Raw genomic sequence first — 57,671 nt, forward strand, 5'->3', positions numbered from 1 at the left:
GCAGGAACAGCAGCAGCAGGAACAGCAGCAGCAGGAACAGCAGTAGCAGGAACAGCAGCCTCGGCTGGCTTAGCTGCGGCGTCGTCAGCTTTTGCACCGCCGCACTTGGCTTCTTTGCCGCCACATTTGCCTTCGCCCATTTTGCTGTGCATCGCTTTGCGTTCAGCAGCATCTAGCGTGCCATTTTTGTCAGCATCAGCTTCAGTGAACATAGTCTCATGGTGAGCAATAAACTCTTCTTTGGTGAGAGTACCATCTTTGTTGGCATCAGCCGGGCAAGGCATCTCTTCGCTTGCCGCTGCACCGTCAGCTTTCTTCATGTTGGCACCACACATGCCCGCGCCGCATTTCATTTCACCGCCAGCTTTGTTTTCTGCCAGTTGCATGTAGCCGTTGCTTAGGGTGTTGGCGGCAAACGGGGTTTCAGCCGTCGCGACCGTTGCACCTAATGTCAGAGCGGTTACCAAAGTTGTGCCTAACGCGAGTTTCATGGATGTACTTGTTTTCATAATTTCAATCTCCGTGGAATAAAAATGTTGTTTTACGCTCAGTAAAACTGGCATGAAAGATTGTACGCAAAAACGACGCGAGTGGATGTAGGCAAGTCACTGTTTTGTAAAATCATCGCAAAAAGCAAGCAGAAATGGAGAGTATTTCGACCATATCTTGTGCTTGACCATCCTATAAGGCACATCCTATAGTGTTTGCTCAAAATAAACCGATATTAGTTAAGGATTGTTAATGCAAGCTGCCGTCACCTTCAAAATCACGTCAAAATGTAAAGTTATTCGCCGCAATGGTCAGGTAACAGACTTCGATGGCAGCAAAATACAGGTTGCCATGACTAAGGCATTTTTAGATGTAGAGGGCAGCAATGCTTCAGGATCTGCTCGCATCCACGATAGCGTTGGTAAGTTGGCTGAGCAGGTAGTGGATGCCTTGCTGCGTCGCACCCCGGAAGGTGGCATGGTGCATATCGAAGACATTCAGGATCAAGTGGAGCTTGCGCTGATGCGCGCGGGCGAACACAAAGTAGCGCGGAGTTATGTGTTATACCGTGCGGAACGCGCCCGTTTGCGTGCTGAAAAAGATGCCAAGAATAAGAAAAAGGGCAAGAAAGCCGAGAATATTATCCATGTCAAAATGGCTTCCGGCGATTTGAAACCGTTGGATGAAGAGCGTTTGCGCAAAATCGTTGCAGAAGCGGTGGATGGTTTGGAAGGTGTCAGCGCGGAACAGGTAATGACCGCGACCATGCGCAATCTGTACGACGGCATTTCCGAAAAAGAAGTCGCGACGGCACTGGTGATCAGTACCCGCGTGATGATTGACCGCGAACCAAACTATTCTCAAGCCGCCGCGCGGATGTTGATGGATAGCTTGCGCCGTGAAGCGTTGAGCTTCCTTGAAGGTCAGCATACTGAAGCGACTCAACATGAAATGATTGCGCTTTACCCGGAAGTTTTGAAAAAAACCATCAAGATCGGGGTGGAAGTCGAGCGTTTGGCGGATGATTTGGGGCGTTACGATCTGGTGAAGCTGGGGGCGGCGATTAAACCGGAACGCGATTTGCAGTTCACTTACCTTGGCTTGCAAACCTTGTATGACCGCTATTTCCTGCATCATGATGGTGTGCGTTTTGAGTTGCCGCAGGTGTTCTTCATGCGCGTGGCGATGGGTTTGGCGATTAACGAAGTCGAGCGCGAAGACCGGGCGATTGAGTTTTACAACCTGTTGTCCAGCTTCGACTTCATGAGCAGTACGCCGACGCTGTTCAACTCTGGCACGTTGCGCCCGCAGTTGTCCTCGTGCTACCTGACTACGATTGGCGATAATCTGGAAGGGATTTACGACGCGATTAAAGATAATGCTTTGCTGTCGAAATACGCAGGTGGTTTGGGTAATGACTGGTCACGGGTACGCGGCATGGGTGCGCATATCAAGGGCACGAATGGCAAGTCGCAAGGGGTCGTGCCGTTTTTGAAAGTGGCGAATGATACGGCGGTCGCGGTCAATCAGTGTTTCGCACCGGATACACAGCTTCATACCGCAGATGGTATTAAGGCAATTCGCGACGTGAAGGCGGGTGACTTGGTGCTGGGGATTAGCGGCACTTACCGCGAAGTCAAACAGGCTATGGTTTACAACCAACATGACGCGATGGTGGCCGTCAATGTCAAGCATTCCATTGAGTCGATGAAAGTGACGGCTGGGCATCCGTTTTACGCTCTCCGTGGTGTGCCGTTGGAGCAGGCCAATAGCCGCACGCTCAACTGGTTGGAAAAAGGCAAGGTCAAGCCGGAATGGGTGGAAGCCGGGCAGTTACAGCAAGGTGACTACCTCGCCCAAGTGATTCCTAGTGAAACTGTGATGGTGGATGGTTTCAGCGCTGAAGACGCACGTTTGTACGGCATCTTGTTGGGTGACGGTCATTTGTCCAAAGACGGTATGCAATGGGGTGTTTCCGGTAATCCGCAAAACGATTCCCACCTCGACTTTGTGCGTAACTATCTGGCTGAACGCGGTATCCATTGCTGGGAAACGGCGCGTGGTGAAACTTACGCGCAAATTCATTGGGCAAGCGGGCGCGGTGTAGTGCGTAATGCTACTAACGGGCGCATTGTTGGTGCGGGTGCAGCCACGCTGCCCTTTACCTATGATGATATTTACAACGCGCAAGGCAAAAAACGTATTTCCCGTCAATTCAGCCATTTGCCACGTCCACAAGCTTTAGCATTGCTGCAAGGTTTGCTGGAAACTGATGGGGGTGTAAGTCGTGGCAAGGAAATTTATTTTACCAATACGTCGCGTCAACTGGCTGAAGGTTTGCGTTACCAGTGTTTGCGTTTGGGCGTACCGACTGCGGGGCAATACCGTGAACGTGACAATGACCATACCGGAATTCGTTCCGATGGCACAGAAATTACGTTCAGCGGTGTCACCAAAGTATTCGATGTGCGTATCCCTGCCGTTCCAGAAATCGCTGCATTGGTTGATTGCCAGCCTATCGAAAAGCACAACTGGCTGACTTACAACGGTTGTGTGTTCAGTCGTGTGCGTGGTGTGGATACCATTCCGACTTTACCATTCGTGTTCGACCTGATTGTGGAAGGCGATGAGTCTTACATGACCACCTCAGCACTGGCGCATAATGGTGGCAAACGTAAGGGTGCGGTGTGTGCCTACCTCGAAACCTGGCACATCGACATCGAAGATTTCCTCGAACTGCGCAAGAACACCGGCGACGAACGTCGCCGTACCCACGACATGAATACCGCGAACTGGATTCCCGACCTGTTCATGAAGCGCGTAGCGGAGGAGGGTGACTGGACGCTATTTTCACCAGAGGATGCGCCTGACCTGCATGACCTGACCGGCAAGGCGTTTGAAGCACGTTACAATGAGTACGAAGCTAAAGCTGAACGCGGCGAAATCAAGCTACATCGCAAGGTCAAGGCGCTGACCCTGTGGCGCAAGATGCTGGGGATGATCTTTGAAACCGGACATCCGTGGATTACCTTCAAAGACCCGTGCAACATTCGCTACACCAACCAGCATGTTGGCGTGGTGCACAGTTCCAACTTGTGTACTGAAATTACCCTGCACACCAATGACACTGAAATTGCCGTATGCAACCTTGGCTCGGTCAATCTGACCGCGCACGTTACTGACGGCAAGCTCGATGTGGCGAAACTGGAGCGCACCGTCACTACCGCGATGCGGATGCTGGATAACGTTATCGACTACAACTACTACAGCGTGCCACAAGCGCGGAAATCCAACCTGCGCCACCGTCCGGTCGGCATGGGCATCATGGGCTTCCAAGACGCACTGTATAAAATGAACCTAGCCTACGCGACGACTGAAGCGGTGGAGTTCGCCGACCAAAGCATGGAGGCCGTGTCGTATTTCGCCATCCGCGCATCCAGTAATCTCGCGGCAGAACGCGGTAAATACCCGAGCTACAACGGCTCGTTGTGGAGCAAAGGCATCCTGCCGATCGACTCGCTGGAACTGCTGGGCGAAGAGCGCGGCGAATACTTCGTCGTCGACCACACCCAAACGCTGGACTGGGACACACTGCGCAATCAAGTTAAAACACAAGGGATGCGCAATTCCAACGTGATGGCGATTGCCCCGACCGCGACTATTTCCAATATCTGTGGCGTGTCGCAATCCATCGAACCAACTTACCAAAACCTGTTTGTTAAATCCAATCTGTCGGGCGAATTTACCGTCATCAACCCGTATCTGGTGCAAGATTTGAAAGCGCTGGATATGTGGGATGAAGTCATGATCAACGACCTCAAATACTTCGACGGTTCCTTGCAACCGCTCGACCGTGTGCCCGATGCCCTCAAGGCTAAGTATGCCACCGCGTTTGAAATCGACGCCCGCTGGTTGGTTGAGGCCGCCAGCCGCCGCCAGAAATGGATCGACCAAGGCCAATCGCTCAACCTGTACATGAAAGAGCCAAATGGTACGAAGCTGGATAACCTCTACAAGCTGGCGTGGGTACGTGGGCTGAAAACCACTTATTACCTGCGTACTCTGGGCGCTACGGGCGCGGAAAAAACCAGCTCGGATGATTCTTCGGCGGCGGATAGCGTGGCGGGAATCAAGCGGGCAGCAAATCTGGTATCGGTAGGCTCGGAAGCGCCTAAGGCGTGTTCGTTGCTTGATCCAGACTGTGAAGCTTGCCAGTAATAAAACGGGTAGCGGTTAGTTTTGTTGGCATTCAGCATTCAGGAGAGATAAAATATGACATTGAACTGGGATAACCCCCTCGCGGCTTCCGTGCCACGTACAAATGGGCACAAGCCACCATTGAAATTGGTTGATGAGTCTTTTGTTGATGAAGCTACTGTGGAGGTAGATGCAAGTGAGCGCAGCGCAAAAACCCAAGGTGCAACTGAACCGACAGCGGAGTCGGCGACGTTTGCAACGGCGGTAATAGGTGCGGCTTCTGACAAGATTGTCGAAGCCGCTACAATGCGCAGCACACACGGCACTACCCGCCACACGCTCACAACAGAGCCTTTCAAACCCCAACAGCCGATCCGCAGCGATGACAAGCGCGTGATCAATGGCAGTGGGGATATTAACCAACTCGCGCCTTTCAAATACCCGTGGGCATGGGAATTTTTCCTCAATGCCAACAAAAACCACTGGACGCCACTCGACATCAATATGGCGCAGGATGTGCATGACTACCATCACAACCTCAGCCCCGCCGAACGTCATGTGTACGAAAACGTCCTCGCCTACCTGACCACTTCTGACATTCTGGCGATGCGCAATATCGGCCTTGCTGTCATGGAAAAAATGACTGCACCGGAATTGCAAATCTACCAAGCCCGCCAAGTCTATGAAGAAGCGCTGCATACCTGGACATACCAGCATTGCATCGAAACCATCGGGCTGGATCAAGTGGAAATCTATAATCGCTACCGTGTCGTGCCGGAAATCAATGCGAAAATTCAACTAGCCAATCGCCGCTTGAATGACGCTTTGCGCCACGACATTGACCTAAAAAACCGTGATGACTTGCACAATTTCGTCATGTCCTACACGTTCTTTTCGGGGATTTTTGAAGGTTGCTGGTTCTACAACGGTTTCTCACCGATTTTTGCGCTGCAACGTCGCGGCATGATGAAGGGCACGGGTGAGCAATTCCAGTACATTATGCGCGATGAAGTAATGCACGCTTCGTTCGGTATCCGCGTGGTGCGCCAGATTATGCAGGAAGAAAACGTCAAGCTCGACCCGCAAGCAGTGCGTGATATGTGGGATGAGGCGGAAGCGGCGGAAATCAATTATTCCAAATACATTCTACCCACGCCGATTCTGGGTTACAGCCAGACGGATCATCACGAACAGTTCCGTTTCATTGCTAATCGTCGGGCGCGTCAGTTAGGGATGGAAGAACCGTTCCCCGGTGCGCAAAATGCACTGCCGTGGCTGGATGAGCAATCCAATATGCGTAAGGAAAAGAATTTCTTTGAAACCCGCGTAACGGAATATCAGACCGGTGGGGCATTGAAGTGGGATTGAGATAGAGAGAGTGACTGTCGGCGGGAAGGGTATACCCTTCCCGCCTTTGTCTGTCAGCGATTACTTCGCAGCAGTAGGAGCCGCTGCTGGCGCAGTAGGTGCAGCCATTGGCATTGCTGGAGCCATCATGGGTGCAGAGCCTGCTTTAGCCGTTTGTCCGTTACCAGCAACATTGCTGTTGCCATCGCCGTAGCCGTAACCATTGCCAGCGCCGTACCAATCACCGTTACCTTTGCCTTTAGCAGCCATGTCGGTATTCATATTGGTTTTGCCTTTACCTTTGAAGGTAACAGCAAATTCAACTTCGCCGTCTGCATCGCCTTTGCCACGACCGAAACCGTTAACATCAGAAGCGCCGTTGCCGTAGCCAGTGCCGTTAGCAGCAGTAGAACCAGTGCCATTGCTAGTGCCGTTAGCTGTTGCAGCGCCGTTGTCGAAGCCATTGAAGAATTCAGCAGAAGCAGCGCCAGACATAGCGATCAGAGCAGAGAAGATAATAGCTTGTAATTTCATTGTTAAGTTTCCTAGCAGATTTATGTGTAAGTTCGATGTGAGATTATTCTAATATTAGCATTCTCTAATGTAAAGAGCTTTGTTGTATTTTGGGGAACTTTTCGTAAATCATCTGACAAATGGGGGGAATGCTGCGAAAATATGCCGTTTCATGCCATGAGTGATGTTATGTCTGACACCTTATCGCGCTTGCGTGGCGAGTTGATCGCAGCGGGGCAGTTTTTCCATGTCAGAGGCTGGGTTCCAGCCACCAGTAGTAATTTCTCGGCGCGGTTGGGGGCTGAAGATATGCTGATTACCAGTTCTGGCCAGCATAAGGGCAGGTTGGATGACAACGGGTTTTTGCGAGCCGATTTGCAGGGCGTGTCGTTGGAAACGGGTAAGCGCCCTTCCGCAGAAACGGGTTTACATACAGTGATGTACCGGCGTGATCCGGCTATTGGTTGTGTGCTGCATACGCATTCTGTTAATGCTACCGTGCTGTCGATGCGTCTGGAAGAGGTGGTGCTTGCAGGGTATGAGGTGCAGAAAGCCTTCCCCGGTGTGGAAACGCATGAGAGTCGTTTGATGATTCCGATTTTTCCCAATAGTCAGGATATTCCAGCGTTGGCGGCAGAGGTTAATGCTTATCTGGATGCGCATCCGCAAACGGTGGCTTATTTGATTCGTGGGCATGGTCTATATACTTGGGGGACGACGGTGGCGGATACCCTACGGCATATTGAAGCCCTGGAATTCCTGTTTGAATGTGTTTACCGGCAATTGTTGCTGGATAGGTGAGATGCAATGAGTGAATTGAACATTTATGCGGACAACAACCCGCAACAGGCTGAAACGTATGCTGATTATAAAACGATTAGTGCGTTATTGCAGGCGCAGGGCGTGCGTTTCGAGCGTTGGGCGGCGGCGGCTCCACTGGCGGATGCGGCGACGCAGGATGAGGTAATCGCAGCTTATCGTGCCGACATTGAGCGTTTAATGGTGGAAAACGGTTTCCAGAGTGTGGATGTCATCAGTTTGCACCCGGATCACCCCGATAAAGCGGCATTACGCCAGAAATTCCTGAACGAACATACCCATACCGAATACGAAGTGCGTTTTTTTGTGGACGGACAAGGGCTGTTTTACCTGCATATCGGTGACAAGGTGTATACCGTGTTGTGTGAAAAGGGTGATTTGATCAGTGTGCCTGCAGGCACGACCCATTGGTTTGACATGGGGGAAAACCCGCGTTTCAAGGCTATTCGTTTGTTCACCAACCCGGAAGGCTGGGTGGCGAATTTTACGGGCAATGACATTGCCGGGCGTTTCCCGCGTCTGGAGAACTGATGATGATTAAGGCAATCCTCACCGATATTGAAGGTACGACCACCAGCTTGTCCTTCGTCAAGGATGTGTTATTTCCTTACGCCGACCAGCACATGCAGGACTTCGTGGTAGCGCACCGTCAAGACCCTGCGGTTGTCAGCCTGATCGACGATGTGCGGCTGGAAACCGGCAATGCAGTATTGTCGCTGGCTGATGCCATCGCCCAGTTGCGCCAGTGGATTGTGGAAGACAAAAAGGTTACACCGCTGAAGGCGATTCAGGGCTTGATGTGGGAGGAGGGTTATCGCAACGGTGACTTTACCGGGCATGTGTATGAGGATGCGGTGCGCCATTTATTGCATTGGCATGAGCTTGGTTTGAAATTATATGTCTATTCGTCCGGTTCGGTGTATGCGCAAAAGCTCTTGTTCGGTTATTCTGACGCCGGTGATTTAACAGCGCTATTCAGTGGTTATTTCGATACGGCGGTGGGTCATAAGCGTGATGTGGTTGCTTACCGCCATATTATTGAGGCCATTGGTTTACCCGCAGATGAGATTTTATTCCTGTCCGATATAGCGGAAGAGCTGGATGCAGCGGCACAAACAGGGATGAAAACCTGTTGCTTGGTGCGAGAAAATCAGCCCACGGATCATGTGCATCACCCGTGGGTAAAAAACTTTGATGAACTTGATGTGATAAGTATCACTTAGAAAATTATCAGATTTGACTATTATTTACGACAATAATTTAATGACGGGCAAATCCCCCATGAATATCTTTCCGATCATCCTCGCAGCGGGTCAAGGCACTCGGATGCGTTCTTCCTTACCAAAAGTGCTTCACCCCATCGCGGGCAGACCCATGCTGCAACATGTTGTCGATGCGTGTGCGGTGTTGCAAAGCTGCGATGCGGCTTGTCATATGGCGATTGTATACGGGCATGGCGGCGAATTGGTGCGCGAGCGTATTGCAGGTGAAAACCTGAATTGGGCGCTGCAAGCCCAGCAAAAAGGCACCGGTCATGCGGTGAGTCAGGCGATTCACTTAGTCGATGCGGATGACGTGGTGCTGGTGGCGTATGGTGATGTGCCGCTGATCCGCTCTGTTACCCTGCAAGGCTTGGCGGATGGTTTGCAAGATCATGCCTTATGCATCCTGACCACGGAACTGGCAGACCCCAAAGGCTACGGACGGATTGTGCGTAATGCTGAAGGGCAGGTGCAAGCGATTGTCGAGGAAAAGGATGCCAGTGATGCACAGCGCCTTATTCGCGAAGTCAATACGGGCTTTATCGCCGCACGCGGGCGTGACATGAAGCGCTGGTTGCAACAACTGACCCCGCAGAATGCGCAAGGCGAATATTACCTGACCGATTGCGTCGGTTTGGCGGTGGCAGAAGGCGGTAGCGTCAACACCGTGTTGTGCCCTGACCCAGTGGAGGTGGAAGGTGCCAATAACCGCGTGCAGTTGGCACGGCTGGAGCGGGCTTGCCAGCAACGTCAGGTGGAAAAACTGATGTTGGAGGGCGTGACGGTTGCCGACCCGGCACGCTTGGATATTCGTGGCACGGTCGAAACCGGGCAGGATGTCTTTCTGGATGTGAACGTGGTGCTGATCGGCAAGGTCAAGTTCGGCAATGGCGTGACGGTGGAAGCCGGTTGCGTGATTCAGGATGCAGAAATTGGCGACAATACCCACATCAAATCACATTCAGTGATTGAGTCAGCCGTTATTGCTGCCAACTGCGATATTGGCCCGTTTGCCCGCCTGCGCCCCGGTACGGTGCTGGAAGATAATGCCAAAATCGGCAATTTCGTCGAAACCAAAAAAGCCCATATCGGTAAGGGTAGCAAGGTTAACCACCTCAGTTACATTGGCGACACCACTATGGGCGCGAATGTGAATATTGGGGCAGGCACGATTACTTGTAATTACGATGGTGCGAACAAGCACAAAACCGTCATCGGCGATGGCGTGTTCGTGGGTTCTTGCACGCAACTGGTTGCCCCCGTCAGCATTGGTGAAGGCGCTACCATTGGTGCAGGTTCAACCATTACTAAAGCAGCACCGGCTGGGGAACTTACCCTGTCCCGCGCAAAACAAATGACCTTGAAAGGCTGGCAGCGTCCAGTGAAGGAGAAAAAATAATGTGTGGTATTGTCGGAGCTATTGCTCAACGTCCGGTTGTGGAAATTTTATTAGAAGGTCTGCGTCGTCTGGAATACCGGGGGTATGATTCCGCAGGGGTTGCTGTCATACAAGATACCGGCGCATTGGTGCGGAGCCGTGCTGTCGGTAAGGTAGCTGCATTGATGGAACGTCTCGATGTCGAACCCATTGATGGTAAAGTGGGTATTGCCCACACCCGTTGGGCGACCCACGGGGTTCCAGCGGAACGCAATGCCCACCCGCATTTCAGTGGTGAGTGGGTCGGTTTGGTGCATAACGGCATCATTGAAAATCATGTCGAACTGCGTAAGCGTTTGCAGGATGACGGCTACCATTTTACTTCCGATACCGATACCGAAGTGGTAGCGCATCTGATCGATATTTTCCGCCGTCAGGGTGTGAGTATGTTGGATGCGGTCATGGCAGCGCGGTGTGAATTGCACGGCGCGTATGCCTTGGCGGTCATTTCCCCGGATGAGCCGGATACGCTGATTGTGGCGCGTCAAGGCAGTCCGCTGGTATTGGGCTTAGGGATTGGTGAAAACTTCATTGGTTCTGATATTCAAGCCTTACTGCCAGTGACTAGCCGTTTCATCTATCTGGAAAACGGTGACGTTGCCAAGCTGAGCCGCAACAAAATCGACATTTTCGACCTGAATGGCGAGCGCGTGGTGCGCCCAGTACGCGAATCGAATGCATCGATGTGTTCGGCTGATTTGGGCGAATACCGCCATTTCATGCTCAAGGAAATTTTCGAGCAGCCACAATCAGTGGTGGGCACGCTGGAAAACCGTTTGGGCAGCGACCATGTATTACCCGCTTTGGTCGGTGCGGCGGATGCGCTGGAACGTTTGGCACAAGTCGATGAAATCCAAATCATTGCTTGCGGTACCAGTTACCACGCTGGCTTGGTGGGGCGCTACTGGATTGAAGCCAACACCGATATTCCGTGCAATGTGGAAGTCGCCAGCGAATACCGCTACCGCCGCCAGCCACCGCGCAAGAACATGCTGCTGGTGACTATTTCCCAGTCGGGCGAAACCGCTGATACCTTGGCGGCGCTGGAAAAAATCAAGGAAAGCCAAGGCTGTTTGGCAACACTGACGATTTGCAATGTGGCGGAAAGCTCACTGACTCGCGAATCCGATATGTCGCTGATGACGATGGCAGGGCCGGAAATCGGCGTGGCTTCTACCAAGGCATTTACTACCCAGTTGGTTGCTTTGCAGTTGCTGATGGTATTGTTGATGCAGGCCAAGGGTGGGGATAAAGCCAAGATCGCACAAATCGTTGCAGATTTACGCAAACTCCCCGCGCTGATTGAGCAAGCATTGGATTTGCACCCGAAAATTGAAGCACTGGCTGAACATTTCATCGAGAAAAATCACGCGCTGTTTTTAGGGCGTGGGGAAATGTACCCGATCGCGATGGAAGGGGCGCTCAAGCTCAAGGAAATTTCCTACATTCACGCAGAAGCTTATCCGGCGGGTGAGCTTAAGCATGGCCCACTCGCGTTGGTCGACAGCGAGATGCCGATTGTCACAGTAGCTCCTAATACAGCCTTGTTGGAAAAACTAAAATCCAATCTGGAAGAAGTGCGTTCGCGGGGTGGTGAGTTGTATGTATTTGCTGACCGTGACGCGCACATTATTGCGGCTGATAACTTACATGTGCTGGAAATGCCGCATGTGCCTGAATTGCTGGCACCGATTGTTTACACCATCCCGCTGCAATTGCTGTCTTACCATGTTGCCGTTCTGAAAGGGACGGATGTGGACAAGCCGCGTAATCTGGCGAAATCTGTGACGGTCGAATAGTATTGAGAAACACTAGCCTAATAATCCGGTAGTATTGAACTTCTTCACTATCAGTCTTTCACAAGATTCAGTATGATCTTATATACTAATATAGCCAGCGGTTTTGCCGCTGGTTTATTTTTTAGATAATACATATGGTCTTTAGGTAGAGGTAAATACCAACATGGGTAGCTGGCTAGTGTCACTTTTGAGTGATTGGAAAGATCGTTTCACGCCATATAAAGAATGGATTGGTGAGTTAAAAACTCCCGATGTCTTAAAAGCAGACGCTATTGCTGGTTTGACGGTAGCACTGGTTTTGATTCCTCAGTCGATGGCTTATGCACAGTTGGCGGGTTTGCCAGCATATGTTGGGTTGTACGCGTCTTTCTTGCCAGTGATGGTTGCCGCTATTTTTGGTTCTTCGCGCCAGCTAGGAACGGGGCCAGTGGCGATTGTGTCCTTGATGTCTGCTGCTGCGATGCAGCCATTTGCTGCCCTTGGCCCTGAAACGGTGGTTGCTTATTCGGCGATGCTTGCCCTGATGATTGGGGTATTTCAGCTTTCGCTGGGCTTGTTACGCATGGGTGTCTTGGTCGATTTCTTGTCGCATCCGGTTGTGGTGGGTTTTACCAATGCTGGGGCATTAATTATTGGCACGTCACAGTTACCCAAGATTTTTGGCCTGAATGTGAAAGCCGACCAGTTTGAACACCATTACGAGTTTTTGTGGGCAACCCTGACTGCATTGGGGAGTACCAAAATCACTACGTTCGCGATTGGGGCATTTGCTTTAATTACCCTGATTGTCCTGAAAAAGTACGCGCCGCGCTTGCCGGGGGTGCTGATTACAGTGTTCATTACCACCTTGATGTCGTGGGCGGTCGGTTTTCAGGCGATGGGAGGGAGTGTTATTGGGGAGATTCCAGAAGGGTTGCCTTCGTTTGCCATTCCCAATGTTAGCCTTGATTTTAAAACCTTGAGTTCATTGGCAACTACTGCTGCCATTATTGGCTTGATCGGGTTTGTGGAGGCTATTTCCATTGCCAAGGCGATGGCATCCCAGACCCGGCAGCGCTTGTCTGCCAATCAGGAGTTGGTGGGGCAAGGCTTGGGTAATATTACCTCTGGTGTGTTCGGTGGTTATGCGGTGTCTGGCTCCTTCTCGCGTTCGGCAGTGAACTTTGCATCGGGCGCTATCACAGGCTTTTCTTCTGTGGTGACAGGTTTGTTGGTGGCGGTGACGTTGTTGTTCCTGACACCCTTGCTCTACCACTTGCCACAGGCGACATTGGCGGCAGTGATTATTATGGCCGTCATTAATTTGATTAAAATTGCACCTGTTAAACATGCATGGAAAGTGGAGCCGCATGATGGTGTGGTTGCTGTCGTGACATTTTTGGCCACGATGGTTTTTGCGCCACATTTGGATAAAGGAATTTTACTGGGCGTGGTACTGTCACTTGGCTTGTTTCTGTATCGCACGATGAGCCCTAATTTGGTGGAAGTTGCCCGTCATGAAGATGGTTCGATGCGTGACGCGGAAGCGCATGGCTTAAAAACCAGTGATAGCGTCTCCGTTTACCGTTTTGATGGTGATTTGTATTTCGCCAACACGGGCTATTTCGAGGGAAAGTTACTGAACAATGTGGCGAAAAAACCAGGTTTGAAAGTGTTGGTGTTGGATATGGAATCCGTGGGGCAAGTGGATTCTACGGGAGAAGAGATGCTGGAGAAATTGGCTGATCGTCTTAAGTTTGCAGGGATTGATTTTTACATTGCCCGTACAAAGTTGCGGGTGTATGAGGCATTCCAGCGTTCTGGTTTGGCTAAACATATCGGTGAGGAACGTTTTTTCCGCGAGCGTAAGTATGCGATCAATCATGCGAAGGAGCAGTTTGGTGATGCGATTGATGTGGAACCTTTCTTGCACTATATCCCCGCTGAAATAAAGTAATGTATCCTTGAAAGGCCACAATAGTGGCCTTTCTTTTGGGTGCGATCTTGAATGGGATATTAAGCATTATGTTAGTTAAAGTACTGTTTTTTGCGAGTTTGCGTGAACGTTTGGGTGTGGGACAGGTGATGCTGGATACGCATGAGGCGATCAGTGTTCAGGAGGTTTGGCAGCGTAGTAGTGGCGAGAATGTTTTGCCAGTCAATGTATTGATAGCCGTTAATCATACTTATTCAGATGCGGCTGCGTTGGTGCAGCCGGGGGATGAGGTGGCCTTTTTCCCACCAGTGACAGGAGGTTGAGCAGGTGATTGAGTTACGAGAAATGCCTTTTGATCCATGGCAATACTTGGCTGAACGGCAAGTGTCGCAGGGCGTAGAGGCTCGCTCTGGTGCCGCTGCGATATTTGTCGGTACTATGCGGGATTTCAATGAGGGTGATAGTGTCCAAGAAATGTATTTGGAGCACTATCCGGGAATGACGGAACACCAATTGGAGACGCTAGCAGCATCTGCTCTTAAGGAGTGGTCGTTGGATGATGTGCTCATTGTACATCGTATAGGTCGCATTATTCCCACTCAGCCTATCGTGTTAGTGGCAGTGTGGTCAGCGCACCGAGCGGAGGCTTTCGATGCTTGTCGTCATCTGATGGAGAGCCTTAAGCATTCTGCTCCTTTCTGGAAGCGTGAAACGTTGGTCGATAATTCGGTGCGTTGGGTAGCTTCCAATACCCCCGGTTGATAAGGGGAGGGTTTAATCTAGGGCGACCGTGACAGTTCTGTCAGTATTGGACTCTACTCGGAATTCGGTTTGTTTGGTGATATGTTTTTGTTTGACTGTTGCCCTGTATTGTCCAGCGGGCAGGTGTACGGTTCCTGTGAGTCTGGGAAGGGTTGCTATCGGTTCTTGTAGCTCTTTATCGCTTAGCTTGAAAATTGACCAGCTTGCGTGTGAGAGAATAATTTGATTATTAACGGTAGCTACCAGTGTTACCCGATTGGCTGAGGCTGTAGAGGCCATCAATAGGACAATCATACCTATGACGATTGCAGTTATTTTTCTTATGCAATGATAAGATTGGTAGGAACATAATGCCATGTTACCCTTCCTATGAAATTAATTATTGCTTTGAAATGGTGGTTTCGTTTTGAAAACTACTATGCTTTGGCAGGATAACTTAATTTTTAAGCACGTGCACTGGTATTTGTGACTAATAATGTAAGCGATCGTCAGGAACTCAGACCTGTTTGGCTTGAGGGTTTTCCCAGTAGCCAGATTTTCCGCCAGATTTTTGTAGTAAGCGGATATTACCCATTATCATGGCTTTATCAATAGCTTTGCACATATCGTAGATGGTTAATAGGGTGATTTGGACGGCGGTTAACGCTTCCATTTCGACACCTGTTTGCCCGTAAGTTTCGACACTTACGCGGCAATGAACAGAGGCTGTTTCGATATGTGTGGTGAGTTCAACTTCGACTTTAGTGAGCGCTAAAGGATGGCAAAGGGGTATCAGGTCGGCAGTTTTCTTGGCTGCCATGATACCTGCAATGCGGGCGATGCCTAGAACATCGCCTTTTTTGTTATTACCCTCAAGAATTTTCTCGAGCGTACTTGCTTGCATTTCAATTGACCCTTCGGCAATGGCGCGACGCTGGGTGGGTTGCTTTGCGCCAACATCCACCATGTGCGCCTGCCCTTGGGCGTTAAAATGCGTTAGTTGCTGGTCAGACAATTACATAACCTTCCCGCTAGTGGCTTCTGCTGGCGGTGTTTCTGGCTTGAGGCGAGTTTGTACCAAATCCATGCCTTTGAGGATATTCAGTGCTTCAAAGAGCTGATAATCTTCTTCTGCCAGGGGAGATTTAGCTTTATCGGCTGTAATTTCCTCAGACGTTTTATTGTCCGTGATGGGCTTAGTAGGCGTTTCTTCGGTCTTGTCCGTGGGTTTTGCCTCTTCCCCGGTTTTATCACCATTGGGATTGCTGAGGTGTTTAGTCAGGTCTGCTTCGGATAAAGGGTCAAAGGTATCTACTGCGTCAGTATCGCCTTTTACTTTGAGTGCTTTGAGTTCAATGTCAGGTGCAATACCTTCTGCTTGGATGGAGCGACCTGATGGTGTGAAGTAACGTGCAGTCGTGAGTTTAACAGCAGTTTTTTCGTCCAGTTGTAAAACAGTTTGGACGGAGCCTTTGCCGAAGGTTTTTTGCCCAACAATCAGGGCGCGTTTATGATCTTTCAGAGCGCCCGCGACAATTTCAGAAGCCGATGCTGAGCCTTGATTAACCAATACCACTATAGGGGCATTTTCGATAACATCGCCTTTTTGAGCGCTGTATTCCATTTTTGCATCTGGAACTCGCCCTTCGGTGTAGACAATTTTACCAGAATCAAGAAACGCATCCGAAACACCAACGGCGGCATTCAATACGCCACCTGGGTTATTACGCAGGTCAAGCACTAAGCCGCGCAATTTGCCTTTGTTTTCTTTTTTGAGGGTCTCAATACCTTCCAGCAATGCGTCAGTTGTTTTGGCTTGGAAACTGGTGATCCGTAGGTAGCCGTAGCCAGATTCAAGTATGCGCTGCTTAACGCTTTTGACTTGGATAATGTCGCGTTTAATAGCAACTTTGAATGGCTTGTCTTTACCATCACGAACAATCATTAGGTTGATGGTACTACCGGGTTTGCCGCGCATTAGCTTGACGGCATCATTCAATGTCATGCCTTTTACTGGGGCTTCATCAAGACGAATAATTAAGTCTCCCGCTTGCAGGCCCGCCTTTTGCGCCGGGGTATCATCGATGGGTGATATGACTTTAACAAAGCCATCTTCCATGCCCACTTCGATACCCAAACCACCGAATTCGCCACTAGTACCGACTTGCAGTTCCTTGAACTCTTCCTCATCTAGATAAGCAGAGTGGGGGTCAAGGTTGCTGAGCATTCCACGGATAGCATTGGTCATCAAGTCTTTGTCTTTGACGTCTTCAACATAGTTTTCTTTGATGCGTGAATACACTTCAGAAAACTGTTGCAGCTCATCCAATGGTGGAGCGTGTTCAACCGTTTGCCGGAAAGCGAACGCATTGAGGCTAATGCTGGTGGTTGCACCAATCAATATGCCAGCAATAGTGCCAGCCAAAACGCGGTAACGTGTATGCATGCTTGAATCTCTATTAATACGTTGACTGCTGACATCCGTGTTAGCAGGGTTATTTTTTTAGTAGCGTAGCCTAAGAAGCGACAGTTTACCATTGTGTGGCAAAAATGCACTTTGTTGTTGTAGAAAGGGCGCTAGTGCTTAAGCTATTTGATTAACGGCACCAACGTGCTGGATTTTGGGGACTGGTTCCTTGTCTAATTTCAAAGTAAAGAGCATCTTGGCTTTGACCGCTAGAGTTTCCCACGGCTGCAATTGTTTCATTGGCATTGACAATAGTGCCCTCTTTTTTATAAATGGCACGGTTGTAGCCGTATAAGCTCATATAGTTGTTGTCATGTTCAATGATTATTAGATGTCCATAACCGTCCATCCAGCCTGCGAACACGACTTGTCCCTTCGCAACCGCGCGTACTTTTGTACCACCAGTAGCGGCTAGCACTACACCTCGCCAGCGTTGTTTCTCATTACGGGAGGAGCCATAGCTATGGATAATCTTGCCTTGTACGGGCCAAGACAGTTTGCCACGTAGGGTGGAGAATGCTTGGTTAGGTGTGAAGCGCGTTTTGGTCGGTGTACCACTGTTATTATCATCCGCTTTGGCTTGTTTTACCGTTTTTTTATTGACGGTAACTGTTTTTGGGGGTGAGTTAGTTTCTGTTTCTGTGGATTTTTTGGCGACTTCGGCAGCTTGTGCTTCAGCTTTACGTGCTAGTCGGTCGATAACCGCTTGAAGATTGGCTTCTTCGGTTTTGAGTTTACCTAATTGTTTTTCTTTGAAGCGGATATCGCCCCGTAGCGTTTCTAGTACTGTCGAGCGCGCATTGAGGGTTTTTTGGATATCCGTTTTTTGTTGTTCTAGCGTTTTATTGAGTGTTTGGAGCTCGTTATTATCCTTCTCGACAGAAAGACGTACTGATTCGATTTCTTTGAGCGTTTTCTGAATGGTTTGAATGTTTTTTACACGGCTGGTGTTCATGTATTCAAAGTAGCGAATAGTACGGCTAATGTCGGAGGGGGCATCCTGACGCAACAGTAAACGCAGGTGTGATTGTTCACCTGCTGTGTATAAGGCTTGAAGCTGTTGAGCTAACCCAGATTTTTGGGTGGCTAATTCAGCATCTAATTTGAACTGCTTACGACCAGATGCTTCTAGTTTGGCAAGTGTTGCTTCTGCCTTTTTTTCTGTTTGATAATTCTTGTCTGTGATCTCACCTAGCCTTTTCTCTAGTTGAGTCACTTCGCTCTGTAAATTCTTTGATTCGCCCTTCTGTGACGTTAGGACATTCGATAGTTCGCGGATATCACGCTGTAATTGCTGTTGCTTTGATGGTTCAGCCGCATGGAGTGGACTCCATGATGAAAGTATCAGCAAGCAGAATAGATGGGGGTAAAATTTCACCGTTTGTCAGGGTTCTGGGTGTTTATAATAAGAAGGAGTCTATCATAAGAAAGGGATGACACGGAATGGAATAGGGTATATTATTGTATTTGTCTATACTAATATACTACAGTTGTCTACTGTTCCACTAAAAAACAGTGGGAAATTCAGTAAAATCATTTTCGATGAGGAGATCTATGGGAAGCATTGCGCTCGGCAGTTCGTGTGACTTCAGAATTGAAGATATGCTAGTCAAGGAAGAAGACATTGACCGTGCTTCCCGCTCCTTAAAAGCGATTTCACACCCATTGCGTCTGAAAATTTTGTGCGTGCTAGGTGATAAGGAAGTCAGCGTTCAAGACATCGTTGATAATGTTGGAACTTCACAAAGCAATATTTCTCAGCATCTGGCTATTTTGCGTGACAAGGGTATTTTGGCATCACGCAAGGATGCTAATCGCGTTTATTACCGTGTCGGTGATTATCGTACCCTGCGCTTGATTAGCATGATGCAGGAAGTCTTTTGCAGTGCTCCGCACTAAGTACATCCCCGACTATTACCAAAAAACGTTTCTTTAGGGGTTTACCTGCTTCTTGCTGATGTATATTGTTAGCCCCTATTCATAGCTGATAGGGTTCATTGTGGAAGAATATCTTGTTTTCGCCCGTAGCCACCCCTTGCTGATTGCAGGGCTATTTGCCATTCTAGGCATGATAGTTTGGTCGGAATTTAGTCGTTTTACCCGCAAGTACCAGCAAGTCAATACGACTCAGGCGGTGCAAATCTTCAATCAGGATGCTTCATTCATCATTGATGTGCGTGAAGATAGTGAAGTTCGCGCTGGCAAGCTCAAAGGTGCAAAACATATTCCTTTAGGGCAGTTGAAAGACCGGTTGACTGAGCTTGAAGCTGCCAAGACCAAACCTGTACTGGTCTATTGCCGAAGCGGTAGTCGTTCTGCCCACGCTTGTAATTTGCTGACTAAGGCTGGATTCGAGAATGTCAGCAATCTAGCGGGCGGAATTATGGCATGGGAGTCAGCTAATCTTCCGGTCAGTAAGCGATGAAACAACGTCCAGTTCTCATGTATGCGACTCGTTTTTGCCCCTATTGCTTGCGAGCGCGTATGTTGCTTAAGCGCAAGGGTGTTGAATATGAAGAAATCAATGTCGGTGGTGATGCTGCTTTGTGGGAAGAAATGGAGCGATTGAGCCAGCGTGATACGGTGCCACAAATATTCATTGGCGATTTATCTATCGGTGGCTATGATGATATGGCAGCACTGGATCGTTCTGGTAAGTTAGATGCATTGCTATTTGAATCTTAAAATCCATTTCATAAGGGGTATTACATGAGCGAACCACAAGAACAACAATTTATCATTCAGCGTATTTACGTGAAGGATGTTTCGTTTGAAGCACCTAATTCACCCAGCATTTTCACCCAAGAGTGGAACCCGAACACCAACTTGGATTTAAATACCAAGGTCAACACACTCGCTAATGACAATTACGAAGTGGAGTTGTTCATTACCATTACGGTGAAAAGTGACGATAAAACAGCGTTTTTGGTGGAAGTGAAACAGGCAGGTGTGTTCTTCATTCAGGGCTATGGTCAGGAACAAATCAACCATTTGCTGGCTGCTTACTGCCCGAATATCCTGTTTCCGTATGCGCGTGAAGTGATTGCAGGGATGGTTTCCAAAGGTAGTTTCCCTGAATTACACCTTTCCCCCATCAATTTCGATTCATTGTATGCCCGTCGCTTGCAGGAAGAGCAAGCTAACGCTAGCGCAGCATCTAGCGCCGCATGATGAGGCAGCGCATCCAGTCTATTGCTGTTTATGGTGCTGGTTCTTGGGGAACTGCACTGGCTTTGCAATTAGCGCGTAACGGGCTGGATGTGCTGTTATGGGATATTAGCCCCGAACATGTCGACAATATTAATCGACAGCATGAGAATGCCCACTACCTGCCGGGCATTCCTTTTCCTGATAACCTACGTTGTTCCAGTGATTTACAGGCAGTAGCCGCTTTTTCTGATTACCATCTGGTGGTGGTGCCAAGCCATGTTTTTCGGGGTATGTTGAAAAACCTTGCGCCTTTATTGACCGAAAAAGATGCGGTTATCTGGGCAACCAAGGGGCTGGAATTGGATACCGGTAAGCTTTTGCATCAGGTACTTGAGGAAGAATTACCTCAATGTCCTGCTTACGGTGTAGTGTCTGGGCCGACCTTTGCAGCGGAAGTGGCACGCGGTTTACCGACAGCCATGACCGTTGCCGCTAATGAGCCAGCGTTAGCACAGCGGGTTGTGGAAGCCTTTAGTGCTGCGAACTACCGTGCTTATATCAGTGCCGATGTCATGGGTGTGGAATTGGGTGGTGCGCTCAAAAATGTGTTGGCAATTGCGGCTGGTATTTCCGATGGCTTGGGTTTTGGTGCCAATGCTCGTGTGGCCATTGTGACACGTGGTTTGGCAGAAATTATGCGGCTGGGTGTGAAGATTGGTGCGCAACCTGAAACCCTGATGGGATTGGCAGGGGTGGGCGATTTGATTCTGACCTGTACTGACGACCAATCACGTAACCGTCGGCTTGGGTTGGCCTTGGGACAGGGCAAAGGCCTTGATGAGGCTATTGCGGACATCGGCCAAGCGGTTGAGGGTGCCAAATCGGCCTTATCCATTGGCAAGTTAGCAGAATATGCCGGTGTGGAAATGCCGATTTGCCAGCAAGTTTACCGCATCCTTTATGAGCAACTGCCGCCCCGGCAGGCTGTGGATGAACTGCTTTCCCGCGACCTTAAAGCGGAATTCTGACCTTTCAATCAGGGGTTTTTGCCCATGAATAATACACAAAGCTATACGATCGGTATCATTATGGATCCGATCAGTACCATTAATATCAAAAAAGACAGTACCTTTGCGATGATGCTGGAAGCGCAGCGCCGAGGGTGTCCCTTGTTTCACATTCTGCAAGGTGATCTGTTTATCGATGATGGCGTTGTCTATGCCAAGATGAATCCCGTCACGGTGCGTGATGATCCGCAGAATTGGTTTACGTTTGGTGAGGCGGTGGTTAAGCCCTTGCATGAATTACCTGTGGTGTTCATGCGCAAAGACCCACCCTTCGATATGGAATACATTTACAGCACTTATTTGCTTGAAATGGTGCAAAAACGTGGCACTTTAGTGGTGAATCGCCCAGATAGTATCCGCAGTGCCAACGAGAAATTATTTGCTACCTGGTTTCCTGAGTACTGCCCGCCGACCCGCGTGACCCGTGATATGGAGCGCATCCGTGAATTTTTGGAGATGCAGGAGCACATTGTCGTGAAACCCTTGGATGGTATGGGTGGCTCGATGATTTTCCAGATCAAGCAGGGCGACTCCAATCGCAATGTGATTCTGGAGGCGATTACCGCACACGGCACACGCACGGTGATGGCTCAGCGTTTCTTGCCCGAATACAAGCAAGGCGATAAGCGTATTTTGTTGATCGACGGCGAGCCATTTCCTCATGCTTTGGCGAGAATTCCGGCGGAAGGTGAGGGGCGTGCCAATTTGGCAGCGGGTGGTAAGGGCGTTGGCGTGGATTTGACTGAGCGCGAGTTCGCCATTTGCGCAGGCATTGCGCCGGTGTTGCGGGAGATGGGCTTGCTGTTTGTGGGGCTGGATGTGATCGGTGATTATGTAACAGAAATTAACGTGACCAGCCCAACTTGCATCCGTGAGCTGGATCAGATTTATTCTGCCAACATCGCCAGCCTGCTGTTTGATGCGGTTGAACGCAGGCTGGCGGCACAGGCGTGATGTTCAGGCGGCTTGTTGTAACATGCCGTACAGCTCATCTTTGAGATTCAGGCGGCGCAGCTTCAAACCTTCGACGAAATCATCTGCATGAACTTCAATGGCTTGCTCAATGCGATGTAGTTGCGAGTCAACTTCATGGTATTCGTCAAACAAGCGTGAGAAATGACGATCTTCCATTTTTAATTGATGAATTTGCTCTTTGTACTCAGGGAATTCAGTCGCCAAGTTGTGGGATTCTCCAAACATTCGTTACGCTCCTTTATTGATATTAATAATAGACTAACATAGTCGGTTGCTCGATAGCGTGAGTTAAGTCAAATTCTAGACTATGTTAGAATCTGTATTTCCGTACAACAGGAGAGTAGCGTGAAAGCCAGAGTTAAATGGTTGGACAATATGAGTTTTGTCGGCGAGTCCGGCAGTGGTCATTCGGTGGTGATGGATGGTGCGCCCGAATTCGGTGGGCGTAATCTTGGAATGCGACCCATGGAAATGTTGTTGTTGGGACTTGGTGGCTGCTCATCTTTTGATGTGGTGCTGATCCTGCAAAAGTCCAAACAGCAGGTGCTGGATTGCGAAGTGCTGATTGAAGCGGAACGTGCTGATAAAGACCCAAAAGTTTTTACCCGTATCCATTTGCATTTTGTGGTGAGTGGGCGGAACCTATCCCCTGAAAAAGTGGAACGTGCGGTCAAGTTGTCGGCTGAGAAATATTGTTCTGCTTCCATCATGCTGGGTAAAACGGCTGAAATCACCCACGACTTTGAGCTATGTGAGGCGGCGTGAAGTATTTATTTCACTTGCACCCAAGGGGATAGTTTTGCATAGTTCACCCCCATGCCAGTCGGTGGTCAACTGGCTGATTTTTTATGCTACGCCTGATAAAGAGGATGATCGGAATTGGTTGAGCGTCATCAAAAGCAGATTCGCCTGCACGGGTTTAATAACCTGACTAAAACCCTAAGTTTTAATATTTACGACATCTGCTACGCAAGGAGTCCGGCTCACCGTGAAGAATACCTTGCGTATATTGATGAAGAATACAATGCTGACAGGTTGACTAATATTCTTACGAATGTAGCGGACATTATCGGTGCCAACATCCTGAATGTAGCGCGGCAGGATTATGACCCCCAAGGGGCAAGCGTTACCATTCTTGTGTCTGAAGAGCCGGTTCTTTCCGAGGAAAAAATCTCCACCTCGACCTCCGCGCGACCAGGACCTTACCCGGAAGATGTGGTGGCGCACTTGGATAAAAGCCACCTGACCGTGCATACGTATCCAGAAAGTCACCCGGATAATGGTATCAGCACTTTCCGTGCAGACATTGATGTGTCTACCTGTGGGCGGATTTCACCGCTGAAAGCATTGAACTACTTAATACATAGTTTAGAGTCCGATATTGTCATTATGGACTACCGTGTGCGTGGTTTTACACGTGATGTAAAAGGTAAAAAACACTTTATCGATCATAAGATTAACTCTATCCAGAATTTCTTATCACCTGAAACCAAGCGCAATTACTCCATGCTGGATGTGAATGTTTATCAGGAAAATATCTTCCATACGAAAATGATGCTGAAAGAGTTTGACCTGGATAACTACTTGTTTGGTCTGGGAAAAAATGATTATTTTGAGAAGGATCTTAAGCAAATAGAAACCCAGCTGCGTAAGGAAATGAAGGAAATTTTCTACGGAAGAAATACGGGTAGTTTGTAATATTGATTACACTTAATGGTGATTATTTCAGTGTGATGACAATCTGATTTATTTTTTTTGAAGTCAGGTGGCGTTCAGTTTAATAGCCAATATGTTGTTTTATGACAACATATTGGCGAGATCAATACAATTGAAACATTCAATAGTAAAACCGATTAAATGTAGTTGAAAATGGTTGTCTCTTGTAGAGTAACTCTGGTAACGTTCTTATTCGTGATGTTTGGTAGTGTGCTAAAAGCATCATGTGATAAATAATAGATTGTTCTACAAGAGAACGCTGAAAAGGTTATACAAGAGATTATGAGTAGTGTTAGTGTGAAGCCGTTAGTCCTGTTGAGTCTGGGGGTAGCGGCATTGTTACTGGCTGGCTGTAATTCTGAAAATGTTAAGACTGCGGATGCAGAAAAAGCCCAAGTCTATACCGCCCAATTTGCCCATTCTAAAAATACGACGGCAAAGGTGACGAAACTACCTGTTAGCGCCCCCGCCCCTAGGGACGTGACCTTGTTGGATCGTGTGGTATGGAATGCTGAAAAGCAAAAAGGTAAAATGTATCGCTATGGTGGTGAAAGCCCCAAAACAGGTTTTGACTGTAGCGGTTTAACCCAATTTGCTTTCGGTGAAGGAGCAGGTGTTGCGCTTCCGCGTACAGCTGCTGATCAATATGCATCATCAGTAAAGGTTTCTAAAGCAGAGGCCAGCAAAGGTGATTTGGTGTTCTTCAGAACCAGTGGTAAGCGAATTAGTCACGTAGGTATCTACTTAGGTGATGATAAATTCGTTCATGCGCCTCGTACTGGCCGAGCTATCACCACGGATAAGCTGACAGGTTATTGGGCGCAAAAGCTAGCAGGCTTTGGTCGCGTGCCAGGTGCTTGTAAGCCTGCTTATTCTTAACCCGCCTCAATAAAAAAGCCGCTTATGCGGCTTTTTTTTGCTGATTTTTAAAGTGGCAAGCTATTCAGCCATGTCGCTATGACTGCGCTGAGTGAATCCCCTTTGTTCGTGAAGTCATGATCTGCTTCTGGCAATACCATTTGTTTGGAATGGGTATTTCCTGCTTTTTGTATCAATGTTTGACGTGCTGGTATGAGACTGCTGACTTGTGCCGTGTCTTTTTCCCCGTATATATCAAGCACGGGTACTTTTAACTTGTCCAATGGCAAGGCTTGAACCATCTCTTGCCCTGCATCTATAGCCCCCATTCCTAAGCCTACATAAGCAGCAATCTCGCTATCACCCTTGTTGCTTAACCAGTTCATCGCCATGTGTGAACCACAGTCGTGCGCTGCTAGGACGATTGGGCTGATACTCTTTTGTTTCAGAAGTGCAATGCCTGCATCAATGCGTTTGTCTGCATTAAAAAACAGGGGGACATAGTCATAATAAGTCGCTCCCTTTGCTAGTACTGGCATCTGTAGGGATAACGTTGTCCAGCCTTTGCTGCTTAGACCTGTACGCAGTGGGTGGGCTACTGTGCCATTCAAGCTTGAGCCACACCCAGGTAGGATAATCACTGCACCACGCGGATGCTCAGCGGGAGTGAGAATGCCCATGAAGTTTTGTTTGCCATCATTCAGCGTGATGACCTCACCATCTGTCAGTGTGGCACTGGCTTCGTTGGTGATGCTTTGTTCAAGGGCATAATCAGGAATCGCATTAGCATCCGGTGCAGGTTTGTTAGCGGCTGTAGGCACTACATCATTTTTTTTTTCTTCCGGGATGGAAGGTGATGTAGATGTTGGCTCTGTTACGGGTGTTGGTGTATTAACAGGTTCCGGGGTTGCTGGCTCAGTGGGTGAGGGGGGCATAACGACGTTAGCAGGAGCTGCTGTGGGCGCTGTCATCGGTTCTGGGGTTGCCGCTTCAGGCGTTGTAGTGGCTGCTGGTGAAGCTTCCTGAGTTGTTGTCGCTGGTACAGGTGCAGCATTATTGGTGTCGGATCTGGCACTTGCTGGTTCAGGATTTACTGCGGTATTTGGTGCAGTAGGTGTAGCAGTGTCAAAGGCTGAGGTTGCTGTTGCCGGTGCTGCTTCAGCAGTTGGGGCAGTTGTTGTTGCTGGCGCTGCTTCGACAGTTGGAGCAACGGTTGCTTCTGGTGTTGCTTCGACCGTTGGGGCAACGGTTGCTTCTGGTGTTGCTTCGACAGTTGGAGCAACGGTTGCTTCTGGTGTTGCTTCGACCGTTGGGGCAGTTGTTGTTGCTGGCGCTGCTTCGACAGTTGGAGCAACTGCTGCTTCTGGAGCTGCTTCGATAGTTGGAGCAACTGTTGCTTCTTGTGTTGCTTCAACAGTTGGAGTCGGGGTGGTCGCCACTGCTGGACTGGTAACTTCAACGGGCGAGCGCATTATCATCAATGTCAGCACGGCAACAGAAGCCAGTGTATAAACGGTTGCGGCAACTTTCATGTTCCTCTCCTAAAAATTCTATGTTTGTTAAAATCGAATGAAACGTTCAAAATATACGATTGGAAGTGGGCGATACTTTCACTTAGAGTACAATGCCACAAAGCTTTTAATCAACCATGCAACCGAGGAGTCCATCATGGAACTGAAGGGAAGTAAGACAGAACAGCATCTGAAAGATGCATTTGCAGGTGAATCCCAAGCCAACCGCCGTTACCTTTACTTCGCAGCCAAAGCAGACGTGGAAGGCTACAACGATGTTGCTTCTGTATTCCGCTCCACCGCAGAAGGTGAAACAGGCCATGCTCACGGCCATCTGGAATACCTCGAAGCCTCTGGTGACCCGGCAACCGGTCTGCCTATTGGCCCAACAGGTGATAACCTGAAATCCGCTATCGCGGGCGAAACTCACGAGTACACCGATATGTACCCTGGCATGGCGAAAGACGCTCGTGCAGAAGGTTTCGACGAAATTGCTGACTGGTTCGAGACACTGGCAAAAGCGGAGCGTTCACACGCTAACCGTTTCCAAAAAGCGCTGGATAATTTGGACGCATAATGTCTTTGTAGGGGCGGATATTTATTCGCCCCTATCCCCCCTCACGGAGAACAACAATCATGGCAACCCCAAAACGCGAAGGCAGCCTTGAAGCCCCCACCCGCCACGCTCTCGACTGGAAAAACCCCGAATTTTATAACGAAGATGCCGTCCTGCATGAAATGGAGCGCGTCTTCGACCTTTGCCACGGTTGCCGCCGTTGCGTCAGCCTGTGTAACTCCTTCCCCACGTTGTTTGATCTGGTCGATGAATCGTCGACGATGGAAGTGGATGGCGTAGACAAAAAAGATTACTGGAAGGTCGTGGATCATTGTTACCTCTGCGACCTGTGTTACATGACCAAGTGCCCGTACATTCCGCCACATGAGTGGAATATCGACTTCCCGCATTTGATGCTGCGTGCCAAAGCGGTCAAGTTCAAGAAGGGCGATACTAAATTCCGCGACAAAGTGCTGAGTTCCACCGATAGGGTGGGCAAGCTGGCTGGTATTCCGGTGGTGGTGGATGTGGTCAACAAGATGAACCAGAACCCGACGTTCCGCAAACAACTGGATAAAGTGCTGGGTGTGCACCCGGATGCCAAAATCCCGTCCTACCACAGCCACACGGGGCGCGACCGCGTGACCCGTAATAAGACGCTGGATGAATCCAAGGCGGTCGCTGCGGGGCGTACCACCGGCAAGGTGGCGATTTTTGCGACCTGCTACGGCAACTACAACGAACCGCATATCGTTGATGACTTGCGCAAGGTGTTTGAAATCAACGGTATTCCGGTCACTTTGCTGGACAAGGAGCAATGCTGCGGAATGCCCAAGCTGGAACTGGGCGATCTGGAGTCCGTTGCAGCCGCGAAGGATGTCAATGTCCCCGCGATGATGAAGCTCATCAACGACGGTTGGGATATTGTCGGCCCCGTGCCTTCCTGCGTGCTGATGTTCAAGCAGGAGTTGCCGCTGATGTTCCCGGATGATGCCGATGTGCAAACGGTGAAAGGGCGCATTTTCGACCCGTTTGAGTACCTGATGCTGCGCCACAAGGAAGGCAAGTTGAACACCAGCTTCAAAAAGCCTTTGGGTAAAGTCAGTTACCACACCGCTTGCCACCTGCGGGTGCAGAACATCGGTTACAAGACTCGCGAGCTATTGGAACTGATCCCCGATACCAAGCTGGAATTGCTGGAACGTTGTTCTGGGCATGACGGCACGTATGCGGTGAAAAGTGAATTCCATGATATTTCGATGAAAATTTGTCGCCCGATTTTCACCAAGGTCAATCAGGCTAAGCCGGATTATTACGGCAGCGATTGCCCGATGGCGGGGCATCAAATCGAGAATGGGTTGGAAGAGGGAATGCCTGAACCGACGCATCCTCTTACCATGTTACGGATTGCTTACGGATTGTGAGGAAACGGCAATGGATAAGTTGACACGCGCAGACTTGATGAGTCTGGAACAGTATTCAATGGAACGCAAAGCCTTCCGCGAGAAGGTGATGGCACACAAGGCTAACCGCAAGATACACATTGGCTCGAATGCGACGCTGTATTTTGAAGATCGCCTGACCATGCTGTATCAAGTGCAGGAAATGCTGCGGATCGAGAAGATTTTCGAGTCCGCTGGTATTAACGAAGAGCTGGAAGCCTATAACCCGCTGATCCCGGACGGTTCCAACTGGAAAGCGACTTTCATGGTCGAATTTTCTGATGTGGAAGAGCGCAAAGTGCAATTGGGGCGGCTGATCGGCATTGAGCGCAAAACCTGGGTGCAAGTAGCGGGTTTCGATAAGGTGTACCCGATTGCCAATGAGGATTTGACGCGGGAAACCGAAGAAAAAACCTCAGCGGTGCATTTTCTGCGTTTTGAGCTGACGCCCGTGATGGTGGCATCCGTGCGCGAAGGTGCGGCTATCGCGATGGGGATTGAGCACCCCAACTACACCCATACCGTTACCTTGAGCGAAGCTTCGCGCGCTTCGCTCGCGGCTGATTTGGGTTAGTGACTACGGTTAATGGCAAACCACGCCAGTGATTCCAATGCCTGCCGGTACGCGCTATCGGGTAGGCATTGCAGGCTGGCAATGGCGGCTTCGGTTTCACCTTTGGCGCGTTCCAGCGTGTAATCAATCGCCTTGGTATCAGTAATGGCCTGCATGATGGCGTCGATCTGATCCAGTCCACCTTGCTCAATAGCGCTGCGGAGTATGACCGCCGTCGCCGCATCGCTACGTTGTATGGCAATAATCAGTGGTAAGGTCGGTTTGCCCTCGGCTAAATCATCGCCGACGTTTTTACCCATTTCCTCGGCATCGGCGGTGTAATCCAACACGTCATCGACTAATTGGAACGCTGTACCCAAATGCATCCCGTATTTTGCCATCGCCTGTTCGTGTTCCGCACTCAAGCCAGTGAGTACCGCGCCTAACTGGCACGCGGCTTCAAACAGTTTCGCCGTTTTAGAATGAATGACTTCCATGTAACGGCTTTCGGATGTGTCAGGGTCGTGGCAGTTGAGTAACTGCAAGACTTCGCCTTCGGCAATGACGTTGGTGGTGGTGGAGAGGATTTCCATCACGCGCATACTGCCGACATCCACCATCATTTCAAACGAGCGTGAATACAGGAAGTCGCCAACCAGCACAGCGGCTTGGTTGCCCCAGACGTTGTTGGCGGTTTCCTTGCCACGGCGCATGTCAGATTCGTCCACCACGTCGTCATGCAATAAGGTAGCGGTGTGGATGAATTCCACAATCGCGGCAATATCAATGTGACGTTCGCCCTGATAGCCACAGGCACGGGCAACCAGCAAGGCCAGTAACGGGCGTAAACGCTTGCCACCACTACCAATAATGTAATGGCTGAGCTGGTTGATAAGCACGACATCAGAATGCAGGCGACGCTGAATTAGAGCATTGACTGCCTGCATGTCGGCATCGGCAAGTTGGCGTATTGAGTTAAAATCCATGATGATGCAGGCTGCGGTAAAGCACCGAATGCTAGGAATAGCCCCTTGCTATGTCAAGCGATACGCGCAACTCCTTGAAATATTTTATTTCGCGTTTGACCTGAGAGGGTTTCAGCAGTACAATCCTGCGGCTCTTTAACAGGACATTTTTTGGAGAATCGACAATCATGTATGCGGTCATCGTAACGGGCGGTAAACAGTACCGCGTCGCTCAAGGCGACAGCATCTTCGTTGAAAAACTGGATGCAGAAGAAGGCGCAAACATTGATTTCGATAATGTCCTGATGGTCGGGGAAGGTGACACCGTGCAAATCGGCGCACCTTACGTTGCAGGCGCGAAAGTAACTGCAAACGTTGTGGCCCAGACTCGCGGCGTCAAAGTGCGGATCATGAAATTCCGCCGCCGTAAGCACCATCAGAAATGTACTGGTCACCGCCAGTACCTGACACAAATCGAAATCACTGGTATTTCAGCAGCGTAAGGGGATACAGCAATGGCACATAAGAAAGCAGGCGGTAGTACCCGCAACGGTCGCGATTCAGAATCGAAACGACTTGGCGTTAAGCGCTTTGGTGGTCAATTCGTTCTGGCTGGTAACATTCTTGTTCGCCAGCGTGGTACACGTTTCCATGCTGGTGAAAATGTAGGTCTTGGTAAAGACCATACATTGTTCGCCAAGGCAGACGGCATCGTGGTTTTCAAGCAAAAAGGCGCTGAAAACCGTAAGTTTGTAAGCATCCAGCCTGTTGAAGGTTGCTCTGCTTAAAAACTTCCGTCTTCGGACGATTTGCAGAAAGCCCCGCCTGTCGGGGCTTTTCGCGTATATAGGCATGGTTGCCTAAGAGTAGAAACGACATGCATTTTGTTGATGAAGTAGTAATCCGCGTGAAAGCGGGTGATGGTGGTAACGGTTGCGTGAGCTTCCGCCGCGAAAAGTACATTGAATTCGGTGGCCCTAACGGTGGTGATGGCGGTGACGGTGGCGATGTGTATTTGGTTGCCGAGCGCAACTTGAATACCCTGATTGATTTCCGTCATCAGCGTTATTATGAAGGGCAGCGCGGCGAGAATGGTTCGGGTAACAACATGACCGGCAGGCGTGGCGATGATCAGGAGATTCGCGTACCCGTTGGCACCGTTGCTTATGATGCCGAAACGGGCGAGATGATCGGTGACCTGATTGAGCCTGAACAGCGTTTGATGGTGGCCAAAGGTGGCTGGCATGGCTTGGGTAACTTACGTTACAAAAGCTCGGTCAATCGTGCACCGCGCCAATCCAAGCCGGGCACGGTAGGCGAATTACGCGTATTGCGTCTGGAGCTGAAGTTGCTGGCGGATGTGGGCTTGCTGGGCTTGCCGAATGCGGGTAAATCTACCCTGATCAGTGCCGTGTCTTCGGCACGGCCTAAAGTGGCAGATTACCCGTTCACCACCTTGTACCCGAATCTGGGTGTAGTCAGTGTTGGCGTAACGCAAAGTTTCGTGATGGCGGATATCCCCGGTTTGATCGAAGGTGCCGCAGAAGGTGCGGGTTTGGGCATCCAATTCTTGCGTCATTTGGCACGTACCAGTTTGTTACTGCATGTGGTAGACGTAGCACCGATGGCAGAGGAAAATGAGCCTGTGCGTGCAGTGCGTACCATCGAGGGCGAATTGGAGCAGTACAGCGAAGAGCTTGCTAATTACCCGCGCTGGTTGGTGCTGAATAAGATTGACGTGTTGCCGCCGGAAGAACGTGCCTCTCACTGTCAGGCAATTATTGATGGACTTGGCTGGACTGGCCCAGTGTTCCGCATTTCTGCTGCTACGGGTGAAGGCACGCAAGATTTGTGTTTCCACATCATGCAGTATTTGGATGAACATGCAGAACAGCCGACCTGAATTCATGCCCAAGACCCAGCGTTGGGTCGTCAAAATTGGTAGTGCCTTACTGACCCGTGATGGGGAAGGGCTTGACCGTGTCGCACTGGCAGATTGGGCGGGGCAAATGGCTCGCCTACATCAGTCAGGGGTGGAAATTGTGTTGGTGTCTTCCGGCGCAGTTGCCGAAGGCATGAGCCGCATGGGCTGGAAGGTCAAACCCAAAGCCTTGTTTGAAAAGCAGGCGGCTGCCGCGATTGGGCAGATGAGCCTGATCCATGCCTATGAAATGGTGTTTCAGCAACACGGTTTCCATTCTGCGCAAGTGTTGCTGACCCACGATGACCTCGCCAATCGCCGCCGTTACCTTAATGCCCGTAGTACCTTGATGACCTTGATTGAACTCAAGGTGATTCCGGTGATCAATGAGAATGATACGGTGGCGTTTGATGAAATCCGTCTGGGTGACAATGACACGCTCGGCGCGATGGTGGCGAATCTGGTGGAAGCGGATGTGCTGGTGATTCTTACCGATCAGTCCGGTTTGTACGACAAAGACCCGCGTAAGTTTCCTGATGCCCAGATGATCTTTGAGGGGCGTGCTAATAACCCCGATTACGTGGCCTTTGCCGGTGGTGCAGGCACCTTGATCGGCAGTGGTGGGATGCGTACCAAGGTCTTGGCGGCGCAACGTGCGTCACGTTCTGGTTGTGCTACGGTGATTGCCTCTGGGCGTGAACCACGGGTGCTGGAGCGCCTACGTGAGGGTGAGTTGCTGGGTACGTTGTTGTTGCCGGATGCCGCCCCGATTGCCGCCCGCAAGCAGTGGATTGCCGGGCAATTAGCCGCCAAGGGCACGTTGTGGTTAGATGAAGGGGCTGTAGGGGCTATCCTGAATACCGGTAAGAGTTTATTGCCCGTAGGGGTTTCGCGGGTCGAGGGTATTTTCGACCGGGGCGAAGTGGTCAGTTGTGTGACCGCCGATGGTCGCCTGATTGCCAAGGGATTGGTGAATTATTCGAGTGAAGAAGCTAACCGTATCAAACGTCAGCCGAGCAAATCAATTGAGCAAGTACTAGGCTATGTGGATGCGCCTGAACTGATCCATCGCGATAATTTGGTATTATTGTAGGGTGAAGTTCGCTTTAGTCGGATTTTATTGTGGTGTGCGCAGGGCGTGGGATATGGTCTGCCACAGCGAACACAGAGGAACAGGATATGGATGGCGAGCGTTACAATATTGAAGTGTCGGTGGAATCCCAATTCATCGAAAAAGAGTCTGACCCGGAACACTCACGTTATGTGTTTGCGTATACCGTGACCATTGTGAATCAGGGCAGCATTCCTGCCAAGCTGTTGACCCGGCACTGGATTATTTCCGATGCAGATGGGCGTACTCAAGAAGTGCGTGGGGACGGCGTGATTGGTGAACAGCCTTATTTACAGCCTGGTGAAGGCTTTCGTTATACCAGTGGCACAATCTTGGACACCCCACTAGGCGTTATGCAGGGTACTTACCAAATGCTCGCAGATGACGGCGAGTACTTTGATGCGCCAATTTCCCCCTTTCGTCTGGTTGACCCGCGCGTTCTGCACTGAGTCCCACTACCATTTATACTAAATAAAAAGGTTCGCACACAAAAGTGCGCGAACCCCATTGCGACCTCACTTTCCTTGTGAAAACGCGCAAAAGCATTGTGTTTACTATATGCACTGAGTGTAGATCAGTGTGCTATAAAATCAACTAACCACTTATCCACTCCTGATAGACACCTTCTAAAATCACGGGGTATATTAATAATAGATCGTATTTATTGTGTCTATAAAAAAAGAAGTGGTAACGATGAAAACCCCAAGTAAATCAGTCCATGCAAGTGGTCTCGTGGCTTTATTTGTCCTATCTGGGGCAGCATTACACAGCCAGTCAGCGGAAGCAGCTGTTTATACCTACGTTGATCAAGAGGGTACTCGCTGGTTAACCAACACACCCAAAAAGGGTAATAAATACAAATTGGTTGCCAAATATGGCGCTCCTCAGAAAAGCGTCAAACCAGCCATTACCTCTAGCGTCCCTACTTCCTCTAACTATTCTGCAACACCGGCCAGTTCCAAAAGTTCTAGAGGTCATTGCGGTGGCCAAAGTCAGGCGCAACTGGATCGTAAGATGCTGATGCATTTGGACTCTATCCGTGCCCATGCGCGTACCTATGGTGTCGATGAAAATCTGGTAGTAGCGTTAATGAAGCAAGAATCTTGTTTTAATCCCAGTGCACGATCCCATGCTGGTGCAATGGGACTCATGCAGCTCATGCCTGGTACCGCAGATATGATGGGGGTCAATAATGCCTGGGATCCGCACGATAACATCAAAGGTGGAGTCAAGTACTTAGCGGAGCAATTGCGTGCATTCAATGGCAATGAATCCCTCGCATTGGCTGCTTACAACGCAGGGCCGGGTGCGGTGCGTAAGTACAATGGCATTCCTCCCTACCGTGAAACTCAAAACTATGTTGCCAAGATTATGGGCGACTATCGGCGTGGGCAAGCACAGCCTATTCAGCGGGCGGAGGCATCTGGTTTTCAGCGTACTGCGGGTGTGACAACGACCAAGGTGGCGAAAGGTCAGGGTTGGGCGCGTCCGGTGCAAGATTTCACGGTTTTCCGTGGCTTACCATGAGTTGATATAGCTGCGTAAATTCTTTTTACAAGGAGTGCCTTTCACACACTGGCAACAATTAAACGCTGCGTGTATGCTTTCCGTTTGATTTTGATCTGTGGAGATAAGCAATGTCGATGTCTGACCGCGATGGCCTGATTTGGCTGGACGGTGAAATGGTTCCTTGGCGTGAAGCCAAAGTCCACGTCCTGACTCATACCCTGCATTATGGCATGGGCGTTTTTGAAGGCGTGCGGGCGTATAAGACCGACCAAGGCACGGCGATTTTTCGCTTGCAGGAACACACTGACCGCCTATTTAATTCCGCAAAAATCATGCGGATGGCGATGCCATACAGCAAAGACGTGCTGATGGAAGCGCAAAAGGCCGCCGTGCGTGATAATGATCTGGACTCAGCGTATATCCGCCCGATGTGTTTCTACGGTTCGGAAGGCATGGGTTTGCGTGCTGATAATCTGGAAACCCATGCTATGGTTGCCGCGTGGACATGGAGCGCCTACCTCGGTGCTGAGAACATGGAAAAAGGCATCCGTATCAAGACCTCCACCTTTACCCGCCACCATGTCAACATCACCATGTGCAAGGCCAAGGCTAACGGCAACTACATGAACTCGATGCTGGCACTGCGCGAAGCACTCGACGATGGCTATGACGAAGCCCTGTTGCTGGACGTGGATGGTTATGTCGCAGAAGGCAGCGCGGAAAACTTTTTCTTGGTCAAAGATGGCATCATTTACACGCCTGACCTAACGTCAGCTCTGGATGGCATTACCCGTAAAACCATCTTGCGTTTGGCAACTGACCTTGGCATTGAAGTGCGTGAAAAGCGCATTACCCGTGACGAAGTGTACATTGCTGACGAAGCCTTTTTCAGTGGCACGGCTGCGGAAGTGACTCCAATTCGTGAACTGGATCGTCGCTCGATTGGTTCAGGGACACGTGGGCCGATTACCGAAAAGCTGCAATCGTTGTACTTCGATGTGGTATATGGTCGTGCGGAAAAATACCGCGACTGGCTGACTTACGTCTGAGCACTTGCCTGAGGAGGCCGCATGTCTACACCTAACGTCGCTGATTACAAACGTTTGAATGATACCCGCGAAGTGGTGGTGAAACGTCAGGATTTACCCCTGTCTTGCCCCACCGATGCAAGCGCGTTGTGGTGTTCACACCCGCGTGTGTCGTTGGCGATTGAGGGTGCTGAAGACAAGACAGCGCGATGCCCCTATTGCGGTACGCTTTACCGTTTGATCGACTGAACGCGATGGCGTTCACTCCACAACGTTGCCTGATCGTCGGCCCTTCGTGGGTCGGCGACATGGTGATGGCGCAAAGCCTGTTCATGGCCTTGCGTGAACGATTCCCCGCTTTGCAGATTGATGTGCTGGCTCCGGCGTGGAGCAAGCCGATTCTGGCGGCGATGCCGGAAGTCCATGCGGCTATTGAGATGCCGTTGCAGCACGGCGAACTGGCTTTAGGCAAGCGTTACCAATTGGGTAAAGCCTTGCGTGCCAATGCCTATGATTGGGCGATTGTGCTGCCGCGTTCCCTGAAGGCGGCGCTGGTGCCCTTTTGGGCGAATATTCCGGTGCGTACTGGCTACAAAGGCGAAATGCGCTACGGTTTGCTGAACGATATTCGTCCGATGGATAAGGCTGTGCTGACAATGACGGTGCAGCGCTTCGTGGCCTTGGGCTTGCCTGCGGACGCGGCCTTGCCTCCCGCCATTCAAGCCCCGCGATTAAGCGTCGAAAGCTCCTCACCCCCTCCCGCCAAACCGACCCTCGCGTTGTGCCCCGGTGCGGAATACGGTGGTGCAAAACGTTGGCCTGCTGCGTATTTTACCGAAGTTGCCAAGCATTACATCGCGGGTGGCGGACAAGTGCTGCTATTGGGGTCTGGAAAAGATGCACCCGTTACCGCGCAGATTGCGGCGGCTGTCAATGCCGCTGACTGTCAGGATATGGCAGGCAAAACCAGCTTGCAGGAAGTGCTGGTATTGCTGTCACAAGCCGCTCAGGTGGTCAGCAATGATTCCGGGCTGATGCACGTGGCTGCCGCCGTGGGTTCGCCGGTGATTGCCCTGTATGGCTCTTCTGACCCGACTTACACCCCGCCCTTGAGTGACAAGGCGCAAATCCTCTACCTTGGGCTGGAATGCAGCCCGTGTTTCAAACGCGAATGCCCGCTGGGTCATCTTGACTGTTTGCAAAAGATTACCCCCGCACAAGTCATTTCCTTGCTATAAAGCAAAAGAAGCGCTTTCGCAGCATGGTATGCTGCTTTGCACAAATGAATGCTTGGAGGAATGGTGTGATGGATATTGAACAGCTTGCGATCCGTGATTATTTGGCGAAATGCTCCCCGTTAATCGAGCTTCCAGCGGATGTGCTGGATGAGCTTACCCGTGCGGTGCAAATCCAGCGTGTCCCGCAAGGGACGGATATATTGAGCATCGGTGCAGAAAACCCCTTCGCTTTCCTGATTCGAGCCGGGGCGGTGGATGTGTTGCTGCAAAGCGGTGATTGGTACGGGCGTTTCGGCGAGGGTGACTGGGTAGGCTACCGTTCGGTAATGCGCGGTGGCAAGGTCAGCATGACGGTGCAGGCGATTGAAGATACCTTGCTGTATGCTGTGCCGGGTGAGCTGTTTTTGTCTGTGTTGGAACGCTTTGAAGGTGTGCGCCAGTATTTTTCCGAGCGCAAGCCAGAACGTTTGCGCCATGCGCTCCAGGAAATTCGGGGCAATGATGGTTTAGCACTGGTGGCGATGCACGTGCGTGACCTGATGAAGCTGCCGATGCTGGTGGGCAAAAGCGACAGCATCCAGCAAGTTGCCCGCCAGATGAATGAATTCGATACCCAAACCGTGATGGTGACGGGCGATGATGGCGGTTTATGCGGCATTGTGACGGATGTGGATTTCCGCAAGCGTGTGGTGGCAGAAGGTCGTAGTGTGAATGCACCGATTGCTGACATTATGACCCTCAACCCTTTGACGCTTTCACCGCGTGATCAGGCATCAGAAGCTTTGCTGCTAATGTCTCGCCGCAATATCCGCCACCTGCCGGTGGTGGAGAATGGTGATGTGGTCGGCGTGGTGTCGGCTAGTGATTTGTTGCGTACCCAAAGCAGCAGTGCGGTGTATCTGGTCGGCGATATTTTCGCTGCCAACGATGTGGCGCGGCTGATGGAACTCAGTAAAAACCTGCCCAAAATGCTGGTGAGTTTGGTGAAACAGAGCCTGCCCGCCAACGATATTGGGCAGTCCATCACCTCGGTGGGTCAGGCCATTACCCGACGTTTGCTGGTGATGGCCGAAGAAAAGTTTGGTGTACCACCCGTGCCTTATGCCTTCATCGTGGCGGGTTCGATGGCGCGGCGCGAACAGACTGCGCATTCCGATCAGGATAACGGCATGATTTTGTCGGATGCCTACAACGAAGCTGAACATGGCGATTACTTCCGTGCTGTTGCCAAATACGTCAGTGATGGGCTGGATGCTTGCGGTTACATTTACTGCCCCGGCAATGTCATGGCCACTAATGACCAGTGGCGGCAACCGTTGGCCGTATGGCGTGGCTACTTCGCCAACTGGATTGAAAGCCCGCAACCCCAAGCGTTGATGTACGCCAGTATTTTCTTTGACCTGCGCTGCCTGCACGGCGACAAGCGTCTGCTGGATGAGTTGCAGGCTGAAATTCTGATGAAAACCAAAGTACAGACCCGATTCCAGGCTTTCATGGCGGGCAATGCTCTCAGTCATAAACCGCCGGTGGGTTTCTTCCGGGGCTTTGTGCTGGATAAGGATAGCAAGGACGCCGATGCCGAAAAGGGCATGGACATGAAAAAACGCGGTGTTGTGCCGGTGATCGACATGGCGCGGCTGTACGCCTTGGCGAGTGGACTTGCGCCGATTAATACCTGGGAACGTCTGGATGCGATTGCTGACGCGGGCGGTATGAGTGCCAGCACGGTGGATGATTTGCGGGATGCCTTTGAATTCATCAGTATGGTACGTTTACAGCATCAGGCCAAGCAGATTGAAAATGGCCTGAAACCTAATAACCATATGCCGCCGGAAGAGCTTTCCGCGCTGGAACGCCGCCACTTGAAGGATGCATTTGAAGTGATTTCCACCATGCAGGATAGTATGGCAAGCCGTTATCAGGCTGACCGTTTCCGTTAGAGGTCTAACTCAAGGAGCTGCATGTATACCCATCATGCACAGGTGTTAAGCAACGATATTGACGCCGCCCCCGATGTGGCGGCTTTGGTCGGTTTTAGCCAGCGTTTGCCAGCGGTATTAGTGCAGATGGTTCAGGACGGTGTTGCCTCTGGCGATGCCGTGTATACCCTCAGTCAGTGTGGGCAGGCCATTACCCAGCGTCTGCTGGTATTGGCGGAGGCACGTTTTGGCAGCCCACCGATTCCCTATGCGTTTATTGTGGCCGGTTCGATGGGGCGTAACGAGCAAAGCGCCCATTCGGATCAGGATAACGCCATGATTCTGGCGGATACCTTCCAGCCAGAACGACACGATGCATATTTCTTGCAAGTCGCGCAATTTGTCAGTGATGGTCTGGCAGCCTGTGGGTATGTGTATTGCCCCGGCAATATCATGGCGACCAACCCGCAATGGCGACAACCGCTGCATGTATGGCAAGCGCAATTCCGTCATTGGATCGAAACGCCGGAACCCTCGGCCTTGCTGAATGCCACCATCTTTTTTGACTTGCGCGGTATTTATGGGGAAGCCAGTTTGTGGCATGACTTGCGGGATGACTTGTTGGCACGCACCCACAGTCATGCATTGTTTCAGATTTTGCTGGCAGAGAACGCCCGGTCATTCCACCCACCCCTGCGTTTTTGGGGAGGCTTTTCATCGCAGCGCAACACGAATGGCGAAAAGGTCATAGACTTGAAGAAAGGCGGTGTTGTGCCGGTAATCGACATGGCACGGGTGTATGCGCTGGCGCAGGGTTTGCCGGAGGTGAATACCGCCGCACGGCTGCTGGCATTGGCAAGCCACGGGGTGATGAATGCAGGGGATGCCCACGATCTGATTGAGGCGTTGGCCTGCATCGGCGGTTTGCGCTTGCAGCATCAGGTACGGCAAATTCAGCAGGGTATCGCGCCGGATAATTTGCTGCTATTGGCTGATTTGTCGAAGGAGGAGCGCCATCATCTGAAAGCGATGTTTAAGGTGGTGGCAGGTTTGCAGGAGGCGATGTTCCGCCATTATTGCGTGAACTGAGTGGCTGTTAGGAGGAGTGCTTATGTTGAAAGGAATGACTTCCCAGCGTTTGCTGGCGCTGTTCGCGGCGGGCGTTGTGCTGTTTAATTTTCCGCTGCTGATGTTGTGGGATCATGAAGTGCAAGTCTGGGGTATCCCGCTGTTTCCGCTCGGCTTGTTTGTGGTGTGGGCAGCCCTGATCGCGGCGTTGGCGTGGGTGATGGAAACGAGGGAGGGCTAGCCGATGGTAGCACCTGCGCTGGTGGTTGGCGTGACCTTGGCTTATTTACTGATCCTGTTTGCGGTGGCTTATTTTGGTGATAAGCGGGCGGAAGCGGGGCGTTCGGTGATTGCCAGCCCGTGGGTGTATGCGCTGTCGATGGCGGTGTATTGCACGGCGTGGACATATTTCGGTAGCGTCGGGCGGGCGGCGAATGCCGGGGTGTGGTTTCTGCCGATTTATCTGGGGCCGATGTTGGCGATGATTCTGGCGTGGCTGGTGGTGCGCAAGATGATCCGCATTGCCAAAACTTACCGGATTACCTCCATTGCAGACTTTGTGGCGAGCCGTTACGGGAAAAGCCCGTTGCTGGCGGGGCTGGTGACGCTGATTACCGTGGTGGGGATCGTGCCGTACATGGCGCTGCAATTGAAGGCAATTGCCAGCGGCTATGCCGTGCTGACCTTGCCTTTGGGGCAGTCGATGGCAACGCCTGCGGACTGGTGGGCGGATGGGGTGTTGTACATGGCCTTGGCGCTGGCGGGTTTTACGATTGTGTTTGGCACGCGCCATCTGGATAGCAGCGAACGTCATGAGGGCATGGTGGCGGCAATTGCCTTCGAGTCGGTGGTGAAATTGCTGGCGTTTTTGCTGGTGGGGGCGTTTGTTACCTACGGCATGTTTGGCGGCATGGGCGATATTTTCAGCCAAGCCTTGGCGCAAGATAATCTGAAACATTTGTTGGCGTTTGATCAGGGGCAGCCGTTTGCCTATTCGCAGTGGTTTACGTTGACGCTGCTGGCGATGTTGTCGGTGGTGTTTTTACCGCGCCAGTTTCAGGTGATGGTGGTGGAAAATGTGGATGAGCGCCATCTGCGGCGGGCGGTGTGGGTATTTCCGCTGTATTTGTTGCTGATCAATATTTTTGTGCTGCCGATTGCCTTGGGGGGCTTGCTGTATTTCGGGGTAGATACGGTTGACCCGGAAACCTTTGTGTTGTCGTTGCCCTTGGCGCAGGGGTATAACTGGCTGGCGCTGGTGGCGTTTGTGGGCGGCGTTTCCGCTGCCACCGGCATGGTGGTGGTGGAGGCGATTGCGGTGTCGACGATGGTGTGCAATGACTTGGTGATGCCTTTGCTGTTACGTACCCGACGGTTTGGGGAACGTTCCGGGGGGGATTTGACCGGCTTGTTGCTGGGGATTCGCCGTACCGCGATTGTGCTGATTTTATTGCTGGGCTATGTGTATTTTCATTTGGCGGGCAATACTTACGCGCTGGTCAGCATTGGTTTGATCAGTTTTGCGGCGGTGGCGCAGTTTGCTCCGGCGGTATTGGGCGGCATGTATTGGAAAGGCGGTACGCGCAACGGGGCGCTGGCGGGTTTGCTGGCGGGCTTTGTGTTGTGGACGTATACGCTGATGTTGCCGTCGTTGGCGAAGTCGGGTTGGGTGTCGGCGAATTTCTTAGAATATGGCCCGTTGGGGATTGCTTGGTTGAAACCGGAAGCGTTCCTAGGGCTGGAGGGGATGGATAACCTGAGCCATGCTCTGTTCTGGAGTTTGTTTGCCAATATAAGCGCGTATGTGTGGGTATCGTTGTGGCAACGCCCGGCCGCGCGGGAAGCTAGCCAAGCCTTGCTGTTTGTGGATGTGTTCCAGCGTACCTCTGTGGCGCACCCGGTGTTCTGGCAGGGGCAGGCGAAAGTCACCGATTTGTTGCACCTGACCGGGCGTTTTCTAGGGGAGGCGAAGACGGAACGCTTGTTTGCCGATTATGCCCAGCAAGTCGGTGTATATGATATAGGGCAAATACCCGCTGATGCGAAACTGGTACACTTTGTCGAGACGCAATTAACGGGTGCGATTGGCAGCGCGTCGGCGCGGGTCATGGTGGCTTCCGTGGTGGAAGAGGAGGCGCTGGAGCTGGATGATGTGATGCGTATTCTGGAAGAGGCTTCGGAGTTGCGGGTTGCGCTCGAAAAGCTTAAAAGTCTGGATCATTTGAAAGATGATTTCATGTCATCCGTGACCCATGAATTGCGTACCCCGCTGACCTCGATCCGCGCCCTGACCGAGATGATGCAGGATGACCCCGAGATGGAGCTGGAGCAACGCCAGCAATTTCTGGGAATTGTGGTGGCAGAAACCGAGCGCCTCAGCCGTCTGGTTAATCAAGTGCTGGACATGGCCAAGATCGAAGCCGGTCATGCCGAATGGCACAACAGCGACGTGGACATGCGCGAGATAGTGCAACAGGCAGTCAACAGCGTGGCGGGAACCTGCCGCGAACGTGGCATTGCCTTGCAGACCGAGCTGCCGCCACAGCTTGCGCCCTTACGTGCCGATGCGGATCGGCTGGTGCAAGTGGTACTGAACTTGCTGTCGAATGCCATCAAGTTTGTGCCCGAAGGCAGCGGCAAAATTGATGTGCGGGTGCGGGATAGTGCCGCCGGTGTTACTGTCGAGGTGCAGGATAATGGCATAGGCATTGCCCCGGACAAGCACGCGCAGGTGTTTGAAAAATTCCGGCAAGTGGAAAATGCTGCCGGTTCCCAACAGGGAACGGGGTTGGGTTTGCCCATTAGCCGCCAGATTGTTGAGCATTTTGGCGGGCGTATGTGGCTGGCGTCGCAAGCAGGAAGAGGAGCCTGCTTCAGCTTTTTCTTGCCGAGGTAATTATATGGAGAGAGGAGAATTAGAATGACTAAAACTGTACTGATTGCAGATGACGAACCCAACATCCTGATTTCGCTGGAATACTTGATGAAGCGCGAGGGCTACCGGGTGCTATTGGCGCATGATGGGCAAGAAGCTTGCGACCTGATTGCCAGCGAGCACCCCGATATGGTGCTGCTGGACGTGATGATGCCGAAAAAGACCGGCTTTGAGGTGTGCCATGCCATCCGCGCCGATGAAACCTTCAAGGCCATGCCTATCCTGTTGCTGACCGCCAAGGGGCGCGATACCGATGTCGCCAAAGGTCTGGCAATGGGGGCGAATGATTACATGATCAAGCCGTTTTCCACCAAAGAGTTGGCGCAAAAAGTGCGTGAATTGCTGGAGAGTGCAGAATGAGGCGCGTGGATTGGCGGGTGGTGATGGGCGTCGCCGGTATTGGGGCGATTTGTCTGGTGTGGTTGCTGGCAACCGGTGGCTTGATCTGGTCAACGCTGGATGAGGCGGGGCGCACCATCCTCAAAGACACGCTGGGTGAACGCATCATGCTGTTGCTGCTGATGTGGGCAGTATCGCTGCTGGCAGTGGGTGCAGCCCTACGCTGGATGGTGTCGTATTTCATGACAGCCCCGGCACGCTTGGCAGAACAGGCGCAAGTGTTGCTGGGTACAAACGTTAAGCGCCAGTTGGAACCGACCGGCAGTGCCGAAAACCGCCGCTTGACCGACTTGTTTAACCAGTTGGTGCAACAACGCGAAGCCTTGCGGGAAGAAATGGATGTACGGGTTGCCGAGGCTGCTCGCAATACCGAACAGGAAAAAAACCGCCTTGCTGCACTGATGTCGGAACTCACCAAAAGCGTGGTGGTGTGCAACCTCGACGGGCGCATTTTGCTGTACAACAACCGGGCGCGGATGCAGTTTCGCAAGCTCTCGCAAGCGCCCGGTGTGGCGGGTGGTGGCGAGTTGATCGGTTTGGGGCGTTCGGTTTATGGCGTGTTTGACCGCAAGCTGGTGGCGCACGCGCTGGAAAATATCCAGCACCGTTTGCAGCGTGGGGCAGCCGCGCCTTCCGCACAATTCATTACCACCACGCCGTCGGGGCAGTTGTTGCGGGCGCAAATGGCGCCGGTACGTGCCGTGCAGGAAGCTGATACCGTCGCTCCGGTGACAATGACGGGTTTCGTGTTGATGCTGGATAATATTACCCGCGAATTTGAAGCGCAGGCGCGTCAGGATCATATCCTGCATACTCTGACCGAACGCAGCCGTGCCGCGCTGGGCAATATGCAGGCCGCGCTGGACGTGCTGGAATACCCCGATGTAGAACCCGAGATGCGCGAGCGTTTGCTGATGGTGTTGCGGGAAGAAACGGGCGGGCTGGGCAACCGTTTGCGCGAACTCAAGTCTTCAGCGCTGGATAGCACGGTATTGCGTTGGCCGTTGGAAGACATGCTGGGCGCGGATTTGGTGGCCGCCGCCATCCGCCGCATTGAAGCCTTGGGTGGTTTGACGGCGGTGGAGGCCGGGGTCGATGATTCGCTGTGGCTGAAGGTGGAAAGTTTCTCGCTGTTGCAAGCCTTGTCCTACCTTGCGGAACGTTTGCGGCAGGAATGCGTGATCAGCACGGTGCAATTGCGCCTGAGTATGGGGATAGGCCGTGCCCAACTCGATTTGTGCTGGACGCCAAGCGCCGCCAAGCTGACCGATAAAGTCGTGCCGGGTTGGGAACATGATCCGATGCGTTCCGGGGGCGAAGATACCTCGCTGACGATTCAGGATGTGGTGGAACGTCATGGTGGCGCGTTCTGGTTTGAGCGCGAGCCTGAGACGGGCACAACCTTTTTCCGCTTCCTGTTGCCGCTGGCAGCACCGCAAGAGCAACTCGATTCCGCCAGTCTGGTGCAGAATGAGAGCCGCCCGGAATATTACGATTTCGACTTATTCCAGCCATCCGCGCAAAGCCGTTCTTTGGAAGACAGCCGTTTGAGCGAGTTGTCGTTCACGGTGTTTGATACGGAAACCACCGGGCTTGACCCTGCCAATGGTGATGAAATCATCCAGATTGCAGCGGTGCGGATTGTGAATGGCAAGCTGTTGCGCAATGAGAATTTTGACCAACTGGTTGACCCCAAACGTAATATTCCAGCGATTACCATCCCGATTCACGGGATTACGCCGGAAATGGTGCACGGGCAGCCGACGATCGACAAGGTTTTGCCTGCTTTCCATCAGTTTGCGCAAGACACGGTGCTGGTGGCGCACAATGCCGCGTTTGACATGCGTTGCTTGCAGGTGAAGGAAAAAGTCACCGGCTTGGTGTTCGATCATCCGGTGATGGATACGCTGCTATTGTCGGCGGTAGTGCACCCCAATCAGGAATCGCATCGGCTGGAGGCGATTACTGAACGTTTCAATATCAACATTCTGGGGCGGCATACGGCGCTGGGTGATGCGATGGCGACGGCGGAAGTGTTTATGCACTTGATCCCGTTATTAGAGGAAATGGGTATTTATACGCTGGGGCAGGCGCGGGAAGCCGCACAGAAAACCTATTATGCGCGTTTGAAATATTAGGGTTGACCTTGACTTGGATTCAGCTTAGCTTATCTGATTAATTAAATTTTAGAGCGGAACCAAGATGGCACGTATTACAGTTGAAGATTGTCTGGGTCATGTCGAGAACAATTTTGCACTGGTGTTGAAAGCGGCGAAACGCGCCCGTGACATTTCTCACGGCGCTCAACCGCTGGTGGCGGAGGAAGGCGACAAGCCAACCGTCATCGCCCTGCGCGAAATTGCCGAAGGCTTGTTAGACAAGAAGCCGGTGGCGATTACCACTACAGCAATCGACGATTAATACCAACTAAAGAATACCCGCTAGGTAGTTACCTTTTGCGGGTATTTTTTTAGGTTGCTAATACAGCTTTACCTGATTCGCTCAGTGAGGATGTTATATGTCAGATGACAATTCATACCTTGGATCAGCCCCCGATGAGCACGGGCAGGAATCCCATAGCATGGGGGATGGGCTCCATGAGTCCGGCGAATCCAGTGAGTCCGACGTGGCGGACATGCCACCTAGAACATCGACGGAACCATCTATGTCACCACCTATGTCAAAGCCCCCTAATGGTGTTTTTCGCGCCAACGATTTGATGCAGTTGGTCGAACGTTATATGGATCCGACAGACACGGGCAAGGTTTACGCTGCCTTCCTGTTGGCTGCGGAAAAGCATGAAGGCCAATTTCGTGCTGATAAAACAACCCCTTATATTACCCACCCACTAGAAGTCGCTCATACCCTTGCCTTATGGTATTTGGATGTGGATACCATTTGTGCGGCCTTGTTACACGATGTTCCCGAAGATACCGATTGCACCAACGAAGAGGTCGTTGCCCAGTTTGGCGCTACGGTGGGTCATCTGGTTGAGGGTGTCACCAAACTGAAGCGTAATGACAAGCTGCCAACCAAGCAGGCGGTCACGATTGCGAGTTACCACAAGATGATGCAGGCCATGACCGAAGATTTTCGGGTGGTGCTAGTCAAATTGGCTGACCGTTTACACAATATGCAAACGCTGGGTAATGTGTCGCCAGACAAGCGGCGGCGGATAGCGCAGGAAACGTCCACGACCTACGTGTCGTTGGCGCGGCGTATGGGGATGAATATTATCCGCCGTGAATTGCAGTGGTTGTCTTTTCAAGGTTTATACCCGTGGCGTAGCAATATTCTGAAGCGTGCACTGGATAGCTATCAGGCTGAAAATCGGGAAAAGCACGCGCAAATTTTCCATAGTGTCACCGATGCGCTAGCCGTCAGCATTCACAGTAGCAGTGTGTTGATGTGGGAAAAAAACCTGTTCCGGGTATATGAGCAGTCGCGTCGCAAAAAACTCCCGTTACGTCAGCAATGTGATTTGCTGGAACTCAGTGTGCAAGTGGCTGATCTGGACGATTGCTATCGGGCATTGGGGATTATTCATCGTTTGTTCAAGCCGCGTTTGGGTATGGTCAAGGACTTTATTGCAGCCCCTAGAGCACACGGTTTTCAGTCATTGCAGACGACTGTGACTGCCCCGAATGAGCAGGTGGTACGTTTCCAGATTCAAACCCGTGATATGTATCAGGTCGGGCAATTGGGCGTGGCGTCCAGTTGGAATCATTCCTCGGGAACACGTGCTTATACCCAAGGGGTGTTTGATGGATGGGTTGAGCAAATCAAGGAATTTGACAGCCAAGCACAAAACCCTGATGAATTTTATGCCGCCATGCAAGGCGATATGTTCCAGACCGAGATTTATGCCTATACCCCGGAAGGGGATGTTAAAGAGCTACCGCGTGGCGCAACATTGGTCGATTTTGCTTACGCGGTGCATACCGAATTGGGAAATCGCTGCAAAGCTGCCAAGGTGGATGGCGTGTTGCGCTGGCTAGGTTCGCGCGTGCCGAACAATATGGCGACGATTGAAATTATCACGGGTGATTCTGCTGCACCTGACCCCGAGTGGCTCGCTTTCGTTAAGACCAGTAAAGCTATTTATGCGATTCGTAGTTGGCTGCGTCAGAATGGTGTTGTGTCAGAAGGTAATGAAAATGGCACGGTGCAAAAAATGTTAGTCAGTATTGTGGTGGAGGTGCGTGATGTGAAAGGCGTGTTGCGCCTGATCACCAAATGCTTGGATGGGCTTGATGTGAATATCGTTGATTTGAAGATCAGTGGCGAGGGGCGCATTCAGCAGGATGCCTTTACGCTTCAGGTAAATAATCTGGGGCATTTACAAGAGGTCATTCGTCAGCTAAAACACATACCTAATGTATTGAATGTAAGCAAATCGACGAAATAAAGGATTTCCATGAACAAGACCATCATTTCTACGACTGACGCGCCACAAGCGATTGGCACTTATTCACAGGCTGTACGAGTGGGTGATACGGTGTACCTTTCTGGGCAAATTCCCTTGGTTCCGGCCACGATGCAAATGGTGGAAGGTGATATTGCCGCGCAAGTGCGTCAGGTATTCGAGAATCTGGCGGCGGTGGCCAAGGCGGCGGGCGGTTCGCTCAATGATTGTGTGAAAGTGCATGTGTTCTTGACCGATCTGGTGCATTTTCCAGTGGTCAATCAGGTAATGGCTGAATTCTTTGCCGAACCTTATCCGGCGCGTGCTGCTATCGGTGTTGCGGCACTACCGCGTGGTGCTGAGGTGGAAGTTGATGCCATCATGGTCTTGGATTAAGTATGACTAACGAGCAACAACCTCCTTACAAGCTGGCAACGATTGATCTGGGTTCAAACAGTTTCCACATGATTGTGGTGCAGATTGATGCTTTAGGGCAGGTCAATGTATTGGATCGTTTGCGTGAATCGGTACGTTTAGGCGGGGGGTTGGATGCAAAAGGCAATTTGAGCAAGGCAGCTCAGCAGCGGGCGGTGGATTGCTTGCGGCGTTTTGGTGAACGTATCCGTGATTTTCCCTCGGAAAATGTGGCAGCCGTGGGGACAAATACCTTACGTTTGACCAAAAATTCTCGCGAATTTTTGCATCTGGCAGAAGAGGCATTGGGACATCCGATTGCTGTGATTAGCGGTCGTGAAGAGGCGCGGCTCATTTACCTTGGTGTGGCACATTCACTCGCTAAAGATCAGCAGGGTAAGCGTTTTGTCATGGATATCGGTGGCGGCAGTACTGAGTTGATCATTGGGCAAGGTTTCGAGCCGTTGCATCTGGAAAGTTTACGGATGGGGTGTGTCAGCAGCACGTTGGCTTTTTTCCCCGATGGCAAATTGACCAAGGCTTGTTGGGACAAAGCGATTACAGCGGCCTTGTTAGAGTTGCGCCCGATTAAGGCTGCTTACCGGTCGATTGGCTGGGAATCCGCCACTGGCGCTTCCGGCACTATCCGCGCGGTCAAAAAAGTGATCCAGCAAACTGGGCTTGCGCCTTATGGGATTACGCTGGAACACATGCACCAAGTGCGTGACATGATGATCGAGGCCGGTCATGTGGATAAGCTTAAACTGGCTGGGTTAAGTGACGAACGTAAGCCTGTGTTTGCTGGTGGTTTGGCGGTATTGATTGCGGTGTTTGAGGCGCTGAATATTGAGCGGATGTCAGTATCAGATGGGGCATTACGCGAAGGTTTGGTGTTTAACCGGCTCGAACGTTATCAACATGAAGACATCCGCGACAAGACGGTTAGTGTTTGGCAACAGCGTTTTCAAGTGGATCAAACGTATGCGGCGGCCGTACATGCGACGGCATTTAAGCTGTTCAACCGTTGCCGCGATGATTGGAAATTGCCGGGGCATTTGGTGGAGTTGCTGAGTTGGGCGGCAGATTTGCACGAGTTGGGGCTGGCTGTTTCGCATTCCAGTTACCACAAGCATGGTGGCTACCTGTTGGAATATGCGGATTTCCCCGGTTTTTCCAATGAGGAGCAACGTTGGTTGAGTGTGCTGGTGCGCACTCATCGCCAGAAAATCTCTGCCAAGTTGTTCAATTTGCTAGATTCTGAGGATTATCAGAATGCCTTGTATTTGAGTGTGTTACTGCGGTTAGCGGTGTTGTTGCACCGTTCGCACAAGGATGTTGCCCCACCGATTGATCGCATCAAACTGGGTAAGAACTACATTGAATTGCGCTTTCTGGATGACATCAAGGCCAAGAAGCCGTTGCTGATGGCAGACTTGGAACGCGAGCAGGCGTTTTTGAAAGCCGTTAAGGTGGAGTTGGTGTTTTAACTAAGTTGCTTTAATCTTAACCCCGCATCTTGAAGAAGCAGGGTTAGGAAATAGGCAGTGTTTAAATCACTTGCCCCGGCAGTTTGCGCTTATAACCGCGTTCTTCGAGTTTAGCCAGATACTCTGCCCAGTTCTGCTCCATGTTCTTGCCCAGGTCATACAGCAAGTTCCAGTCATAAATACCACTGTCGTGATTGTCATCAAAGGTTAACTGGATGGCGTAATGCCCTACCTGTTCAATGCCTTTGATATTGACGTTTTCCTTGCCGATTTGCAGGGTTTCTTGCCCTGGCCCGTGACCACGCACTTCGGCAGAAGGTGAATTGACCCGCAGGTATTCACAGCTCAGGGCGTGTACTTCGTCGCCCGGCCAAGTGATCAGCAGTTCGCGGGTTTTCTGGTTCAGGGTAATGTCGAGTGGTGTCATGTTTGGTTCTCTTTACAAAATGTAACGGCTCAGGTCTTCGTCTTTAACCAGTTCGCCAAGGGTCTGGTCCACGTAGGCGGCGTCAACCGTCATGGTGCTGTCGCAATCGGGCGCTTCAAACAGCACCGTTTCCAGCAAACGCTCCACCACCGTGTGCAGGCGGCGCGCGCCGATGTTTTCGGTGCGTTCGTTGACTTCAAAGGCAATTTCCGCAATGCGGCGGATCGCATCCGGGGCAAATGTCAGCTTGACGCCTTCGGTTGCCAGCAAGCCTTCGTACTGTTCAGTCAGGGATGCATTCGGCTCGGTGAGGATGCGCTCGAAGTCATTCGCGCTCAAGGCATCCATTTCTACACGAATAGGTAGCCGACCCTGTAATTCCGGTATTAAGTCAGAGGGTTTGGAAACGTGGAAAGCACCGGAGGCAATGAACAAGATATGGTCGGTTTTGACCATGCCGTATTTGGTGTTGACGGTGCAGCCTTCGATCAGTGGCAGCAAGTCACGTTGCACACCTTCGCGGGAAACATCTGCGCCGCTGGTTTGCCCGCTGCGTGCCACTTTGTCGATTTCGTCGAGGAAGACGATGCCGGTTTGTTCGACGGCGAACAGGGCGCGTTGCTTCAACTCTTCCTCGTTGACCATCTTGTGGGCTTCTTCCTCGGTCAGCACTTTGAGCGCGTCCTTGATTTTCATCTTGCGCTTGCGTTTTTTGCTCTGGTTGAGGTTTTGGAACATGCCTTGGAGCTGGCTGGCCATTTCTTCCATGCCCGGCGGGGTCATGATTTCTACGCTGGCACCGCCGACGGAGACATCCAGCTCGATTTCTTTATCGTCGAGTTCGCCTTCGCGCAGTTTTTTGCGGAATTTCTGGCGGGTAGGGGAATCGTCACGCACCGGCTTGGCGGGTTCGTCGTCACCGGTGGCTAGCCATTCGTTGACCGGGGTTTCCTTGCGCGGCGCAGGTAACAGGATGTCGAGGATGCGTTCTTCCGCCGCTTCCCCTGCGCGGTATTTAACCTTTTCCACTTCCTGTTCGCGCATCATTTTCATCGCCATGTCGGCGAGGTCGCGGATAATGGAATCGACTTCCTTGCCCACGTAACCGACTTCGGTGAATTTGGTGGCTTCGACCTTGATGAAAGGAGCGTTGGCGAGTTTGGCGAGGCGGCGGGCAATTTCGGTTTTGCCAACACCCGTGGGGCCAATCATCAGGATATTTTTGGGGGTCACTTCGGGGCGCAGCGCATCGTCAAGCTGCTGGCGACGCCAGCGGTTGCGCAGGGCAATGGCGACGGAACGCTTGGCCTTGTCCTGACCAATCACGTGCTTGTCGAGTTCTTGGACGATTTCGCGGGGGGTCATGGTTCCGACGCTCATCAGAGTTCCTCAATGGTCAGGTTATGGTTGCTGTAAATGCAGATGTCAGCAGCGATGTGCAAGCCTTTTTCGACGATTTCACGCGCGGAAAGCTCAGTGTTGTCCAGCAGGGCGCGTGCTGCCGATTGGGCGAATGCACCGCCGGAACCGATGGCGATTAAATCGTTTTCTTGCTCTATCACGTCGCCGTTGCCGGTGATCAGTAGGGAAGCGGTGGCATCGGCGACGATCAGCAAGGCTTCCAGTTTGCGCAACATGCGGTCGGTGCGCCAGTCTTTCGCTAGTTCCACTGCTGCACGGGTCAGGTTGCCGTGGTGTGCCTGGAGCTTGCTTTCAAAGCGTTCAAACAGGGTGAAGGCATCCGCCGTGCCGCCAGCGAAGCCAGCAATCACTTTGTCGTTGTACAGGCGGCGTACTTTGCGGGCATTGCCTTTCATGACGGTATTGCCTAGCGTCACCTGACCATCACCACCTACGACAACTTTGCCGTCGCGGCGCACGCTCAGGATGGTGGTTCCTCGGTATTGTTCCAAAATCAGCTCCAGATTTTTTAGTCTAGCCCATAGCGTGTGGGTGTTTGGGGTAAATTTCAAGGGCTAGGGAATACCCATGTCATCATAAAAAAATTATTGTGTAAAGAATGCACTTTTAGCGTGTATGATGCCTATTAGATTGAGGTGTTTTTTCTTTTAACTTCAATAGTTTGTTGTTGCAACACTGTTGTTTCTATACCACAATCAGTTTTGTTGCTCTTTGGCCTTTTGGAGGTGCAGTATGAGTATATTTGGTTTGGTAATATTTGCTGTTATTGTGTTCGTGGCTTGTTATACCACGCAGTGTGGCAGTACCCGGCGTGAAAACTTACCCGATGAAATTCAGAAGTTGTTGTAAATGCAACATACAGTCTGCTCGTAAAAAATCTTACCTATTGAAATCTGACCTGCCCGTACTTTGCGGGCAGCGTTTTTAAGCATGTTTTTGTACTGAACCTGAATTACCTTCACCGTGTGTCGTATCGTGCTTTGCGCCCTAGTGGGGGTGTGAGTAGAATCATGATTGAGATTATTCCTTATCAATAATTAAAAATCCCAAGGCAGTCAATAACATGACTAACGAGCATACCTTTCCACTAATTTTAGTCGACACTGAAGGTTCTGATGAAAAGCTGTTCGAGCATATCGAAAGAGCCATACTGGCGGGTGCAAAAAGTCTGTTAATACTGGCTTGTGATGCGAATGCTTTCACAAGCAATCAACTGAACGCGCGTCTTCAACGTATCCCTATTCCAGTTTTTGGTGGCATTTTTCCTGAGATTGTGGCGGGGAGAAGTAAGTTGGTTCGGGGAAGTATTGTGTGCGGCTTGGATGTGGTGGCGAGCGTGTATCATATTGAGAATCTCTCTGATCCCAATGAAGATTACCTCGTTCATGCAGAACAATTGGTGGCGGCAACTGTACCCGGTGCGACGTTAGTGACCTTGGTCGATGGCTTGAGCCAGTGTATTTCTACCTTTTTGGAGCATTTGTATGAGGCGTTGGGAGCGCGTAATCAATACATTGGTGGTGGTGCTGGGTCGTTAAGTTTGGTGCAAAAGCCCTGCTTGTTTAGTAACCAAGGTTTGCGTCAGGATTGTGCGCAGATTGCGGTGATTGATTGGCCGATTAGCATCGGTATTGAACATGGTTGGAAAAAGTTTGCGGGGCCTTTTTTCGTCACGGGGGCGCATGATAATACCATTACTAGCTTGGATTACCGCCCAGCCTTTGAGGTGTATCGTGAGGAAATTGAGGCGGATAGTCATCGTCGATTTAGTCGTACTAATTTTCATGAGTTGGCAAAAGCTTATCCTTTTGGATTGGAGCGCTTAAAGGGCAGTGTGGTGGTTCGTGACCCTTTACGTCATGAAGGCAATAATTTGGTGTGTATCGGGGAGGTGCCTGCTAATCATATTATCTACCTTCTGAAAGGGGATGCTGAGAGTTTATTGGCAGCTTCTAGCCAATGTGCGCTCTACGCCTGCGTTCAAGTTCGTCCAAAAGTGGCGCTATTATTCGATTGCATTAGTCGTGTGTTGTTTTTGCAAGATCGCTTTACAGAGGAAATTGATAATATTCTCGACGTGTTACCCGACAATGTTCCCTTGATAGGTGTGTTGTCGTTGGGCGAGATTGCGGATGCTGGCCATACCTGCCTTGAGTTTTTCAATAAAACCACGGTATTGGGTGTGTTGGGGGCAGGTGAAGAGGAATGCGCATGACACCGACATTAGAGCTTATTTCGATTCAATATGCCTTGGCATTATTGGTTGGGCAAGATTTGGATTTGCGGACGATGTTACGCAAATTTTTACCCTCAACACTGAAGTTGTTGAATTGCCGTAGTGGTTATATTTGGCTTCATCAGCATGAAGCCGTGGTCGGCGTGGATTTGCCAGAACCTGCTTACAGTTATCCCGCCTTACATGGGGGAGTGGCAGAGAGTCAGCCTGCACTCTCCTCGCATTTACGGCGGATAGTAGCCAATGGGTGGCAAGTTAAAAAGCCCGGTGAAATTATCCAAATCGACAGTTGTTATTATCACTTGCTCCCGATTGGTACGAGTGGTTTATTGGTATTATTACGTAACCCACCTTTACCCGATACGCATATGTTGGCGCTTGGCTTGGTGCTGAAGCGCTTAGAAACCGCCTGTTTAGCTTGTTTGCAACATGCTTATTTGAACGAGGCTCGGCAAGAGGCGTTACTGGCTCAGAAAGCGGCGGAACAGGCACACCAAGCCGCTGTGCAGGCTAATAAAGCTAAGAGTGAATTTCTGGCGATGATGAGTCATGAAATCCGCACACCGATGAATGGTGTCATGGGGTTGACTGACTTGATGTTGTACAGCGAGGTATCCCCCCAACAGCGGGAATACCTCGACATGATTAAGTCATCTTCCCGAGCGTTGCTGGATATTATCAATGAAATTCTCGACTTTTCACGCATTGAGTCGGGTAGCCTGACGCTTAATTATGCTCCTTTATCGCTGCGTGAATTGATTCGGGATACGTTCCCGCCTTTGACACTGCGTGCTAAGGAAAAGGCTTTGGCCTTTCATTGGGAGGTTGCGGGGGATGTGCCTGATGCGTTGGATGGCGATGCTGGGCGCTTGCGGCAGATTTTGATCAATCTGGTGGGTAATGCCATCAAGTTTACCGAACGTGGGGAGGTGGCTGTTTCGGTGACGCTGCAAAGTGGGGCGGCGGTTGGGCAAGCTTGTGTGTTGTTTGCGATACGGGATACGGGCATTGGGATTGCCCCGGATAAACAGGCTAGTATTTTTCAACCCTTCCAGCAGGCAGATAATTCCATTACTCGTCGTTACGGTGGTACGGGGCTGGGTTTGGCGATTTCATCCCAATTGGTGGAGATGATGGGCGGGCATTTAAGGGTGGAAAGTGATCCGGGCAACGGCAGTATTTTTCATTTCAGCGCAGTATTTAATCTGACTGTTAAGCCTCAAACACCACCGCTAGCCAGTGCCCGTTTGACCTTGTTGCAGGCTGACCGTCCACTCGATATTTTGCTGGCGGAAGATAATGCGGTGAACCGTATGTTGGCGGTACGGTTACTCAGTAAGGTAGGGCATAAGGTGACGGTAGCAGAAAATGGGCAAGAGGCTATTGATGCATGGTTGGTAAAACGTCCCGATGTCATCCTGATGGATATGCAAATGCCTGTTATGGATGGGATTGAAGCTAGCCTGCAAATTCGGCAGCAAGAGCAGGCGAGAGGGCTGATGTCGACCCCGATCATTGCTCTGACGGCGAATGCGATGAGCAGTGACCGGGACAGGTGTCTTGCCGCTGGTATGGATGATTTCCTCAGTAAACCGTTTAATGCACAAGACTTGCTGGATGTATTGATGCGAACCTGTAATTGACTTGTTTGGGTATTTCGCTGCGTTTTTGCTGATGGTGAAGTTGCTGTTGCTGAATCATGACCAGAATGCAGTCTGCGGTGCTGCGATTATTGGCTACCGGAATATTCATTAAGGTAGCCAGCCGTAATAGTGCTTTGACATCGGCATCATGTGGCGCGGTGCTCATCGGGTCCCAGAAAAAGATCAGGATGTCGAGTAAACCTTCGGATATTCTTGCGCCAATTTGTTGGTCACCACCGTAAGGGCCACTCAGGAAGCAACTTACGCCTAGACCGGTTTGTTCCATCACCTGCTTGCCGGTTGTGCCGGTGGCAAACAATTCACAATCAGCGAGGATGCGCCAGTTTTCTTTCGCCCAGCTAAGGAGTTCGGGTTTGAGGTTGTCATGGGCAACTAAGGCTACCCGTTGTTTGTGTATTTTCATGAAGCCCCCGCTCTGAAATCTACTGAATTTTTGTTGTTAGAACTTTGTTGTATCGATGGTACAGCAGAGCTGTAGGGTTGTGCATCAAGTGATCATGGGTGTGGATAATATTACCGATAAACGGTATGGCGGCGTCAGTTGTCAGGTGAATATAATGGCCGGAGAACCAGTCACGCGAGAACAACCATGTCAGCCGAAGCCATCCTCTCCGCCAGCCTTTACCTCCAGCACCAGCTCGCTCGCCACCCCAACTGGCAAGCCCTGTGCGCCACCAGCCAGCCCTACCGCGAGGGCGAACTCTTCCAGACAATCGCCGCTGAAATCCGCGACATTCCCGACCACACCACTCTGCTGCACGTCGTTCGCGACATCCGCCACCGCGAAAGCGTGCGCATCGCTTGGCGCGACCTCAGCGGGATGGCAGAACTGGCTGAAACCCTGCGCACCACTTCCGACCTTGCCGATGGTCTGGTGGATGCCGTGCTCCACTGGTGTTACGCCGAACTCAGCGCCAAACACGGCATACCCCGCAGCCGCGACGGCGCACCGCAGCAACTGGTGATCCTCGGCATGGGCAAGCTGGGCGGGCGCGAACTCAACTTTTCCTCTGACATTGACCTGATTTTTGCCTTCCCGGAAAAGGGCGATACCGACGGCAAACGCTCGCTCGACAACCAGACGTTTTTCACCCGCGTCGGGCAACGCCTGATCGGAGTATTGGGGCAAACCACCGCTGACGGCGTCGCTTACCGCGTCGACATGCGTTTGCGTCCCTTCGGCGAAGTCGGCGCACTCGCGCTATCGTTTGATGGGATGGAGCATTACTACGAAACCCACGGGCGCGAATGGGAACGCTACGCCCTGATCAAGGCGAGGGTGATCGCAGGCGACCAAGCCAGCGGCGCGGAACTGATGGCACGTTTGCGCCCCTTCGTTTACCGCCGCTACCTCGATTACGGCGCAGTCGAACAATTGCGCGACATGAAAGCGATGATCAACCGCGAAGCCGAACGCCGTGGCAAGTATCAGGATGTGAAACTCGGCACAGGCGGGATCCGCGAAATCGAATTCACCGCGCAAGTGTTCCAGCTCATGCGCGGAGGGCCTGTGCCCGAACTGCGTCAGTGCAACCTGCTGCTGACGCTAGAAGCCCTGCTGGTACAACAACTGCTGAGTGAGGAGGAATATGGGGTGTTGCACCTTGCCTACCATTTCCTGCGGCGCACCGAAAACCGCCTGCAAATGTGGCATGACGAACAAACTCATTCCCTGCCCGACAAGTCGGAGCAGCAGGCCAGCCTTGCTGCGAGCATGGGCTTTACCGATTGGGAGCGTTTCCGCACCGAACTCAACCACCATCAGCAAGGCGTGAGCCATATTTTCCAGCGGGTGTTTGCCCTCGAAACCGATGCGTCGCGCCCGATGCCGGAACACCCCGCGATTCAGGCTTTGCTGGATAGCCGTTTGTACGCATCCCTTACCGATACCGGGCGCAGCCGCCTGAAGCGCTTGTTGCCTGCGTTGCTGGATGTGTGCAATGCCACCGCGACCCCGCAAGACACGCTGGAACGTTGCCTGCGGGTGGTGAGCAAGATTGCGCCGCGTTCCGGCTATATTGCGATGCTGGCGGATAACCCCGGCGCACTCGACCAGTTTGTGCGGCTGGTCAGCGACAGCTTGTGGATTACCAGCGAGTTGACCTTGCACCCGATTCTGCTCGATCAGATGCTCGACCCGCACCAGCTTTACGCCCCGCTCAACCGGGAGGAACTCGGTGCAGCTTTGCGGCTGGAACTAGAGCGTATCGACGCCAACGACACCGAACAGGTGATGGAACGCTTACGCCAGTTCAAGCAGGCGCAAGTATTACGCACCGCAGCGGCCGACATCACCGGGGTGTTGCCACTGATGAAGGTGTCCGACCAGCTCACTTGGGTTGCCGAAGCAGTGTTGGAAGAAACCCAGCGTCATGTGTGGGAGACGATGACCGCGCAAGTAGGTGTGCCGTGTTACCAGTTAGAGGGTTTAACCCATCAGGCCGGTTTTGCCATTATCGGCTACGGCAAACTGGGTGGTTTGGAACTGGGTTATGGTTCGGATCTCGACATTATTTTCCTGCACGACAGCCAAGGGCAGGCGCAGCAAACCAACGGCAACAAAGTGCTGGAAAATGCGGTGTTCTACGCGCGTTTTGCGCAAAAGATTATCCATACCCTGACCACCTTCACCCCGGCAGGGCGTTTGTATGAAACCGATACGCGCTTGCGCCCCAGTGGGGCTTCCGGCTTGCTGGTCAGTAGCCTGA

56 protein-coding genes (1 of these 56 cut by a window edge) are annotated in these 57,671 nt (G+C 51.3%); 44 read left to right on the forward strand and 12 right to left on the reverse strand.

Translation table 11 applies throughout. The annotated features are described in order from the left end of the window. Positions 1–509 (reverse strand): EF-hand domain-containing protein (locus tag Q394_RS22410; protein ID WP_211248802.1); only part of this gene is annotated, 509 nt, incomplete at its 3' end. A gap of 232 nt (positions 510–741) precedes the next feature. On the opposite strand from Q394_RS22410, the gene Q394_RS21470 reads away from it, so the two are divergent. Together Q394_RS21470 and Q394_RS0110740 are read left to right on the forward strand one after the other, a co-directional pair. Beyond that, complete coding sequence (locus Q394_RS21470) at positions 742–4,707, forward strand: ribonucleoside-diphosphate reductase subunit alpha (protein WP_084260428.1); 3,966 nt, start codon at positions 742–744, stop codon at positions 4,705–4,707. 54 nt (positions 4,708–4,761) lie between these two features. After that, a complete protein-coding gene (locus Q394_RS0110740; RefSeq protein WP_028489297.1) occupies positions 4,762–6,054 on the forward strand; it encodes a ribonucleotide-diphosphate reductase subunit beta in 1,293 nt (430 codons plus the stop codon). Between the two features lie 60 nt (positions 6,055–6,114). Here the strand turns inward: Q394_RS0110740 and Q394_RS19880 are convergent, their stop codons facing one another. Next, positions 6,115–6,567: a hypothetical protein gene (locus tag Q394_RS19880; RefSeq protein WP_051543271.1), complete on the reverse strand. Its 453-nt coding sequence runs from the start codon at positions 6,565–6,567 to the stop codon at positions 6,115–6,117. A 168-nt stretch (positions 6,568–6,735) separates the two neighbouring features. Between Q394_RS19880 and Q394_RS0110750 the strand changes: the two genes are divergently transcribed. From Q394_RS0110750 to Q394_RS0110785, 8 genes are all read left to right on the forward strand, one after another. Next, a complete protein-coding gene (locus Q394_RS0110750; RefSeq protein ID WP_028489298.1) occupies positions 6,736–7,347 on the forward strand; it encodes a methylthioribulose 1-phosphate dehydratase in 612 nt (203 codons plus the stop codon). Between the two features lie 6 nt (positions 7,348–7,353). Next, positions 7,354–7,896 (forward strand): 1,2-dihydroxy-3-keto-5-methylthiopentene dioxygenase, encoded by a 543-nt coding sequence (locus Q394_RS0110755; protein ID WP_028489299.1) that lies wholly within the window; start codon positions 7,354–7,356, stop codon positions 7,894–7,896. Continuing rightward, positions 7,896–8,588: an acireductone synthase gene (mtnC, locus tag Q394_RS0110760; protein ID WP_028489300.1), complete on the forward strand. Its 693-nt coding sequence runs from the start codon at positions 7,896–7,898 to the stop codon at positions 8,586–8,588. Before Q394_RS0110755 ends, mtnC begins: the two co-directional genes overlap by 1 nt. Before the next feature lie 58 nt (positions 8,589–8,646). Further along, complete coding sequence (gene glmU, locus Q394_RS0110765) at positions 8,647–10,026, forward strand: bifunctional UDP-N-acetylglucosamine diphosphorylase/glucosamine-1-phosphate N-acetyltransferase GlmU (protein WP_028489301.1); 1,380 nt, start codon at positions 8,647–8,649, stop codon at positions 10,024–10,026. Beyond that, positions 10,026–11,864, forward strand: a complete 1,839-nt coding sequence (glmS, locus tag Q394_RS0110770) for a glutamine--fructose-6-phosphate transaminase (isomerizing) (protein WP_028489302.1) — start codon at positions 10,026–10,028, stop codon at positions 11,862–11,864. Before glmU ends, glmS begins: the two co-directional genes overlap by 1 nt. Positions 11,865–12,027: 163 nt before the next feature. Then, positions 12,028–13,800, forward strand: coding sequence for a SulP family inorganic anion transporter (locus tag Q394_RS0110775; RefSeq protein ID WP_028489303.1), 1,773 nt, complete (start codon positions 12,028–12,030; stop codon positions 13,798–13,800). A gap of 68 nt (positions 13,801–13,868) precedes the next feature. After that, a complete protein-coding gene (locus tag Q394_RS0110780) occupies positions 13,869–14,102 on the forward strand; it encodes a MoaD/ThiS family protein (protein ID WP_028489304.1) in 234 nt (77 codons plus the stop codon). Between the two features lie 4 nt (positions 14,103–14,106). Further along, entirely contained in the window at positions 14,107–14,541 is a 435-nt protein-coding gene (locus Q394_RS0110785) for a molybdenum cofactor biosynthesis protein MoaE (protein WP_028489305.1), read from the forward strand. A 496-nt stretch (positions 14,542–15,037) separates the two neighbouring features. Here the strand turns inward: Q394_RS0110785 and moaC are convergent, their stop codons facing one another. From moaC to Q394_RS0110805, 3 genes are all read right to left on the reverse strand, one after another. Next, complete coding sequence (moaC, locus tag Q394_RS0110795; RefSeq protein WP_028489307.1) at positions 15,038–15,535, reverse strand: cyclic pyranopterin monophosphate synthase MoaC; 498 nt, start codon at positions 15,533–15,535, stop codon at positions 15,038–15,040. After that, complete coding sequence (locus Q394_RS0110800; RefSeq protein ID WP_028489308.1) at positions 15,536–16,966, reverse strand: S41 family peptidase; 1,431 nt, start codon at positions 16,964–16,966, stop codon at positions 15,536–15,538. 151 nt (positions 16,967–17,117) lie between these two features. Further along, entirely contained in the window at positions 17,118–18,365 is a 1,248-nt protein-coding gene (locus Q394_RS0110805; RefSeq protein ID WP_028489309.1) for a murein hydrolase activator EnvC family protein, read from the reverse strand. Between the two features lie 176 nt (positions 18,366–18,541). Here Q394_RS0110805 and Q394_RS0110810 point away from each other — a divergent pair, with 176 nt between their 5' ends. The 6 genes from Q394_RS0110810 to gshB all read left to right on the forward strand — a co-directional run bounded on the left by Q394_RS0110810 (position 18,542) and on the right by gshB (position 22,158). Continuing rightward, the gene (locus Q394_RS0110810; protein ID WP_051543273.1) at positions 18,542–18,886 is read left to right on the forward strand and encodes an ArsR/SmtB family transcription factor; all 345 of its coding nucleotides are present in this window, start codon (positions 18,542–18,544) and stop codon (positions 18,884–18,886) included. Positions 18,887–18,986: 100 nt separating this feature from the next. Further along, positions 18,987–19,412, forward strand: coding sequence for a rhodanese-like domain-containing protein (locus tag Q394_RS0110815; RefSeq protein ID WP_211248803.1), 426 nt, complete (start codon positions 18,987–18,989; stop codon positions 19,410–19,412). Continuing rightward, a complete protein-coding gene (gene grxC / locus Q394_RS0110820) occupies positions 19,409–19,672 on the forward strand; it encodes a glutaredoxin 3 (protein WP_028489312.1) in 264 nt (87 codons plus the stop codon). Before Q394_RS0110815 ends, grxC begins: the two co-directional genes overlap by 4 nt. Before the next feature lie 24 nt (positions 19,673–19,696). Next, positions 19,697–20,158 carry a protein-export chaperone SecB gene (secB, locus tag Q394_RS0110825; protein ID WP_028489313.1) on the forward strand — a complete coding sequence of 154 codons (462 nt, stop codon included), beginning with the start codon at positions 19,697–19,699 and terminating at the stop codon, positions 20,156–20,158. Further along, positions 20,155–21,165, forward strand: a complete 1,011-nt coding sequence (locus Q394_RS0110830; protein ID WP_084260429.1) for an NAD(P)H-dependent glycerol-3-phosphate dehydrogenase — start codon at positions 20,155–20,157, stop codon at positions 21,163–21,165. The genes secB and Q394_RS0110830 overlap by 4 nt, the downstream gene beginning before the upstream one ends. 24 nt (positions 21,166–21,189) lie before the next feature. Beyond that, positions 21,190–22,158: a glutathione synthase gene (gshB, locus tag Q394_RS0110835; protein ID WP_028489315.1), complete on the forward strand. Its 969-nt coding sequence runs from the start codon at positions 21,190–21,192 to the stop codon at positions 22,156–22,158. Between the two features lie 3 nt (positions 22,159–22,161). On the opposite strand, the gene Q394_RS0110840 is transcribed toward gshB, so the two are convergent. Then, the gene (locus Q394_RS0110840; RefSeq protein WP_028489316.1) at positions 22,162–22,404 is read right to left on the reverse strand and encodes an HP1242/YdcH family protein; all 243 of its coding nucleotides are present in this window, start codon (positions 22,402–22,404) and stop codon (positions 22,162–22,164) included. Positions 22,405–22,524: 120 nt separating this feature from the next. Here Q394_RS0110840 and Q394_RS0110845 point away from each other — a divergent pair, with 120 nt between their 5' ends. The 3 genes from Q394_RS0110845 to Q394_RS21475 all read left to right on the forward strand — a co-directional run bounded on the left by Q394_RS0110845 (position 22,525) and on the right by Q394_RS21475 (position 24,774). After that, the gene (locus Q394_RS0110845; RefSeq protein ID WP_028489317.1) at positions 22,525–22,944 is read left to right on the forward strand and encodes an OsmC family protein; all 420 of its coding nucleotides are present in this window, start codon (positions 22,525–22,527) and stop codon (positions 22,942–22,944) included. A gap of 114 nt (positions 22,945–23,058) precedes the next feature. Then, positions 23,059–23,877, forward strand: a complete 819-nt coding sequence (gene speD, locus Q394_RS0110850; protein ID WP_028489318.1) for an adenosylmethionine decarboxylase — start codon at positions 23,059–23,061, stop codon at positions 23,875–23,877. A gap of 315 nt (positions 23,878–24,192) precedes the next feature. Further along, positions 24,193–24,774, forward strand: a complete 582-nt coding sequence (locus Q394_RS21475; protein WP_245606780.1) for a C40 family peptidase — start codon at positions 24,193–24,195, stop codon at positions 24,772–24,774. Between the two features lie 47 nt (positions 24,775–24,821). On the opposite strand, the gene Q394_RS0110860 is transcribed toward Q394_RS21475, so the two are convergent. Then, positions 24,822–26,285 (reverse strand): DUF3530 family protein, encoded by a 1,464-nt coding sequence (locus Q394_RS0110860; protein WP_028489319.1) that lies wholly within the window; start codon positions 26,283–26,285, stop codon positions 24,822–24,824. 136 nt (positions 26,286–26,421) lie between these two features. Here Q394_RS0110860 and Q394_RS0110865 point away from each other — a divergent pair, with 136 nt between their 5' ends. The 3 genes from Q394_RS0110865 to Q394_RS0110875 are packed head-to-tail and all read left to right on the forward strand — an operon-like array spanning position 26,422 to position 28,836. Continuing rightward, on the forward strand, positions 26,422–26,841 hold the full coding sequence (locus tag Q394_RS0110865; protein WP_028489320.1) for a rubrerythrin family protein: 420 nt from the start codon (positions 26,422–26,424) through the stop codon (positions 26,839–26,841). A gap of 59 nt (positions 26,842–26,900) precedes the next feature. Beyond that, positions 26,901–28,244 carry a heterodisulfide reductase-related iron-sulfur binding cluster gene (locus Q394_RS0110870; protein WP_028489321.1) on the forward strand — a complete coding sequence of 448 codons (1,344 nt, stop codon included), beginning with the start codon at positions 26,901–26,903 and terminating at the stop codon, positions 28,242–28,244. A gap of 10 nt (positions 28,245–28,254) precedes the next feature. Further along, positions 28,255–28,836: a DUF3501 family protein gene (locus tag Q394_RS0110875; RefSeq protein ID WP_028489322.1), complete on the forward strand. Its 582-nt coding sequence runs from the start codon at positions 28,255–28,257 to the stop codon at positions 28,834–28,836. Here the strand turns inward: Q394_RS0110875 and ispB are convergent. After that, complete coding sequence (gene ispB / locus Q394_RS0110880) at positions 28,833–29,801, reverse strand: octaprenyl diphosphate synthase (protein ID WP_028489323.1); 969 nt, start codon at positions 29,799–29,801, stop codon at positions 28,833–28,835. The two genes, Q394_RS0110875 and ispB, sit on opposite strands and share 4 nt — an antisense overlap. A gap of 167 nt (positions 29,802–29,968) precedes the next feature. On the opposite strand from ispB, the gene rplU reads away from it, so the two are divergent. The 19 genes from rplU to ppx all read left to right on the forward strand — a co-directional run bounded on the left by rplU (position 29,969) and on the right by ppx (position 49,214). Continuing rightward, positions 29,969–30,283, forward strand: coding sequence for a 50S ribosomal protein L21 (gene rplU / locus Q394_RS0110890; protein ID WP_028489324.1), 315 nt, complete (start codon positions 29,969–29,971; stop codon positions 30,281–30,283). A 12-nt stretch (positions 30,284–30,295) separates the two neighbouring features. Then, positions 30,296–30,568, forward strand: coding sequence for a 50S ribosomal protein L27 (gene rpmA, locus Q394_RS0110895; protein WP_028489325.1), 273 nt, complete (start codon positions 30,296–30,298; stop codon positions 30,566–30,568). Positions 30,569–30,657: 89 nt separating this feature from the next. Beyond that, positions 30,658–31,683, forward strand: a complete 1,026-nt coding sequence (gene cgtA / locus Q394_RS0110900) for an Obg family GTPase CgtA (protein WP_028489326.1) — start codon at positions 30,658–30,660, stop codon at positions 31,681–31,683. After that, complete coding sequence (gene proB / locus Q394_RS0110905; protein WP_051543290.1) at positions 31,664–32,794, forward strand: glutamate 5-kinase; 1,131 nt, start codon at positions 31,664–31,666, stop codon at positions 32,792–32,794. The genes cgtA and proB overlap by 20 nt, the downstream gene beginning before the upstream one ends. 86 nt (positions 32,795–32,880) lie before the next feature. Further along, a complete protein-coding gene (gene apaG / locus Q394_RS0110910) occupies positions 32,881–33,261 on the forward strand; it encodes a Co2+/Mg2+ efflux protein ApaG (protein WP_028489328.1) in 381 nt (126 codons plus the stop codon). Between the two features lie 244 nt (positions 33,262–33,505). Next, entirely contained in the window at positions 33,506–34,339 is an 834-nt protein-coding gene (locus tag Q394_RS23000) for a lytic transglycosylase domain-containing protein (protein WP_051543277.1), read from the forward strand. 110 nt (positions 34,340–34,449) lie between these two features. Then, positions 34,450–35,370 carry a branched-chain amino acid transaminase gene (locus Q394_RS0110920; RefSeq protein ID WP_028489329.1) on the forward strand — a complete coding sequence of 307 codons (921 nt, stop codon included), beginning with the start codon at positions 34,450–34,452 and terminating at the stop codon, positions 35,368–35,370. Between the two features lie 21 nt (positions 35,371–35,391). Continuing rightward, positions 35,392–35,598 carry a zinc-finger domain-containing protein gene (locus tag Q394_RS19895; protein WP_038141195.1) on the forward strand — a complete coding sequence of 69 codons (207 nt, stop codon included), beginning with the start codon at positions 35,392–35,394 and terminating at the stop codon, positions 35,596–35,598. Continuing rightward, entirely contained in the window at positions 35,559–36,587 is a 1,029-nt protein-coding gene (gene waaF / locus Q394_RS0110930; RefSeq protein WP_342665152.1) for a lipopolysaccharide heptosyltransferase II, read from the forward strand. Before Q394_RS19895 ends, waaF begins: the two co-directional genes overlap by 40 nt. A gap of 68 nt (positions 36,588–36,655) precedes the next feature. Then, complete coding sequence (locus Q394_RS0110935; RefSeq protein WP_028489331.1) at positions 36,656–38,527, forward strand: DUF294 nucleotidyltransferase-like domain-containing protein; 1,872 nt, start codon at positions 36,656–36,658, stop codon at positions 38,525–38,527. A gap of 21 nt (positions 38,528–38,548) precedes the next feature. Next, complete coding sequence (locus Q394_RS19900) at positions 38,549–39,595, forward strand: DUF294 nucleotidyltransferase-like domain-containing protein (RefSeq protein ID WP_051543279.1); 1,047 nt, start codon at positions 38,549–38,551, stop codon at positions 39,593–39,595. A gap of 22 nt (positions 39,596–39,617) precedes the next feature. Continuing rightward, on the forward strand, positions 39,618–39,815 hold the full coding sequence (locus Q394_RS0110945) for a hypothetical protein (protein ID WP_028489332.1): 198 nt from the start codon (positions 39,618–39,620) through the stop codon (positions 39,813–39,815). Between the two features lie 3 nt (positions 39,816–39,818). Continuing rightward, positions 39,819–42,470: a sensor histidine kinase gene (locus Q394_RS0110950; RefSeq protein ID WP_028489333.1), complete on the forward strand. Its 2,652-nt coding sequence runs from the start codon at positions 39,819–39,821 to the stop codon at positions 42,468–42,470. A gap of 24 nt (positions 42,471–42,494) precedes the next feature. Further along, positions 42,495–42,869: a response regulator transcription factor gene (locus Q394_RS0110955; RefSeq protein ID WP_028489334.1), complete on the forward strand. Its 375-nt coding sequence runs from the start codon at positions 42,495–42,497 to the stop codon at positions 42,867–42,869. Further along, complete coding sequence (locus Q394_RS0110960) at positions 42,866–45,046, forward strand: exonuclease domain-containing protein (protein ID WP_028489335.1); 2,181 nt, start codon at positions 42,866–42,868, stop codon at positions 45,044–45,046. Before Q394_RS0110955 ends, Q394_RS0110960 begins: the two co-directional genes overlap by 4 nt. Before the next feature lie 64 nt (positions 45,047–45,110). After that, the gene (rpoZ, locus tag Q394_RS0110965) at positions 45,111–45,329 is read left to right on the forward strand and encodes a DNA-directed RNA polymerase subunit omega (RefSeq protein ID WP_028489336.1); all 219 of its coding nucleotides are present in this window, start codon (positions 45,111–45,113) and stop codon (positions 45,327–45,329) included. Positions 45,330–45,489: 160 nt separating this feature from the next. Continuing rightward, positions 45,490–47,316, forward strand: coding sequence for a RelA/SpoT family protein (locus Q394_RS19905; protein ID WP_169735894.1), 1,827 nt, complete (start codon positions 45,490–45,492; stop codon positions 47,314–47,316). A 9-nt stretch (positions 47,317–47,325) separates the two neighbouring features. Beyond that, on the forward strand, positions 47,326–47,709 hold the full coding sequence (locus tag Q394_RS0110975) for a RidA family protein (RefSeq protein WP_028489337.1): 384 nt from the start codon (positions 47,326–47,328) through the stop codon (positions 47,707–47,709). 2 nt (positions 47,710–47,711) lie between these two features. Beyond that, the gene (gene ppx, locus Q394_RS0110980) at positions 47,712–49,214 is read left to right on the forward strand and encodes an exopolyphosphatase (RefSeq protein ID WP_028489338.1); all 1,503 of its coding nucleotides are present in this window, start codon (positions 47,712–47,714) and stop codon (positions 49,212–49,214) included. A gap of 61 nt (positions 49,215–49,275) precedes the next feature. Here ppx and Q394_RS0110985 read toward each other — a convergent pair whose 3' ends face one another. From Q394_RS0110985 to hslV, 3 genes are read right to left on the reverse strand one after another with little or no spacing between them, the layout of a single operon-like run. Then, the gene (locus tag Q394_RS0110985; protein ID WP_028489339.1) at positions 49,276–49,641 is read right to left on the reverse strand and encodes a gamma-butyrobetaine hydroxylase family protein; all 366 of its coding nucleotides are present in this window, start codon (positions 49,639–49,641) and stop codon (positions 49,276–49,278) included. Positions 49,642–49,653: 12 nt separating this feature from the next. Then, positions 49,654–51,021, reverse strand: a complete 1,368-nt coding sequence (hslU, locus tag Q394_RS0110990; protein ID WP_028489340.1) for an ATP-dependent protease ATPase subunit HslU — start codon at positions 51,019–51,021, stop codon at positions 49,654–49,656. Next, complete coding sequence (gene hslV, locus Q394_RS0110995; RefSeq protein WP_028489341.1) at positions 51,021–51,554, reverse strand: ATP-dependent protease subunit HslV; 534 nt, start codon at positions 51,552–51,554, stop codon at positions 51,021–51,023. Before hslV ends, hslU begins: the two co-directional genes overlap by 1 nt. Before the next feature lie 572 nt (positions 51,555–52,126). On the opposite strand from hslV, the gene Q394_RS0111005 reads away from it, so the two are divergent. Continuing rightward, positions 52,127–53,278, forward strand: coding sequence for an FIST signal transduction protein (locus Q394_RS0111005; RefSeq protein WP_051543283.1), 1,152 nt, complete (start codon positions 52,127–52,129; stop codon positions 53,276–53,278). After that, positions 53,275–54,942 carry an ATP-binding protein gene (locus tag Q394_RS19910; RefSeq protein ID WP_051543285.1) on the forward strand — a complete coding sequence of 556 codons (1,668 nt, stop codon included), beginning with the start codon at positions 53,275–53,277 and terminating at the stop codon, positions 54,940–54,942. The genes Q394_RS0111005 and Q394_RS19910 overlap by 4 nt, the downstream gene beginning before the upstream one ends. Here the strand turns inward: Q394_RS19910 and Q394_RS19915 are convergent. Beyond that, entirely contained in the window at positions 54,896–55,366 is a 471-nt protein-coding gene (locus Q394_RS19915; protein ID WP_051543286.1) for a methylglyoxal synthase, read from the reverse strand. The genes Q394_RS19910 and Q394_RS19915 overlap by 47 nt on opposite strands. A 138-nt stretch (positions 55,367–55,504) precedes the next feature. On the opposite strand from Q394_RS19915, the gene glnE reads away from it, so the two are divergent. Then, positions 55,505–57,671, forward strand: the 5' portion of a protein-coding gene (gene glnE / locus Q394_RS19920; RefSeq protein WP_281169642.1) for a bifunctional [glutamate--ammonia ligase]-adenylyl-L-tyrosine phosphorylase/[glutamate--ammonia-ligase] adenylyltransferase. The gene runs 536 nt beyond the window's last position; 2,167 of the gene's 2,703 nt are visible here — the first part of the coding sequence; its start codon is at positions 55,505–55,507; its stop codon lies off the right edge, out of view.

It is taken from the genome of Thiothrix lacustris DSM 21227 (assembly GCF_000621325.1).
Taxonomy (GTDB): Bacteria; Pseudomonadota; Gammaproteobacteria; order Thiotrichales; family Thiotrichaceae; genus Thiothrix; species Thiothrix lacustris.

Excerpts from the sequence above, each read along its gene's own strand:
- Q394_RS0110985 (WP_028489339.1), bottom strand. The coding sequence starts at position 49,641 with ATGACACCACTCGACATTACCCTGAACCAGAAAACCCGCGAACTGCTG.
- Q394_RS0110775 (WP_028489303.1), top strand. The coding sequence starts at position 12,028 with ATGGGTAGCTGGCTAGTGTCACTTTTGAGTGATTGGAAAGATCGTTTC.
- grxC (WP_028489312.1), top strand. The coding sequence starts at position 19,409 with ATGAAACAACGTCCAGTTCTCATGTATGCGACTCGTTTTTGCCCCTAT.
- proB (WP_051543290.1), top strand. The coding sequence starts at position 31,664 with ATGCAGAACAGCCGACCTGAATTCATGCCCAAGACCCAGCGTTGGGTC.
- waaF (WP_342665152.1), top strand. The coding sequence starts at position 35,559 with ATGCCCCTATTGCGGTACGCTTTACCGTTTGATCGACTGAACGCGATG.
- ispB (WP_028489323.1), bottom strand. The coding sequence starts at position 29,801 with ATGGATTTTAACTCAATACGCCAACTTGCCGATGCCGACATGCAGGCA.
- Q394_RS0110875 (WP_028489322.1), top strand. The coding sequence starts at position 28,255 with ATGGATAAGTTGACACGCGCAGACTTGATGAGTCTGGAACAGTATTCA.
- mtnC (WP_028489300.1), top strand. The coding sequence starts at position 7,896 with ATGATGATTAAGGCAATCCTCACCGATATTGAAGGTACGACCACCAGC.
- Q394_RS0111005 (WP_051543283.1), top strand. The coding sequence starts at position 52,127 with ATGACTAACGAGCATACCTTTCCACTAATTTTAGTCGACACTGAAGGT.
- Q394_RS0110860 (WP_028489319.1), bottom strand. The coding sequence starts at position 26,285 with ATGAAAGTTGCCGCAACCGTTTATACACTGGCTTCTGTTGCCGTGCTG.
- glmS (WP_028489302.1), top strand. The coding sequence starts at position 10,026 with ATGTGTGGTATTGTCGGAGCTATTGCTCAACGTCCGGTTGTGGAAATT.
- Q394_RS19895 (WP_038141195.1), top strand. The coding sequence starts at position 35,392 with ATGTCTACACCTAACGTCGCTGATTACAAACGTTTGAATGATACCCGC.
- Q394_RS0110865 (WP_028489320.1), top strand. The coding sequence starts at position 26,422 with ATGGAACTGAAGGGAAGTAAGACAGAACAGCATCTGAAAGATGCATTT.
- Q394_RS0110935 (WP_028489331.1), top strand. The coding sequence starts at position 36,656 with ATGGATATTGAACAGCTTGCGATCCGTGATTATTTGGCGAAATGCTCC.
- Q394_RS19880 (WP_051543271.1), bottom strand. The coding sequence starts at position 6,567 with ATGAAATTACAAGCTATTATCTTCTCTGCTCTGATCGCTATGTCTGGC.
- Q394_RS19910 (WP_051543285.1), top strand. The coding sequence starts at position 53,275 with ATGACACCGACATTAGAGCTTATTTCGATTCAATATGCCTTGGCATTA.
- Q394_RS0110830 (WP_084260429.1), top strand. The coding sequence starts at position 20,155 with ATGATGAGGCAGCGCATCCAGTCTATTGCTGTTTATGGTGCTGGTTCT.
- Q394_RS0110920 (WP_028489329.1), top strand. The coding sequence starts at position 34,450 with ATGTCGATGTCTGACCGCGATGGCCTGATTTGGCTGGACGGTGAAATG.
- Q394_RS19900 (WP_051543279.1), top strand. The coding sequence starts at position 38,549 with ATGTATACCCATCATGCACAGGTGTTAAGCAACGATATTGACGCCGCC.
- rplU (WP_028489324.1), top strand. The coding sequence starts at position 29,969 with ATGTATGCGGTCATCGTAACGGGCGGTAAACAGTACCGCGTCGCTCAA.
- Q394_RS0110975 (WP_028489337.1), top strand. The coding sequence starts at position 47,326 with ATGAACAAGACCATCATTTCTACGACTGACGCGCCACAAGCGATTGGC.
- Q394_RS0110750 (WP_028489298.1), top strand. The coding sequence starts at position 6,736 with ATGTCTGACACCTTATCGCGCTTGCGTGGCGAGTTGATCGCAGCGGGG.
- apaG (WP_028489328.1), top strand. The coding sequence starts at position 32,881 with ATGGATGGCGAGCGTTACAATATTGAAGTGTCGGTGGAATCCCAATTC.
- hslU (WP_028489340.1), bottom strand. The coding sequence starts at position 51,021 with ATGAGCGTCGGAACCATGACCCCCCGCGAAATCGTCCAAGAACTCGAC.
- glmU (WP_028489301.1), top strand. The coding sequence starts at position 8,647 with ATGAATATCTTTCCGATCATCCTCGCAGCGGGTCAAGGCACTCGGATG.
- Q394_RS0110780 (WP_028489304.1), top strand. The coding sequence starts at position 13,869 with ATGTTAGTTAAAGTACTGTTTTTTGCGAGTTTGCGTGAACGTTTGGGT.
- Q394_RS23000 (WP_051543277.1), top strand. The coding sequence starts at position 33,506 with ATGAAAACCCCAAGTAAATCAGTCCATGCAAGTGGTCTCGTGGCTTTA.
- cgtA (WP_028489326.1), top strand. The coding sequence starts at position 30,658 with ATGCATTTTGTTGATGAAGTAGTAATCCGCGTGAAAGCGGGTGATGGT.
- Q394_RS0110755 (WP_028489299.1), top strand. The coding sequence starts at position 7,354 with ATGAGTGAATTGAACATTTATGCGGACAACAACCCGCAACAGGCTGAA.
- ppx (WP_028489338.1), top strand. The coding sequence starts at position 47,712 with ATGACTAACGAGCAACAACCTCCTTACAAGCTGGCAACGATTGATCTG.
- Q394_RS19905 (WP_169735894.1), top strand. The coding sequence starts at position 45,490 with ATGGGGGATGGGCTCCATGAGTCCGGCGAATCCAGTGAGTCCGACGTG.
- rpmA (WP_028489325.1), top strand. The coding sequence starts at position 30,296 with ATGGCACATAAGAAAGCAGGCGGTAGTACCCGCAACGGTCGCGATTCA.
- Q394_RS0110960 (WP_028489335.1), top strand. The coding sequence starts at position 42,866 with ATGAGGCGCGTGGATTGGCGGGTGGTGATGGGCGTCGCCGGTATTGGG.
- Q394_RS0110945 (WP_028489332.1), top strand. The coding sequence starts at position 39,618 with ATGTTGAAAGGAATGACTTCCCAGCGTTTGCTGGCGCTGTTCGCGGCG.
- secB (WP_028489313.1), top strand. The coding sequence starts at position 19,697 with ATGAGCGAACCACAAGAACAACAATTTATCATTCAGCGTATTTACGTG.
- Q394_RS0110955 (WP_028489334.1), top strand. The coding sequence starts at position 42,495 with ATGACTAAAACTGTACTGATTGCAGATGACGAACCCAACATCCTGATT.
- Q394_RS19915 (WP_051543286.1), bottom strand. The coding sequence starts at position 55,366 with ATGAAAATACACAAACAACGGGTAGCCTTAGTTGCCCATGACAACCTC.
- Q394_RS0110870 (WP_028489321.1), top strand. The coding sequence starts at position 26,901 with ATGGCAACCCCAAAACGCGAAGGCAGCCTTGAAGCCCCCACCCGCCAC.
- rpoZ (WP_028489336.1), top strand. The coding sequence starts at position 45,111 with ATGGCACGTATTACAGTTGAAGATTGTCTGGGTCATGTCGAGAACAAT.
- Q394_RS0110840 (WP_028489316.1), bottom strand. The coding sequence starts at position 22,404 with ATGTTTGGAGAATCCCACAACTTGGCGACTGAATTCCCTGAGTACAAA.
- gshB (WP_028489315.1), top strand. The coding sequence starts at position 21,190 with ATGAATAATACACAAAGCTATACGATCGGTATCATTATGGATCCGATC.
- Q394_RS21470 (WP_084260428.1), top strand. The coding sequence starts at position 742 with ATGCAAGCTGCCGTCACCTTCAAAATCACGTCAAAATGTAAAGTTATT.
- Q394_RS0110950 (WP_028489333.1), top strand. The coding sequence starts at position 39,819 with ATGGTAGCACCTGCGCTGGTGGTTGGCGTGACCTTGGCTTATTTACTG.
- Q394_RS0110800 (WP_028489308.1), bottom strand. The coding sequence starts at position 16,966 with ATGCATACACGTTACCGCGTTTTGGCTGGCACTATTGCTGGCATATTG.
- Q394_RS0110810 (WP_051543273.1), top strand. The coding sequence starts at position 18,542 with ATGGGAAGCATTGCGCTCGGCAGTTCGTGTGACTTCAGAATTGAAGAT.
- Q394_RS0110740 (WP_028489297.1), top strand. The coding sequence starts at position 4,762 with ATGACATTGAACTGGGATAACCCCCTCGCGGCTTCCGTGCCACGTACA.